Below are 56,053 nucleotides of genomic sequence, written 5' to 3'. Positions count from 1 at the left end.
TGCGACGAGACCACCACCGATGTGCTGATCGAATCGGCGCTGTGGAACGAGATCAACATCGCCCAGACCGGCCGCAAGCTCGGCATCAACTCCGATGCGCGCTATCGCTTCGAGCGCGGTGTCGATCCGGCCTTCATGGTGCCCGGCCTCGAGCTCGCGACCAGGCTCGTGATGGAGATGTGCGGCGGCACGCCGTCCGAAAACGTCGTGGTCGGCAAGACTTTTGGCGATGACCGCGTGATCGATTTCCCGCTCACCGAAGTCAAGCGTCTCTCCGGCATCGAGGTGCCGCAGGTCGAGATGAAGCGCATCCTGACCCATCTCGGTTTTATGATGGCTGGGCCGGGGCCGGTGGTGAAGGTCGCGGTGCCGTCGTGGCGCTCCGACGTGCACGGCAAGGCCGACATCGTCGAGGAAGTCGTGCGAATCTATGGCGTCGACAAGGTGCCGATGACGCCGTTCGAGCGCGGCGAGGACGCGCGCAAGCCCGTGCTGACACCGCTCCAGCTCCGCACCCGCCGCGCGAGGCGCGCGCTCGCGAGCCGCGGCATCGTCGAAGCGGTGACCTGGTCCTTCATCACCAAGTCTGCGGCAAAACTGTTCGGCGGCGGCCAGCGCGAGCTCGAAGTGGCCAATCCTATCGCAGCGGACCTCTCCGACATGCGGCCGACGCTTTTGGCGGGCCTGATCGCGGCGGCGCAGGCCAATGCCGATCGCGGCTTTGGTGATGTCGCGCTGTTCGAAGTCGGCCAGATCTTCAAGGGCGACCGTCCGGAGGATCAGTTCATGACGGCAAGCGGCGTACGTCGCGGCTTTGCCTCCTCGGAGGGCCTCGGCCGGCACTGGACAGGCTCGGCCCAGGCCGACGTGTTCGACGCCAAGGCCGATGCGCTGGCGGTGCTGGCTGCGGCCGGCGCGCCGATGCAGGCGCTGCAGATCGTCGCCGGCGGACCGGCATGGCTGCATCCGGGTCGCTCCGGCACGATCCAGATCGGGCCGCAGAACGTGCTCGGCCATTTCGGCGAGATGCATCCGCGCGCGCTCGAGGCGCTCGGAGCCGACGGTCCGCTTGTTGTGTTCGAGGTGATCCTCGACCGCATCCCCGAGGCCAAGAAGAAGCCGACCCGCGCAAAACCTGTGATCGAGCTGTCGGCCTTCCAGCCTGTTACGCGCGACTTCGCCTTCATCGTCGATCGCACGGTGAAGGCCGGCGACATCGTGCGTGCCGCGCAGGGCGTCGACAAGAAGCTGATCACCGGCGTCAACGTGTTCGACGTCTATGAAGGCAAGGGCATCGACGACGGCAAGAAGTCGATCGCGGTCGCGGTCACGCTCCAGCCGCGCGACAAGACCCTGACCGACCAGGAGATCGAGGCCGTCGCCGCGAAGATCGTCGCGGAGGTCACGAAGAAGACCGGCGGCACGTTGCGAGCATGATGCCGAAAAGTGTGAAGCGGTTTCCGGACAACATCATGCTCAAGAAATAAAGCATGACTCTCACCGACTTCCTCCCCAAGGATGTCAGCCTCACCATCGCGATGGCGCTCTGCGCCGTCGCTTTCGTCTCCGGCACCGCGCGCGGTTTTTCCGGCTTCGGCTCGGCGCTGATCTTCATGCCGCTCGCGAGCAGCATCGCCGCGCCGCGGCTCGTTGCCGCCTTGCTGCTCGTGATCGATTTTGTCGCGGCAGCGCCGTTGCTGCCAGTCGCGTGGCGGAAGGCCGACCGCAAGGCCACCGCGGTGATCGTGCTGGGCGCGCTGGTCGGCGTGCCGATCGGGACCTATTTCCTCAGCGTGCTCGAGCCCGTCACCACGCGCTGGATCATCTCCGGCTTCGTCGCCGCGCTCCTGCTGCTGCTGCTGTCGGGCTGGCGCTATCGCGGCAAGGACCACGCCTGGCTGTCGGTCGGCATCGGCGGGCTTTCCGGCTTCTGTAGCGGGCTGGCGCAGACCGGCGGCCCGCCGATCGTGGGCTACTGGCTCGGCCGCCCGATCGCATCGATCGTCGCGCGCGCCAACATCCTGCTGTTCTTCGGCGCGTCGGATTTCTTCTCGATGGTCAGCTATGCGACGACCGGCCTGATCTCGCGCGAGTCGCTGGTGCTCTCGCTCATCGTCGGCCCGGTCTATGCGATCGGCGTCGCCTTCGGCGCATCGCTGTTCGGCCGCGCCAGCGAGAAGGTGTTTCGCGGCATCTGCTACGTGCTGATTGCGATCGCGGTGGTCGCCGGATTGCCGGTGCTGGACGGGATCTTGCGCTAATTGCCCTACTGCCGCGGCGCGCGGCGGCGCTTCGTCGATTGTGTCGGCACATCGGCCGGCTCGTCCTTGAGCGCGCCGATCTTGCGCAAGGCCGCATCCGCGGCGCGCTCACCGCTTTCCCAGGCGCCGTCGACCGTACCCCACAGTGTCTCGTGGGTGGCTTCACCGGCGAGGAACACATTGCCGATCGGCTCGGTCAGGATTTTTCGCGAGAGCTGACCGCCGGGGGAGGACGCCGACATTGCGCCCATCACGAAGGGCGAGGCGTTCCAGCGTGTCACGCTGGTCTTCTGCACGGCGGCGGCAGCCTCGCTGCCGAACAGTTTTGTGATCCACTCCTTCGCGAAGGCGACCATCGCCTTTTCGCCCTGCTGGGAGAGGTCGCGGCCGAACGAGCCGCCGACGTCGATCGAGCACAGCGATGATCCGCCGATATTGGCGTACATCAGCGCCGTGCGGGTCGAGTTGCTCTGCTCGATCAGGATGTCGTCGCGCGACAGGCCGAGCGGATTGCCGGGCAGTTGCAACACGATGTGATCGTAGCTGCCGAGGCTGAGCTTTGACACGGCGTCCAGCGTGCGCTTGGGGATGTCGGGTGCGAACTTGATCGCGCCCGAAGTCAGCACATTGGTCGATACCGTGATGATGGCGGCGCGCGCGGCGATCTTGCCGCTTGGTGTCTCCACGCTGACGTCGCGATTGCTCCAGACGATCCGGCTCGCCGGCGTCGACAGCGCCACCGGCGCCTGCTCGCCGAGCTTGCTGATCAGGGTCCCCAGGCCCTGGCGGCAGGCGATCGCTGCATTGCGGTCCTGCGCGCGGGCCTTGTCGATCGCCGAAAGCTCCTTCAAATCCTTGCCGGCAAAGCTCGCGCCCAGCATGAACTCGGCGGCACCAGCCCAGTCGCCGAGATCCTTCGGCAGCACGGGGGCACAAGATGTATCGAGCTTGCCGCGCGCGGCCTCGTCGATGGCGCGGTTGGCGCGCACCAGCGCCGCCAGGAATTCCTCGGTCTCGCCGGCGCGCGCGTTGCGGCGGCCGATGCGCATTTTCTGGCCCGATGGTGCCGGCACCAGTTCGAACCCGGCATTGCGCGCCAGCCGGATCATCGGATTGGTCTCGGGATTGTGCATCCAGCGCGCGCCGCGGTCGAACGGCACGTCGAAGGTCGTCGTATCCGTGATGCAGCGGCCGCCGATCTGCGAGGCGGCCTCGACCACCACGACCTTGCGATTGGCCGCCACGATACGCCGCGCTGCAGCGATCCCGGCGGCCCCTGCGCCGATCACGACGATGTCAGCCTCGCGCGGCGGGGGTGCGGCGGCCGCGTGCAGGACCGGCATCGCAGCAAGGCCCGCCGACGCCGAGAGGAAACCGCGGCGCGTGATTGTCATGTCATGGTTTCCGGAGACTTGCGGCAAACGGGAACAGCCAGCGAACTTTGCCGCATCTGATGTTGCACGGCAACCATCATGGTGAATCAATCGTGCTTGATCTCACAGACTGATGAACCGAATGGCAACACGTTTCGACCATGATAGAGAAGGAAAAAGACGGCCGGAAAAGGCCGTGGGGGAGTTTGAAATGGGGACGGTCCTGGACTCAGTCGGCAAGGTGATTGCCGCGTACCTCTCGAAGGAGGTGCCGGGCTATGAGCCGTTCACGCCGAGCGACCCCGAGCATTTGCGTGGCGTCATCGAACCCGGCGACGTGCTGCTGGTCGAGGGCAACAACCGCATCTCCGGCATCATCAAATATCTGACGCAGTCGACCTGGTCGCATGCCGCGCTCTATGTCGGTCGGATCGAGGGCGCGCAGGAGGCCGGCGGCGAGCCGCATGTGCTGATCGAGGCCAATATCGGCGAAGGCGTCACTTCGGCGCCGCTGTCGAAATATTTCCCGTATCACACCAGGGTCTGCCGCCCGGTCGGGCTGTCCTATGAGGACCGCACCACGGTCTGCCGCTATGCGATCAACCGCATCGGCTTCGGCTACGACACCAAGAACATCCTCGACTTGATGCGCTTCCTGTTCCCGCTGCCGATCCCGCAGCGCTGGCGGCGGCGCATGATCGCGATCGGCTCGGGCGATCCGACCAAAATCATTTGCTCCGCCCTGATCGCGCAGGCGTTCGACGCGGTGCGCTATCCGATCCTGCCGAAGATCACCAAGGCCGGCAGCCGCGCCGCCCGCCGCGAGATCCTGCACATCCGCGATTCCTCGCTGTACATGCCGCGCGACTTCGACATCTCGCCCTATTTCGAGGTGGTCAAGCCGACCATCGTCAATGGATTCGACTACACGGCCCTGCACTGGGCCGACAAGCAAAAGCCGCTCGAGGAGGTAGCAGGCTCATTCGGTGTGTTTCCAGAAACGCTCCGTGCGCCGCCGCTCGTTCCTGAAGCGGTTGACGAAGAAGCGCCGGCTGAAGTTTCGGCTGAGCAAGTGATGGGTGAGGTCGCCGCGGAGATGGCGGTCACGTTCTCCGAGCATTTTGTGCTGCTGAACGAACTCGCGATGTACCGCGGGCGGGCCCGGGAGATGGCGGCGTAACTGTCGCTCCACCGTCACGGTGAGAGCCTACCGCTCCGCTCGTCCGATCACCGCCATCAACTCTGCGATCTTCTCGCGCTGGTCCGCCTTGTCGCCGCTCGATATCGCGTGCTCGACGCAATGGGCCACGTGGTCCTTCAAAACCTCCTCCTCGACCCGGCGCAGCGCCGCGCGCACCGCCGAAATCTGCGTCACGATGTCGATGCAGTAGCGGTCGTCCTCGACCATTTTCGAGAGGCCGCGAACCTGGCCCTCGATCCGGCCGAGACGTTTTCCGACGGATGCCTTGATGTCCTTGCGCATGGGGTCTATATACCCCCCTAGGGTATCTATTGCAAGGCCGGAGCACGGGAATGAACGACGGAGAGCACGAACATCATCACGATGGGAACACGCAATCCAGATGCGGCTGTTCGAGCAAGGCCGCGGCGCCGGTCGCCAAGCCTGCGGCTTCGTCCTGCTGCGGCGGACATGGCGATCATGGCGGCCACGCCCATCATCATGACCACGGCGATGCGGCGGCAAAGGTCCTCGATCCCGTCTGCGGCATGACGGTCGATCCCGCGACGTCAAAACATCGATTCGACCATCACAGCGAGACCTTCCATTTCTGCTCGGCCGGCTGCCGCACCAAGTTCGCCGCCGATCCCGCAAAGTATCTCGCCAAGAAGGCGAGCGAGCCGGAGGTGCCCGCCGGCACGATCTACACCTGCCCGATGCATCCGGAGATCCGCCAGATCGGACCCGGCAACTGCCCGATCTGCGGCATGGCGCTGGAGCCGGAGGTCGCGAGCCTGGAGACCGGGCCCAATCCGGAGCTCGCGGACATGACGCGGCGGTTCTGGATCGGCGGTGCACTGGCGCTGCCGGCGGTGGTGCTGGAGATGGGCGGACATCTTGCCGGCCCGCACAACTGGATCGATCCCGTGCTGTCGAACTGGATCCAGCTCGTCTTCGCCACGCCCGTGGTGGTTTGGGCCGGCTGGCCGTTCTTCGTCCGCGGCTGGCAGTCACTGCTGACGCGCAACCTCAACATGTTCACGCTGATCGCGATGGGCACCGGCGTTGCCTATGTCTACAGCCTGATCGGCACCATCGCACCGCAGATCTTTCCTGCGAACTTCCGCGGCCATGAAGGTGCGGTCGCCATCTATTTCGAGGCGGCCGCCGTCATCACCGTGCTGGTGCTGCTCGGTCAGGTGCTGGAGCTGCGCGCCCGCGATGCGACCTCGGGCGCGATCAAGGCGCTGCTCCAACTTGCGCCGAAAACCGCGCGCCGCGTCGATGCTGACGGCAGCGAGCACGAGGTCGAGATCGACACGCTCCACGCCGGTGACCGCTTGCGCGTTCGTCCCGGCGAGAAGGTGCCGGTTGACGGCATCATTCTGGAAGGACGCTCCTCGCTCGACGAATCTCTCGTGACAGGCGAATCCATGCCGGTGACCAAAGAGGTCGACGCCAAGGTGATCGCCGGCACGCTCAACCAGTCCGGCAGCTTCATCATGCGCGCCGACAAGGTCGGGCGCGAGACGCTGCTGTCGCAGATCGTGCAGATGGTCGCGGACGCGCAGCGCTCGCGGGCGCCGATCCAGCGGCTGGCCGACCAGGTCGCCGGCTGGTTCGTGCCGACCGTAATCGTCATCGCCATCGCCGCCTTTGCCGCCTGGGCCTGGTTCGGGCCCGAGCCGCGGCTGGCCTTCGGCCTCGTCGCCGCCGTCAGCGTGCTGATCATCGCCTGCCCCTGTGCGCTTGGCCTGGCGACCCCGATGTCGATCATGGTCGGCGTCGGCCGCGGCGCGCAGGCAGGCGTCCTGATCAAGAACGCCGAGGCGCTGGAGCGGATGGAGAAGATCGACACGCTCGTCGTCGACAAGACCGGCACGCTGACCGAAGGCAAGCCAAAGGTCGTCGCGATCGTGCCGGCGCCCGGCTTTGGCGAAGACGACATCCTTCGTCTGGCCGCCAGCGTCGAGCGCGCCAGCGAGCATCCGCTCGCTGACGCCATCGTGCGCGCGGCCAAGGAGAAGCAGCTCACGCTCAGCCAGGTCGAAGGGTTCGATTCGCCGACCGGCAAGGGCGCAACCGGCAAGGTCGAGGGCAAGACCATCGTGCTCGGCAATGCCAGATACTTTGCATCGATCGGGATCGACACGAAGGCGCTCGACGCGGAGGCCGAACGCCTGCGCGGCGATGGCGCCACCGTCATCAACATGGCCGTCGATGGCCGACTTGCCGGCCTGTTCGCGATCGCCGACCCGGTCAAGGCCTCGACGCCAGAGGCGCTGAAGGCGCTCGCGGCCGAGGGCATCAAAGTGATCATGCTGACCGGCGACAACCGCACGACGGCGGAGGCCGTGGCGCGCCGGCTCGGCATCGCCGACGTCGAGGCCGAGGTGCTGCCGGACCAGAAGAGCGCGGTGGTCGCAAAACTGCAAAAGGCCGGCCGCAGTGTCGCGATGGCCGGCGACGGCGTCAACGACGCCCCGGCGCTGGCGGCGGCCGAGGTCGGCATCGCCATGGGCACCGGCACGGATGTCGCGATGGAGAGCGCCGGGGTCACCCTGCTCAAGGGCGACCTCACCGGCATCGTCCGTGCGCGAAAACTGTCGCAGGCGACCATGAGCAACATTCGGCAGAATTTGTTCTTCGCCTTCATCTACAACGCCGCCGGCATTCCGATCGCCGCCGGCATCCTCTATCCCGCCTTCGGCGTGCTGATGTCGCCGATCATCGCGGCCGCCGCGATGGCGCTGTCCTCGGTGAGCGTGGTCGGGAATGCGCTGCGGCTGCGGGCGACGCGGCTGTGAGGATGACGAAATCCGTGTAAAACAAGTCCATTCGGCGTACGTGCGGAGAGGACCTGATGCAGCGGATTACGATCACGATCGAGGACGATCTTTTGGCGGACATCGACGCCGCAGCCGAGGCGCGCGGCTACCAGAACCGCTCCGAGATCATCCGCGACCTCGCCCGCGCCGGGCTGCAGCAATCCACCGAAGACACCGCGCAGACCGGCCAATGCGTCGCCGGCCTCGTCTATGTCTACGACCACGCCGCCCGCGATCTCTCAAAGCGCCTGGTGCAGGAATTCCACGGCCATCACGACCTCGCGCTGGCGACGCTGCATGTCCATCTCGACGAGAACAATTGCATGGAGATGACGGCGCTGAAGGGCTCGGCCGACGAGGTCAAGCATTTTGCTGATCACATCATCGCGGAGCGTGGTGTGCGTTATGGGCGCGTGGTGATGATTCCGACGGGGGAAGGCAAGCCGGCGAAGGCGCGGAAGCATGGGCACCGGCATGAGTAGCAACTAGCTTCTCGTGCTCCGGACGCGGCGCAGCGCTTCTTCAGCGGTGCGCTGCAGAGCCGGGGCCATCTCGCCGCTGGCGCAAGCTCCTGGGTCCCGGCTCTGCGTCGCGTCATTTCATGCCGCGCCGCGTCCGGGACACGAGAACTACATTTGAGGCTTTAACATCACGCCGCCTTCGCCGCACTCCCAGCCGGCAAGCCTGCCCGCGCCATGCCGCCATAGAGAGCTTCGTTCGGCATCTCGCTCTTGAGGATCGATCGCACCGCGATCAACTTCTCCATATCGATCCCCGTCGCAAAACCCTTGCTCTCGCACAGGAACACCAGATCCTCGAACACGACGTTGCCGGTCGCGCCGGGGGCGAAGGGGCAGCCGCCGAGGCCGCCGAGTGAACCGTCGAGGATGCGCGCACCCTCATCCAGCGCGGCGGACGCATTGGCGATGCCCATGCCCCGGGTGTCGTGGAGATGGATGCAGATCGGCTTCGACCCTGAAAGCTTGACCGCGGCGCGCGTCAGCTCCGCGACCTGCTTCGGCCCGGCATAGCCGACGGTATCGGCGATCGCGACGAAATCAACGCCGGCCGCGAGGCATTTGTCGACGAGGCGCAGCACCTCGTTCGGGTCGACCGCGCCGGCGATCGAGCAGCCCAGCGCCATCGAGATCGCGGCGTTCACGAGCGGCTTGTGGGCGCTGGCGTCGCGCATCTCACAGAGCCGCTTGACATTGGCGATCGCGGAGTCGCGCGAGCGATGGGCGTTGGCCTGGCTGTGCTCTTCGGTGGCCGAAACCACCGAGGCGATTTCGCCGACGCCGGATTCGAGGGCCTCGTTGACGCCGCGCTCGTTGAGTGCGAGCGCGATGCCATGGGCGCCGGGCAGGCGCGCGACCGTCGCGACGACATCGCGAACGTCGACGAATTGCGGAAAGGTTTTGGCCGGCAGGAACGAGCCGACCTCGAAATGCCTGACGCCTGCGGCGTATTCCTCGCGCACCCAGCGCTGCTTGGCCTCGGTTGACGGAAACTTCTTCACGAGCTGGAGCCCGTCGCGCAGGCCAACTTCGCGCAAGGCAACGCGGTCCGCGGGATAAATCTGTTCGATCCGACTCATGCGCGCCTCCCAGCGGCTTTTGACGTGATGTCATTGTTATTGTCGATCTCGGCGCGAACGGCAGATGTATCGGCGCCGAGCGGCGCGACCTTCAGGCCTTCACCAAAGTGGCTACCATTCCACTCGAGTGGCAGCGTCGGCACATGGAATGGTTTGCCATCAGCGGTGATATTGGTGACGAGGCCGCCGGGCCGCAGCACATGCGGGTCGGTGAGCAGATCCTCGGGCCGGTTGATCGGCGAAAAGCAGATGTTGAGCGCGTCGAGCTTTTGCGACAGCTCTGCGACGTTCCACTGGCGGATGATCTCGGCCACGCGCGGGATGATCCGCGGCCGCGCCAGGATGCGGTCGGTCGTGGTGCGCAAGGCGGGATCATCGAGGAGATCCGCGAGGCCGAACTCGCGGCAAAAGCTCTGCCAGTGGCCCTCGGTCACGACGCCAATGAAGATTCGTCCATCGCCGGCGGCATCAAAGATGTCGTAGATCGGCCACGCGTGCTCGCGCTCGGGCATCGAGCGCGGCTTGTTGCCGGTCATCTCGTACTCGACCATGTGCTGGGCGACCAGGAACAGGCAGTTCTCGAACAGGCCGATGCGGATGTCGGCGCCGTCGCGCTTGCCGCCGCGCTTCTGGTAGAGCGCGGCCAGAATCGCGATCACGCCGAACATGCCGCCCATGATATCGTTGGCGGACGAGCCGACGCGCTGCGGCTTCTCCTTGGTGCCGGTCATGGCGGCGAGCCCCGACATCATCTGCACGACCTCGTCGAGCGCGGGGCGATGCTCATAGGGGCCGGACAGAAAGCCCTTGTGGCCGGCGACGATCAGATGCGGATGAAGGCGGCGCAATTCTTCAGGCCCAAGCCCCTGCTTGTCGAGCTGGCCATCGCGAAAATTCTCGAGAAACACGTCGGCCGTCTCGAGCAGCCGGTGCATGGTGTCGCGATCTTCAGGCATCGCAAGATCGAGCACCACGCTGCGCTTACCGCGGTTGAACAGCGGAAAGAACGCCGTTCCCATGCCGCCCAGACTCCGTGTCTTGTCGCCGGAGGGCGGCTCGACCTTGATCACCTCGGCGCCAAGCTGCGCCAGGATCATGCCGCAGGTCGGCCCCATCACCATGTGGGTCATCTCGACGACCCGCACGCCTTCGAGCGGAAATCCGGTCCCTGTCATGCGGCACTCCCTGTTCGTTCGCCCAAAAGACTAGGCCTTCACAAGCCTTCTGAAAAATATAATCTGTCGAAGATTACCTTCGCAGTTCTAGAACGCTGGACCCACATGGATTCGCGCCAGCTCCGCTATTTCATCGCTGTCTACGAGCAGCGCAACCTGTCGCGCGCGGCCGACCAGGTCAATGTCGCGCAGTCCGCGCTGAGCCATCATATCTCGAACCTAGAAGCCGAGTTCGCAACGCCCCTGTTCGCGCGCAAGTCGCGCGGCATGGAACCGACGGCCGCCGGCGAAAGACTCTACGAGCATGCGCGAATCATCCTGCGCGCGATGGCGGAGGCCGAGACCGAAGTGCGCGAGGGCGCCCGCGTCATTGCCGGCGAGATCTCGATCGGCATGGCGAATTCGGGCGTCAAGGCGATTGGCGTGGAGCTGATGCGCATCGTGCTGACCAAATATCCCAAGCTCAAGCTGTCGCTCACCGAGAGCCTGTCCGGCGCGACGCTGATGCACTTGATGGTCTCCAACGTCGATCTCGCGCTGGTCTACAATCCGCCGTCGGAGAAGGAGCTGATCACGGAAGCCGTGCTCGAGGAAGAGATGTTCCTCGTCGGCATTCCAAAACTGGTCGGCAAGGGCAAGGCGCCGATCCGGTTCGAGGAGCTGAGCCGGCTGCCGTTGATCCTGCTGCGTTACGGCCTCGGCCTGTCCTCGCGCGCGCTGCTGGACGATCCGGTTCTGCTCAAGCGGCTGGAAGGCGGCGCCATCCTGCACGCCAACTCGATCACCGGCATGACCGGTGCGCTGGTGGAAGGGCTCGGCTGCACCATCGCGACAAAATTGTTCGCGCGGGAGGAACTCGCGGCCGGCCGCCTGGTCGCGCGCAAGGTGATCGAGCCGAAGCTGACCCGCACGCTCTATCTCTGCCGCCTGCGCAACCGCCCGATGACGTATGCGATGGAGGAGATGCGCCGCCTGATGCTGGCGCTGATCGCCGAGCAGGTGCGGAGCGGCGGCTGGCAGGCGGAGCTGGTGGGGTGAGCTGCGGTGCGCACCGCGACGGCAGTGCGCCCCCTCGCCCCGTTCTTACGGGGAGAGGGTTGGGGTGAGGGGCTGCCTCCGCATAAACGGCAACAGTCGGACTCGCGGACAGAGCCCCTCACCCCGCCCTCTCCCCGTAAGAACGGGGAGAGGGAGAACAACTCCGAGTTCGAAAATCTCGAACGCTCCCATCGATATGTTCTTCTGGATTTCCACTCCTGACCCGCCAACATGGCGCGGTCCGGCAGAGCTTGCGACAAGCAACAGAGATGAGCCGCCGGGAAACGCGCGCGATCTGCGCGCCACGGGGAGGACATCATGAGCGTTGTCGGCATCGACACAGGCTTTGAGCTCGACGCTGCGCCGTCCGTGCCTGACGAGATCTCGCGGCGGCTCGAGGCGATGCCGGGGACAGCTTACGTCTGGCGCCTCGTCATCCTGCTCTCGCTCGGCGGCTGCTTCGAGATCTACGATCTGTTCCTGACCGGCTATATCGCGCCGGGGCTGAGCCGCAGCGGATTGCTCTCCACTACGACAACGGCGTTCTTCGGCTTCTCCGGCATCGGCGCCTTCGTCGCCGCGACCTTTGCCGGCTTGTTCGTCGGCACCTTCTTCCTCGGCTTCCTCGCCGACCGTTTTGGACGCCGCGCGATCTTCACCTATGCCCTGCTCGGCTACACGGCGGCGTCGGTGATCATGGCCTGCCAGACCTCTTCGGAAGGCTTATTGTTCTGGCGCTTCCTCGCCGGTATCGGCATCGGCGTCGAGGTCATCACCATCGACGCCTATATCACCGAGTTGGTGCCGAGCCGGATGCGCGGGCGCGCTTTCGCGGTGAACCAGTCGATCATGTTCATCGCCGTTCCCGTCGTCGCCTTTCTCGCCTGGTGGCTGGTGCCGCTCGCGCCTTATGGCGTCGAAGGCTGGCGCTGGGTGGTTCTGATCGGCGCCGCCGCCAGCATGATCGTCTGGGTGCTCCGCCTGTTCCTGCCGGAGAGCCCGCTCTGGCTGGCGCGGCACGGCCGCAACGAGGAGGCGCTTCGCGTCCTCGGCACGCTGGAGGCCGCCAGCGGTGGTGCCGGCTCACGGCCCGCGACCTCGCCTGCGCTTCAAGTCCGACAGGTCGCGCGCGTCAACTTCGCCGATCTGTTCCGTCCGCCCTACCTTTCGCTGGTCGTGCTGTTCATGGTGTTCAATTTTTGCCAGGCGTTCGGTTTCTATGGGTTTGCCAATTGGGTGCCGACGCTGCTGGTGGAGAAGGGCATCACCGTCACCAAGAGCCTGCAATATTCCTTCATCGTCGCATTCGCCTATCCGATCGCGCCGCTGCTCGCCGCGAGCTTTGCCGATAGATTCGAGCGGCGCTGGATCATCGCCGGCGCCTGCATCGCCATCATCATCTTCGGCATGGCATTCGCGCAATTGACGGAGCCCGCGCTGCTGATCGTCTGCGGCGTGCTGCTGACGGCCTGCAACACCACGATGTCCTACGCCTATCACGCCTACCAGACCGAGGTGTTTCCGACCCAGATCCGGGCGCAGGCTTCCGGTCTGGTCTATTCGATGAGCCGGCTCTCCGCGACGTTCTCGGGCTTCATCGTCGCCTACATGCTGAAGGAGGCCGGCGTCACCGGCGTGTTCGGCCTGATCACCGCGGCAATGCTGATCGTGGTGATCGCAATGGCGCTGTTCGGCCCGAACGTGCGGGGCAAGCCGCTGGATGCGGTGTGACGGCGGTCCCTCCACGCGTCATTGCGAGCGCAGCGAAGCAATCCAGTCTGCCTCCGCGGGGAGACTCTGGATTGCTTCGTCGCAAGAGCTCCTCGCAATGACGGAGGAGAGAGCCTCGCCCGGCTTACGCCGCCAGCAAATTCTGCAACGCCGCACCATTGGGGACGCCGAGGCCGGTGCAGGCGTCCCAGCCGGAGCCGGCCTTGTACATGCCGTGCAGGCTGCCGGTGATGTCGTTATTGCCGACCGTGATGTCGCGGAACACGCCTTGCGCATGCGAGGCGTAGATCAGCGGGTTGATGAAGCCGACGGTCTTGCCGAACTTCTTGGTCGTGGCCTCGTTGATGCGGGCGATCAGCCCGGCCATCAGTGGCGCCACCGCGCTGGTGCCGCCGATCGTGATGCCGACGCCGTTGAGGAATATCTGGTAGCCGGTCGCAGGATCGGCATCGCCGGCGACGTCGGGCACACCGCGCCCGACCGAGTGCGAGGGTGATTTCGGCACATGCGCATGGGCCTGGTAGGCCGGTCGGGGGAATACGATGCTGACGCCGCCGCCACCAGCACCGTCTTGCGGGCCGCCGTTCCAGACGACTTCGGTGATCGCACCGTTCGAGGCCTTCAGGTTCGTCCCGCCACAGGCGAGCGCAAACGGGCTCGAGGCGGGGAAGTCGGCATGTGGCCGGCCGTCCCAGTCCTCGCTCATGTCGGCCGAGCCATTGTCGCCGGAGGCGACACAGACGGTGACGCCCATCGCGGCGGCGTCGCGGATCGCCTCGTTGAGGCCGTCGACGAATTGCTGCGAGCCCGCCGGATCTTCCGGCCCGCCCCAACTGATCGAGATCACCGAAGGCTTTCGCGCGGTGTCGTGGACCGCGGCTTTCACCGCGTCGATGAAGCCGTTGGTGGTGTTGGGTGCGAAATAGATCACGATCCTGGCGCCCGGCGCGATCGCACCGGCGACCTCGATGTCGAGCACCACTTCGCCGTCGGCGTCGGAATGGCCGGGCTTGTTGGCACCGCCGTCGACGCTCGCAGGCGCGATCCGCGGCATCGGGATGCCGGCCTTCTTGAAGAAGGTTTTCAGGTCGGACGTCTTGTAGCCGGCGCCCGTCGGATGGCCCTTCTGGTCGATGTCGTTGAGCTCGATGATGGCGATGCACTGGCCGGCACCGGTCTCGCCACCCGGGAAATTGTACAGCTGGGCGATCTGGTCGACCGAGAAGCTGCCGCCCTGTCCCGCGCGCGCCGTCGCACCCTTCTTCGCTGTCCTGCGGCGGAAGTGCGGCTGGGCAACCGGACGATTGTCGAGACCATGCACGCCGACCACGATGCCTTCGAGCTCGGCTGGGATCTGCACATTGCCCTTGCGCATGCGATAAGTCGCGCCGTCATGCCTGACCTTGTTGAGCTTGACGCCGAAGGCCGCACTCATCGCCTCACCGTGCCGGTCAGCTTCACGGTGCGGGACGCCAGATGCACGCTCTTGACGTTGAGATCGTGGTTGTGCGCGAAATCGTCGATCTTGGCGACATCGGCGGGGTCGGCGCCCATCTCGGCGCCGAACTCGGCACGCGAGAGATATTGCCGCTCGCGCGGTGGTTGCGCGCCGAGTGCCATCACCTGTTCATCGTCCGCGCGCTTGGCGCGCAGCCGAACGCTGATCTCGATTTCCTGCTTGGGATCGGCCGCGCCGACGAGCTTGGCCCCCTTCGGCAATTTACGGGCGCTGTTCACCAGCGCGACACGGTTGGTCGTGCTTGCCATGACTTCCTCCGTTTGTGATTGGAAGGCAGATTGTCGCACCTCAACTATAGGTGTAATCTCAGCCGCGAATTGGTTCAGGCAATGAGCCAAGTTTTTTCAGAAATGTCCTTGTTCGGCAGACGAATACTCCACCAGGCTCAAACCGGCACAGAATTGGTCAATAGCTCGAACCATTCGGGGCCCATGATTTCGATCTAAGATTGCAACCGTTGGCTCGCTTGGCCGACCAATGGAAGATGTTCGTCAAAATCAATTGCGGAGGATGCGATGCTGGCCGACCGTAAATGGGGTTGAGAGAAATCTCGGTTTCGATCCGATCACGACACCGCCGCCGCGCGATACCTTTACGGTGAAGCGGGTGGCGAAGGCCGCCGTGAAGAAGTCCGCAAAGGTCACGGCGGAAGACTTTCGGCGCGAGATCATCGATTTCGATTCCGAATCCGCCGAGGGCCGCGAGTTCATGGCCTTCTCGACCTCCACCGGGCTATCGCGTTTCACCGACATTCCCTGGCCCAAGGGGCTGGCGCCGCAGACCGGGCCGAAGCCAAAGGGCAACGGCAAGGGGCCGCTGCCGCATGCCGACGTGCTGGTCGTGACCTGGACCGTCGACGAGGGCCACGCGCTCAGCCGCGTGCTGACGCCGGGCAAGGACTCGCGGAACGATTACCTGCCGTACACTCACAACTACGCAACGATCTCCAAGAAGATGCGCAATGGCTGCCCGGCCAAGGAGCTGAAGCGGCTCGGCACCTACTGGACCACGACGATCGGCAAGAAGAAATGCGTGATCTTCAAATCCGACTCGCACATGTCGCAGGACGGCCCGGAGTTGCCGAACGTCGACGTCTGGCGCCAGATCATCACCGAGGTGCAGCCGACGCTGGTCATCACCACCGGCACGGCCGGCGGCATCGGCAAGGAATTCGAGGTCGGCGACGTCGTCGTCTCGCCGATCGTGCGCTTCGACTGCCTGTCGAAGTTCAAGAAGCAGCCTTTTGCGCAGGAGCATTTTTCCAGCAGGTCCGCCGTGACGAAGAAGTTCACGCAGGCCAAGACGCTGTTCAAGGCCAATGCCGCACAATTGCCGAAGGACAACACCAGGGCACCGAAGATCTTTGTGGTGAAGCCGAACGGGCTGTCGTCCTCCGTGGTCACCACCGACTTCTTCGGCTTCGACACCTCGGACAATCATTTCCACCTCCAGGGGCTCGGCGACGTCTCCGAAATGGGCGACGCCATCCTTGGCCTGGTCGCGCAGGAGATGGGCACCAAGGCGCCGCGCTGGCTCGCCATCCGCAATGTCTCCGACCCGCAGATCAAGGCCGAAGGCACCTTGAAGCAGCAGGAGCAGGTCGCCGCCCAGATCTACAAGGGTTTTGGTCGATGGAGCACGGTCTGTAGCGCCATCACCTGCTGGGCCAGCATCGCGGCGGAACGTTAAGCCGCAGGCGGCGACTGGTCAGCGTCCCTTGCCGAAGCGGCTTGCCGTGTCTACCTCTCGCGGGTGATTTCGTGAGAGGGTTCCCCATGCTGGATGCCGCCGTCAAGGCGCTGTCGCAAATGATGTCGCCGCCGATGCGCTCGATCCTGTGGCGATCGGTTGGGCTTGCGTTGGTGCTGATCGTCGTGCTGGCGTTCGGGTTACAGCGGCTGTTGAGCTGGTTTGCGACCTATGGCGAGGTCTGGCTCGAGGGCCTGCTCGGCCCCGGCTGGCATTCCTCGCTCGAAGTGCTTGCCTGGATCATCTCGATTGCTGCCGGTCTTGGCGTCGTGTTCGGCAGCGTCTTCCTGATGCCCGCAATCACCTCACTGGTGGCGAGCTTCTTCGTCGACGACGTCGCCGATGTCGTCGAACGCGAATATTATCCCGCCGAGCGGCCCGGCGTTGCACTGCCGTTCAACCAGGCGATCACCGAGGGCATCAAGACCGCGCTCCTGACGATCCTGGTCTATCTCGTCGCGCTGCCGCTGGTGTTTTTGGCCGGCGCCGGCTTTCTGGTCTTCTTCCTCGCCGCCGCCTGGCTGCTGGGGCGCGAATATTTCGAGCTCGCCGCGATGCGCTTCCGCTCGCCGGAGGAAGCCAAGGCGATGCGGCGCGACAACGCCGCGACCATCTTTACCGCCGGCCTGTTCATTGCGGCCTTCGTCTCGATCCCGATCGTGAACCTGGCGACGCCGATCTTCGGCATGGCCTTCATGGTCCACATGCACAAGCGGCTACCGGGCCCGCGGCCTGCGCTGATCGAGCCGGCACGACGGACTCGGGGACGGTGCGCTCCCTCCCCCGCTTGCGGGGGAGGGTCGGGGAGAGGGTGTCTCCACGGAGGGACAATCCCCCAGAGGAGAGAGCCCTCACCCGGCGCTCCGCGCCGACCTCTCCCGCAAGCGGGAGAGGTGACCTACACCGCGGCGCGATCGAACGACCCAACCGCCATCGCATTCACGTCACCTGCACCCCGCATTTGCGCAGCAGCATCTTGGCGAAGCCGAACGGCGCCGGCGTGAACGGGCCCGGCGGGGCGCGGGTGATCAGCGCGACGAAGCCGAGCGCGGCCATCGCCAGCCAGAAACACAGCCAGAAGCCGTCGATGTAAGCGAGCACATTGGCCTCGCGCTGGACCAGCCCGGCAAGCGTCCCGACCGCGCGCGCTTGGGCGAGACCGGTGGCGTGGGCGGCGAAGTGATCGGCCAACTGCTTGAGCCTACCCACCACATCGGCATCGCCGACCAAAAGATTCTGGCCGATATAGAAGGAATGCACCTGTTCGCGGACGCGCAGCCAAGTTCCCATCAGCGCCACGCCGATCTCGGCGCCGCCCAGCCGCATGATCTGGATGTAGGCGGCAAAGGACGTCGCCCGGCTCGGATCGGAGTTCGACAGCGCCATGATGATGATGGGCAGCAGCGTCGTCGATTGCCCGACCGATTGCAGCAACACGATGCCGATAAAATCCTCGCGCGCCCAATCATGGGTGAGCTGGGTGCCCCAGAGATTGGCGGCGGCGAAGCAGGCAAATCCGAGCACCGTCACCACGCGTGCATCGAAATGGCGAAGCAGCCAGATCGAGACCGGCACCAGCACGAACATCGGCAGGGCGCCATAGGTGAGCAGCAGCAAGCCGCTCTGCTCCGGCCGGAGCAGACCGACATTACCGAGGAAGTTCGGCACCAGCGATGAATTGGAAAGAGACGTCAGCGTGTAGAGCAGGATCACCACCAGCGACAGGCCGATATTGCGCGAGAATAGCACGTTCACATGCGCCCAGGGCTGGCGCACCAGCGACTCGTTGACGAGGAAGGCCGCGAATAGCGCCGCACCCGCAGCGAGCAGCGCCATCACCGTGCCGTTGCCGAGCCAGTCCAGCCGGTTGCCCTGGTCGAGGCCGGCATAGATCATCGAGACTCCCGCCCCTAACAGCAGCATGCCGCCCCAATCGGCCTCGCGCAGCAGCGCGCGGTTCACCGGCTCGCCCGGTGTGCCCAGATAGACCATCAGGCCCATCAAGGGCGCGATCACGACGCCCTGCCAGTACAGCCATTGCCAGCCGAGATGGTCGACATAGAAGCCGACCAGCGCGGTTGATGAGTCCAATGCAAAGCCGACGCGGATCGAATAGATCGAGATCGCCGGCAGCCACCAGCGGATCGGCAGGTTGCGGAACACGATCATCAGCGTCGCCGGCACGAAGGTGCCGAGCAAAAGGCCATGCACGACGCTGAGCGCAAGCAGCGTTGGATAGTCGCGTACGAAGGGGATGATCAGCGACACCGCGGCGTAGACGAGGCTCGGGATGCCGAGCACGCGGCGCAGACCGAACACGGTCGCAAGCCACGCCACTGCCGGCGCGATGAAGATCTGCGAGCCGATGCCGGCGGTGGAGAGCCACGCGCCTTCGTCGAAGGTGAGCCCGAACGCGCCGCGCAGGTCAGGCAGGCCGACGGTGGTCAGGCGGCTGTCGAAATTGGCGAGGAACGAGCCGAGCAGCACGGCCGCCACGGCAAACAGCGGCTGTGGCGCGACGCCGCCGCGCGAGACCGGCCCGTGGCCGGCATCGTCATTTGCCGCCATTCGCGTCCTTCGTGTCGATGCTGGTCACGACCGACATGCCCGGCACCAGCCGTGCCAGCAACGGCTGGTTGCCGTCGAGCTGGATGCGGACGGGAATGCGCTGCACGACCTTGGTAAAATTGCCGGTGGCATTGTCCGGCGGCAACAGCGCGACCTGCGCGCCTGTTGCAGGCGCGATGCGCTCGACGCGGCCGCGCAGCTTTTCGCGCGGGAAACTGTCGACGGTGATCTCGACGGGCTGACCCGGCGCCACGTGAGTCAGCTGGGTCTCCTTGTAGTTCGCGATCACATAGACCTTTGGCAGCGGCACGACGTTGATGAGGTTGGTGCCGATATTGACGTAGTCACCGGGTTGCACCTGGCGCTCACCGACGACGCCGTCGAACGGCGCCGACACCTTCGTGTAGCCAAGCTTCAGCGTCGCGCTCGCCAGCGTCGCCTTGGTGGCATCGAGATCGGCGGCGCGTTGCTTCTTGGTGCCCTGCAGGACTTCGAGCTGATGCTGCTGGGCCGCGATCACGGCGCGGCTCGCGCGCACATCGGCCTGCGCCTTGGCCAGACCCGCGACCGCCTGCTCGAACCGCTGCCGCGTGCCGGATTCGGTTTGCGTCAGCGACTGCTGACGCTCCTGCTCCTGCTTCGCCTCGACTTCCAAGGCTTCCGCCGACAGCCGCGCCGCCTCGGCCTGCGCGATCGTCGCATATTGCAGCTCGATCTGGTTGCCGAGATTGTTGAGCACGGCTTGCGCGGCGGCGACGGCGGCCTCGGATTGCGCGACTTGCGCCTGGTAGTCGGCGGGATCGATCTGGATCAGGAGGTCGCCGGCCTTGACGCGCTGGAAGTCGGTGACCCCCACGGTCAGCACTTCGCCGGAGACACGGCTCGCCAGCCGTGTCAGCTCGGAGCGCACATAGGCGTCGTTGGTGGTCTGGACCACGGCATTGCCGACCCATTCGTCGAAACGCAGCGTCGCCAGCGCGACGAAACCGAGCGCGACGATGACGGCGAACAGAGGGAGTGCGAGCCGGCTCCACAGCGAGCTCGCCGGCCGCTGCGTCGGTTTTGATGACGGGGCGGGTGTCGCGGCAGGTGACGGCGATGAGACTTGTTCCTGCTGACTCACGATAGGCCCCCAAAACGCTTCGCTCTCACCGCCGTCTCACACCGTCTTCTCCGGCCATCGGCAGAGATCGTTGATCAGGCACACCTCGCAGCGCGGCTTGCGTGCGAGGCAAGTATAGCGGCCGTGCAGGATCAGCCAATGATGTGCGTGCAGCATAAATTCGGCCGGGATCACCTTTTCGAGACCGAGCTCGACTTCGAGCGGCGTCTTGCCCGGCGCGATCCCGGTGCGATTGCCGACGCGAAAGACATGCGTATCGACCGCCATGGTGTGCTCGCCAAAGGCCATGTTGAGCACGACGTTGGCGGTCTTGCGTCCGGCGCCCGGCAGCGACTCGATCTCCGCGCGCGTGCGCGGCACCTCGCCGCCGAACTCGCTGAGCACCTTGGCCGAGAGCGCGATGACGTTCTTCGCCTTGGTGCGGTAGAGGCCGATAGTCTTGATGTACTCGCGCAGGCGTTCCTCGCCGAGGTCGAGCATCTTCTGCGGCGTGTCGGCGACCTCGAACAAGGCGCGCGTTGCCTTGTTGACGCCGGCGTCGGTCGCCTGCGCCGACAGCACCACGGCGACCAGCAGCGTGAACGGATTGACGTGCTCGAGCTCGCCTTTCGGCTCCGGATTGGCCTTGCGGAAACGGTCGAAGACCTCGCGGACCTCGGCCGGCGTCCAGGGTTTGATGGCTTTGAGTGATTTTTTGGCCGGCGCCGATTTCTTGGCGGGCTTGGGCTTCGCAACCGCCGCCTTTGCCTTTTTCTTCGGCACGGCGGCTTTGCGCGGGACCGGCTTGCGGGTGATTTTCGCCATGATCGGGATATACTGAGGGACGATGAGCACAGGCAACGAAATTGAGCGCAAGAATTCTGAAGATCCGCGCGACGTGCAGATCTTCTCCGCGCTGCTGACGCCGCATCGCTCGCTGAACCGCACCAGCTTCCTCGCCGTGATGCTGTTCCTGAGCGTGGTCAGCTTCGTCACGGGCCTCGCCTTCCTGATGATGGGCGCGTGGCCGGTGTTCGGCTTCTTCGGCCTCGACGTGCTCGTGATCTGGTGGGCCTTCAAGGTCAATTTCCGCACCGCGCGGGCCAGCGAGGAAATCGTCATCACCCCGTCGGAACTGCGCGTGCGCCGGGTCAGCCATCGCGGCCAGGTCGCCGAATGGACCTTCAACCCTCTCTGGGTCCGGCTCGACACGGAGGTCGACGAGGATTTCGGCATCGAGCACCTCTATCTGATCTCGCGCGGCCGCCGTATCCAAATCGCCGGTTTTTTGGGACCGGAGGAAAAAGCCAGCTTTTACAATGGCCTGGTCGAGGCGCTGGACGCCGCCCGGCGCGGCCCGAGCTATAATCCGGTGACCTGATTCCGGGTCGGAAATCGGGTGGTTTTGCAGCCTCCCCTCTCCTACATTTCCGCTCATGATGACACTCGCCATAAACGACCAGCGCCTGGCCAAGCCGGGCCCCCAGAACGCCGCGCTGCGCGACTACGATTCGGTGCGCCGGGCGATCGCCTTCATCTCGGAGAACTGGCGCGCGCAGCCGGCCATCGAAGCGATGGCGGATGCGGCGGGCGTCACGCCGGATGAGCTGCACCATCTGTTCCGCCGCTGGGCCTCGATCACGCCGAAGGCCTTCATGCAGGCGCTGACGCTCGATCACGCCAAGGGCTTGCTCAGAGACTCCGCGAGCATCCTCGACGCGGCACTCGACTCGGGGCTATCAGGGCCGAGCCGGCTGCACGATCTCTTCGTCACCCACGAAGCGATGTCGCCGGGCGAATGGAAGAACGGCGGCGCCGGTCTCACCTTGCGCTATGGCTTCCATCCCTCGCCGTTCGGCACGGCGATCGTGATCGCGACCGATCGCGGCCTGTCGGGCCTCGCCTTCGCCGATCCGGGCGAGGAGAAGGCGGCGCTCGCCGACATGACGCGGCGCTGGCGCAACGCGACCTATGTCGAGGATCACGAAGGCACCGCACCGCTCGCGGCGCGCATCTTCGACACAAAGCTGTGGCGTCCGGATCAGCCGCTCCGCGTCGTCATGATCGGCACCGATTTCGAGGTGCGGGTGTGGGAGACGCTGCTGAAGATCCCGATGGGCCGCGCGGTGTCCTATTCCGACATCGCCTGCAACATCGACAGCCCGAGGGCCTCGCGCGCCGTCGGTGCCGCCGTCGGCAAGAACCCGGTCTCGTTCGTCGTGCCCTGCCACCGCGCGCTCGGCAAGAGCGGCACGCTCACCGGCTATCACTGGGGCATCACGCGGAAACAGGCAATGCTGGGCTGGGAAGCCGGCCAGTTGGGGATGCAGTAGCTCTTCTCCCTCGCCCCGTTCTTACGGGGAGAGGGTCGGGGTGAGGGGCTGCTTTCGCAAAAATGGTGACGGTCAGACTCGCGGAAAGTCCCCCTCACCCGGAATCCGCGCTACGCGCAAATTCCGGCCTCTCCCCGCAGGCGGGGAGAGGCGAAGAAAGTCAGCCCGCCAGATCCAGCTTCGAGGCCACGGTCGAATCCGCGTTGAGCCGGTAGATGATCGGCACGCCGGTCGCGAGCTCGCGCTTCAAAATGCCTTCGGGCGACAGCTTTTCCAGCACCATGATCAGCGCGCGCAGCGAATTGCCGTGAGCGGCGACCAGCGTGCGCTTGCCGTTGAGCACGCCGGGCAAAATCTCCTGCACATAGTAAGGCAGCGCGCGCGCGAGCGTGTCCTTCAGGCTTTCGCCGCCGGGCGGCGGCACGTCGTAGGAACGGCGCCAGATCAGCACCTGGTCCTCGCCCCATTTCTTGCGGGCGTCGTCCTTGTTGAGGCCGGAGAGATCGCCATAGTCGCGCTCGTTCAGCGCGAGATCTTTCGAGGTCGGCAGACCCTGCTGGCCGAGCTCGCCGAGGATGAGATCGAGCGTGTGCTGCGCGCGCGTCAGGACCGAGGTGTAGGCGACGTCGAACACGAGGCCCTGCGCCTTCAGCTTGCGGCCGGCTTCACTGGCTTCCTTCACGCCGAGCTCGGTGAGATCGGGGTCCTTCCAGCCCGTGAACAGGTTCTTCAGATTCCATTCGCTCTGGCCGTGGCGCACGAGCACGAGAAGACGTTCGCTCATTGATTCCATTCCGTTTGGTTCTTCAGAGATCTGCAAGGCCGAGCACGTCGGCCATGGAGTAGTGCCCCGGCTTCTTGCCATGCGCCCACAACGCGGCCTTCAGCGCGCCGTGAGCAAACAGCATGCGGTCCTCGGCCTGATGCGACAGCGTGAGGCGCTCGAACGGGCCGAGGAAGCTCACGCTGTGGTCGCCGGCCGCGGTGCCGCCGCGCAAGGAGGCGAAACCGATATCGCCGGGCCGGCGCGCCCCGGTGATGCCGTCGCGGCCGCGCGCCGCACGTTCGTCGAGCGGGACGCCGCGGCCGGAAGCTGCCGCCTGACCCAGCATCAGCGCCGTGCCCGAGGGCGCATCGACCTTCATGCGATGATGGGTTTCGACAATCTCGATATCAAAACTCTCGTCGAGGGCCTTGGCGACGCGCTTGACCACGGCAGCAAGCAGATTGACGCCCAGGCTCATATTGCCTGATTGCACCACAACCGCACGGTTGGTGACGCTCTTGATCACCGCGTTGTCGGAGGCTGACAACCCGGTGGTGCCGACGACATGGACGATGCCGCGCTCGGCCGCGATCGCGACATTGGCGATGGTCGCCGCCGGCACGGTGAAATCGAGGATGCCGTCGGCCTCCTTCGACATCGCCCAGAGATCGGCCGAGAGCTTGATGCCGTTGGCCGGCAGGCCTGCGAGCACGCCGGCATCCTTGCCGAGCAGCTCGGAGCCCGGCGCCTCCAGCGCGCCTGCCAAGACCGCGCCTTTGCTCTCGGCAATCGCCCGCGTCAGCGCGCGGCCCATCCGGCCGCCGGCTCCAGCAACAATCAAGCGCATGTCGGACATGGTGTGATCCTCTCACGGCCGTTGTAGCGGGGGGATGCAGTTCCGGCAACCGAGGGGGATGGGAGGCGCGCGCTCGCTTACCCTCCCCTGGAGGGCCCTCCAGGGGAGGGTAAGAACGTCAGCCGTCCGACGGCTGCGGACCGTCATAGCCTTCGATGACGATGAGGTCGGCGATGGAGTGCGGCTGGCGCACCTTGATGTTGGCCTGGTATTCCGGCGAGTTGTAGCAGGCGATCGCGGTCTCGTAGTCCGGGAATTCGATCACGACGTTGCGGGTGCGGCTGGCGCCTTCGACGGTGGTGAACTTGCCGCCGCGGACGACAAAACGGCCGCCCCATTTCCTGAAGATCGGACCGTTGGCGACAACATAGGGCTTGTAGCCCTCGTCGCTGTTCACATCGACGCGTCCGATCCAGTAGCCCTTTGCCATTGTTCTTCTCCCTGTTGTTGATTAGCCAAGCGCCTGAGCGATCTCCGCCTGGATGGCTTCTGCAACCGCCTTGGGGTCGGCAGCTTCCACCACTGGCCGCCCGACGACGAGATAATCGGCGCCCGCGGAAATCGCGCGACCGGGCGTCATGATGCGTTTCTGGTCGCCAGTTGCCGAGCCCGCGGGGCGGATGCCGGGGGTGACGAGGCTCATCTGGTGGCCGACGATCTTGCGAAGGCTGCCGACTTCCTCGGGCGAGGACACGAGGCCGTCGACGCCGAGCACCTGCGCCTGCTGCGCGCGCGCTTCGACCAGTTCGGAGACGCCGAGCCGATAGCCCGCCGCGTGCAGATCGTCCTCATTGTAGGAGGTCAGCACGGTAACGGCCAGAATCTTCAGCTTCGCACTGCCGCGGCCTTCGACGGCGCCCTTCATCGTCTGCGGATAGGCGTGCACGGTGAGGAAGGTCGCGCCCAATCTGGTGATGCTCTCGACGCCTTGCGCCACCGTGTTGCCGATGTCGTGCAGCTTGAGATCGAGAAAAACCTTCTTGCCTTGGTCGGCGAGCTTGGCGACGAGCGGCAATCCGCCGGCATAAGCGAGCCGATAGCCGACTTTGTAGAAAGTGACGCTGTCGCCGAGCCCAGCGATCATCGCCTCCGCGGCATCGACGCTGGGCAGATCGAGCGCAACGATCAGGCGGTCCTTCGGGGCGATTTCGGCTGGCGTCATGTCACCTCACATCATGCGTTGGGAAATGTCGATCAACTGCCGCACCAACTCCTTCAACGAAGCGATATCGCCCTCGTTCTTCAACCTGTCCATATCGTCATAGGCCTGGTCGGCAAAGGCGAGCGTGAGCTGGCTGGCAATCACATTGGCGTGGCAGGAGGTCAGGATCAGCCGCAATGCCTGGAGCGCGCGGGCGGCACCGAGGCGGCTCTGCGAGGCGCCGGCGAGCGCGAAGGTGCGGTTGCGGAACACCTCGCCGCGCGCCTCGTGCAGCTCATGCACGCGGCTGACCCAGTCGATCGCGTTCTTCAGCAGCGGCGGCACCGAGGCATTGTATTCCGGCGAGACGATCAGCACGCCATGATGCGCGCCGATCATGCGCTTGAGATTGATCGCGTGCTTGGGCACGCCGGACTTGGCCTGGAGGTCGCCGTCGTAGATCGGCAGCGGAAAATCGGCGAGCGAGATGCGGGTGACGTCCACGCCGGCCTGGGCGAATTCATGGGCGGCGACCGCCGCCAGCTTCGCATTGTGCGAGCCGGTGCGGAGCGAGCCGGGAATGACCAGGATTTTGGGTGCGGACATCCAATTCAATGCGTTCGGCGAAACGAGCCCGCCGCGCAAAGAACAATGCCGGCGGAATTAGTCCTTGCGATACACCCAGACGCGGGCCGGCGGAAGGTTCATCCAGATCCGCTCCGAGGCCTCTGTGGACACGCCAGGCAGCGATTTCGGGATCGGCGGCACCACCGCATAGGTGAACTGCACGAAGGGCGCGCCGGGCGCGAGCGCCGTGAAGGCGTCGCGGATCAGCCGCAGCCGCGTCAGCATCGGCTTTGTGACGAGCGGCAGGCCCGAGACGACCGCGCTGGCCGGTGCGCTCAGCACATTCCAGAGCGTGTCGCGCAGGCGATAGGCATCGCCCTGCACGACCTTGGCCTGCGGATAGCGGTCGCGCAGCAGGGCGCAGAAGCCGGGATTGTATTCGACGAGGACGAGGCGTTTCTGGTCGACGCCGCGCTCGATCAGGGCCGAGGTGATGGCGCCGGTGCCGGGTCCGAGCTCGACCACGGGAGCGTCCGAGTCGACGTCGACGTAATGTGCCATTTTCCGGGCGAGCAGCTTGCCCGACGGCATCACCGCGCCCATGTGCAGGGGCTTTTCGATCCATGATCTGAGGAAACGCACCTCGTCATCAAGACGAGGCTTCTTCAACGCACGCGCGGACGATGGCAATGGCATGTCAGGACCGGACGGGACCGCAGGAACGCGGCGTGTCAGAAAATGGTCATAAACAGGTATAGGCCGAAGGCGGTACGGTCAAGACGAGTCAGCTCGCCCGATTGCTGAACAGATCCTTGACCTTGGCGAAGAAGCCGACGGATTCGGGCTGAGTATTGCCCGAGGACAGCTTTTCGAACTCGGCCAGCAATTCCTGCTGCTTCTTGGTCAGGTTCTGCGGAGTCTCGACCGCGACCTGGACGTACATGTCGCCGGTCTGGCGCGAGCGCAGCACCGGCATGCCTTTTGATGCAATGCGGAATCGGCGACTCGACTGGGTGCCGGCCGGCACTTTCACCTTGGCTTTCCCGCCGTCGATGGTCGGCACCTCGAATTCACCGCCAAGGGCGGCCGTCACCATCGAGATCGGGACCCGGCAATGCAGATCGGCGCCGTCGCGCTGGAACAGCTGGTGCTGGGCCAGCGACAGGAAGATGTAGAGGTCGCCGGGCGGGCCACCGCGGACCCCGGCCTCGCCCTCGTTGGCGAGCCTGATCCTGGTGCCGTCCTCGACGCCCGGGGGAATGTTGACCGACAGATTCCGCTCGCGGGTGACGCGGCCCTGACCCGAACAGGACGGGCAGGCATCCTCGATCATCTGGCCGCGGCCCTGGCAGCCGGGGCAAGTGCGCTCCAGCGTGAAGAAGCCCTGCGACTGCCGGACGCGGCCGGCGCCGCCGCAGGTCGAGCAGGTCTTCGGCTTGGTGCCGGCCTTGGCGCCGATGCCCGAACAGGCCTCGCAGGTGACCGAGACCGGGATCTCGATCTGCGCGGTCTTGCCGCCAAAGGCTTCCTCGAGCGTGATTTCCATGTTGTAGCGCAGGTCGGCGCCGCGCTCGCGGCCGCCGCGACCGCGCTGCTGTCCGGCCATGCCGAACAGGTCCTCGAAAATGTCGGAGAAGGAAGAGGCGAAGCCGGCGCCGAAACCGGCGCCGCCGCCAGGACCGCCCTGCTCGAACGCCGCATGGCCGAAACGGTCATAGGCCGCGCGCTTGTCCTTGTCCTTCAGGACTTCATAGGCCTCGTTGATTTCCTTGAACTTGACTTCGCTGGTGTCATCCCCGGGATTGCGATCGGGATGGAACTTCATCGCAAGCTTGCGGAACGACGATTTCAGGATGGAATCGTCGGCGGAGCGTTCGACCTCAAGGGTTTCGTAATAGCAGCGCTTGGTGGACATGTCTGACTCGGTCTATCCAATCGCGATTCAAGTCGGGGCGAAACAACGTCGCCACGCGACGATATAAGCAGCCATCCGCTGATCGGCAGAGGGCAGCACGGCGGCATTCAGCATAACGTCTGGGAATTGATCGATCGTAACGGGCGCCTTACCCGTCGAGCCCGACACGAAGGCTTCCCCCGTGATGGGGGAAGCCGACTGTGCGTGTGGGGTCCAAACTGTCCGCATCATGACCCTCTTCGGGTTCAGGCGGACTTCTTGTTGGTCTTGTCGTCGTCGACTTCGGTGAACTCCGCGTCGAGGACGTCGTCCTTGGCCGCATCCTTCTTGGCGTCGGCCTCGGCCTGCTGCGTGTACATGGCCTCGCCGAGCTTCATCGAAGCCTGGGCCAGCGTCTGGGTCTTGGCCTTGATGCTTTCCGCATCGTCGCCCTTCAGCGCTTCCTTGAGGTCGCTGACGGCATCCTCGATGGCGCGGCGTTCGGGCTCGCCGACCTTCGAACCGTGCTCGGCCAGCGCCTTCTCGGTGGAATGCACCAGTGCGTCGGCATGGTTCTTGGCATCGACCGCCTCGCGGCGCTGCTTGTCGGCCGCGGCATTGGCCTCGGCGTCCTTGACCATCTTGTCGATGTCGGCTTCCGACAGACCACCGGAGGCCTGGATACGGATCTGCTGCTCTTTGGCAGTAGCCTTGTCCTTGGCCGAGACGTTGACGATGCCGTTGGCGTCGATGTCGAAGGTCACCTCGATCTGCGGCATGCCGCGCGGGGCCGGCGGAATGCCCATCAGGTCGAACTGGCCGAGCATCTTGTTGTCGGCCGCCATTTCACGCTCGCCCTGGAAGACGCGGATGGTGACCGCGTTCTGGTTGTCCTCGGCGGTCGAGAACACCTGGCTCTTCTTGGTCGGGATCGTGGTGTTGCGGTCGATGATGCGGGTGAACACGCCGCCCAGCGTCTCGATGCCCAGCGACAGCGGGGTCACGTCGAGCAGCAGCACGTCCTTGACGTCGCCCTGGAGCACGCCGGCCTGGATCGCGGCACCGATCGCCACGACTTCGTCCGGGTTGACGCCCTTGTGCGGCTCCTTGCCGAACAGCTGCTTCACGACTTCCTGGACCTTCGGCATGCGCGACATGCCGCCGACCAGAACCACTTCGCCGATCTCACCGGCGGTAAGGCCGGCATCCTTGATCGCCTTGCGGCAGGGCTCGACGGTCTTCTGCACGAGGTCGTCGACCAGCGCTTCGAACTTGGCGCGGGTGAGCTTCATCGTCAGATGCTTCGGGCCGGTCTGGTCCGCGGTGATGAAGGGCAGGTTGATTTCGGTCTGCGTCGTCGACGACAGCTCGATCTTGGCCTTTTCAGCGGCTTCCTTCAGGCGCTGCAACGCGAGCTTGTCGTTGCGCAGGTTGATGCCCTGCTCCTTCTGGAACTCGTCGGCCAGATAGCCCACGAGACGCATGTCGAAATCTTCGCCGCCGAGGAAGGTGTCGCCGTTGGTCGACTTCACCTCGAACACGCCGTCGCCGATTTCGAGAATGGAAATATCGAACGTGCCGCCGCCGAGGTCGTAGACAGCGATCGTGCCGGCCTTGGTCTTGTCCAGACCATAGGCCAGCGCAGCCGCGGTCGGCTCGTTGATGATGCGCAGCACTTCAAGGCCCGCGATCTTGCCGGCGTCCTTGGTCGCCTGGCGCTGGGCGTCGTTGAAGTAGGCGGGAACGGTGATGACGGCCTGATCGACCTTCTGGCCGAGATGGGCTTCCGCGGTCTCCTTCATCTTCTGCAGAATGAAAGCCGAGACCTGCGAGGGCGAGTAGGTCTGGCCGTCGGCCTCGACCCAGGCGTCGCCGTTGGAAGCCTTCACGATCTTGTACGGAACGAGCTTCTTGTCCTTCTCGACCATCGGGTCGTCGTAGCGGCGGCCGATCAGGCGCTTCACTGCGAAGAACGTGCGCTCGGGATTGGTGACGGCCTGGCGCTTGGCAGGCTGGCCGACGAGGCGCTCACCGTCGTCCGTCACGGCGACGATCGAAGGCGTCGTGCGCATGCCTTCGGAATTCTCGATGACTTTGGCGTTCTTGCCATCCATCACGGCGACGCACGAATTCGTGGTGCCGAGGTCGATCCCAATGACCTTTCCCATGGTCCTGATATCCTTGTTTTTGCGGCAGGTTGGCCAGGCCCAGAAGGCACCCGAACCGAACCCCCTAAGATCAAACATTCGCGATATTGCGATGGTTGACGCTCATATAGGAGGGGGGGTGGGCCCCGCAAGGACCGAACGCAAGTTTCGGCCGTGAAAACATTGGGTTTTGGAAGATCATATCCGGGCTCAACCGCCCTTGCAGGTGATGAATTATTAACAGGTTCAGGCGTCACCCCGCCCCGCCACGATGATCCGCCCCGCCCTGTTGCCGGCGGGCCAAACCCGCTACAAGGCGGACCGGCCAAGGCGCCGCCCCACAGCTGCTTCGCGCGACAAAGCGCCCTGTGGCCGACCATTGAACGGCCTCAATGTGAACCAATCAGAGTGCCCATGAAGCTGACCCGCCCCCTCGCCGCGCTCGCCCTCCTCGTTGCCTCCGCGCTTCCGGCCACGGCTGCCGACGCCGTTTACCCGCCCGGCTTGCGCCTCGGCATGGTGCCGCTGGTGGGCCTCACCACGGCAAAAACCTTTCCCGGCTTCGAGAGCGAGGACGGCAACGTCAAGGTGCTGATCACCGAGCTGCCGCCGGCGGCCTATGGCGAGGTCGTGAGCGCCTTCAATGCCAATCCGGCCGGCACCAATGGCGTCAAGCAGGACAAGGTCGAGACCCCTGCGGGCCTCGCCTATTTCACCACCGAGAGCGGCAAGGCCGGCGAGACGGCGGTGCGGCGCTATTCGATGATCGTGCCGGGCGCCGGCTTCTCCGGCTATGTCGCGGTGCAGATCCCGGAGAATGCGACCAAGATCTACACCGACGAGGCGGTCCGGCAGATGTTCGCGAGCACTGTCACCCGCAAGCAGGTCTCGGCCGACGAGCAGATCGCCCTGATGCCGTTCAAGATCTCCGATCTCGCCGACTTCAAGGACATCCGCACGCTGGCGCCGGGCTCCAGCATCATCCTGGCCGACGGCGACGAGAGCACAGGCTATGAGTCGAAGCCGTTCATGATCCTCGGCCTGATCGGCGCCACCCCGCAACAGCCTGACGACCGCGCTCGCTTCGCCCAGGAAGCTGCGCTCCAGATCCCGGGCGTGCGCGAATCCCGCGTCACCATGTCGGAGCCGATCCGCATCAACGGCCAGCAGGGTTTTGAGACCCGGATCGACGGCGTCAGCGGCAAGGACAAGATCCCGGTGACCGTGGTGCAGTGGATCCGCTTCTCGAGCGGCGGCGCCTCGCTCCGCATCATCGCCAGCGCCCCGCGCGATCAGTGGCTTGCCGCCTTCACCCGCTTCCGAGCCGTGCGCGACGGCATTCAGCCGAAGGGGTAGATTACAAGGGCTCCTTGCCGTCCGGGAGAGCCGGATACCCCTTGGCTGGCCCGATCGACGGACGGCCCGCGCTTCTGCCGATCGCGTCCATGGGGTGACGGGGCGTATTGCGCCTTGTAGTTGGAGCGGCCTCAGAATATAATTCTAGTTGTATTTCTTGCTTTTGGGCGGGCCAAGATGCGCGCCGATCATTTTGACGTATTCATTAGCTATTCTCGGGCGGATTCACAGCACGCTGCGGATGTCGAACGCCTTTTGCGCGGTGCGGCGCTACGCACCTTCTTCGATAGGCGTGAGCTGACACCGGGGCTTCCCTGGGTCAGGGCCCTCGAAGACGCGATGGGAAAATCCAAGTCCGCCCTGATCCTGATCGGTCCGCGGGGCTTCGGAAATACTCAGCAATACGAGCGCGAGTTTGCACTCTATCGTCAGACACAGGATCCGAGCTTCCGCATCGTGCCGGTCCTCTTGCTCGGCACCAGCGATCCACCGGCCGGCTTCCTTCATCTCCTGACCTGGATCGACCTTTCGGCGTCAACGCGCATCGCCGACGCACCTGACGAGTTGGCGCGACTTCTCGCCACCATCGGCGGCGCCGAGACAGAACATCCTTCACCGCGTCAAGATCTCTGTCCCTACCGCGGTCTTGACGCTTTCCGCGAGGAAGACTCCCTTTTCTATTTCGGAAGGGGCTCGGTCGATGACACATCGACCCCGCTTGGCGAACTCGTCGCCAAGGCGCGCAGCAACTCCTTTGTCATGGTGGTCGGGCGCTCCGGCAGTGGAAAATCATCGCTGATCTATGCGGGCCTCGTGCCCGCCCTCCGGCAAGACCGCGACACCTTCTGGCACGTCCTTTCACTGCGCCCTGGCCCCGACCCCCTTCGCGCTCTGGCGGAGGCCTTCAACGTCCGGGGCGACAACGAGGGGATGGCGAGCTATGCCACCAAGATCAGCGAGGAGGTCGTTCGACTCCGATCCGGAACGCCCGATCTCCTCGGACATGTCATCCGCGAATATCTATCACGCACCGATGCGGCGCCGGACAGGCTGCTGCTCTATGTCGATCAGTGGGAAGAGCTCTATGCGCAAGCGAGCTCCGGAACCGACGACTATGCGATCCAACAACGCAAAGACGTAGACCGTTTCATCGACCTCCTGCTCGGCGCCACCCAGACCGCGCCTGTCACAGTTGTGGCCACCGTCCGCGCCGATTTCTACGACTCACTGGTGCGTCATCCCCAGTTGCGATCGGTGCTGCCGGCGCAACAGGTCAATCTCACCTCGATCCCCCGCTCGGAATTGCATCTGTCGATTACCGAACCCGCCAAGATGGCGGGCTTGGCCTTCGATCCGCCAAGCCTCGTCGACAGGATTCTCGACGACGCCGGCGAGGACGAGGGCATGCTGCCCTTGCTGCAATATGCGCTCAAGGAGACCTTCGCCTATCGCAGCGGCAACACCATGACGGCCGTGTCCTATGAACGATCCGGGGGAGTCCAGCGCGCCATCAGGACCACGGCGGAACGGAATTTCGAACGCCTCTCGAGCGAGGACAAGATCTCCGCGCGCCAACTCTTCCTGAGGCTCGTCACACCCGGCGAGGGACAGGAGGACACGCGTGCGCGAGCGTCGATGCCGACGGCGCTGGGCCTGCAAAAGATCGTGCAGAACTTTGCCGGGGCCAAGACGCGACTGCTAGTGACCGGCCGTGATCGCGCCGGCAGGCCGACCGTGGAAGTTGCACACGAGGCGCTGATCCGAACCTGGCCGCGTCTGCGCGAATGGGTCGATGCCAATCGCGACATGCTGCGGGCCCGCGCTGCGATCCTCCAGGCCCAAGCCGAATGGGAACACCACAGGCGGCGCGACGATCTGCTGCTGCCGCGCGGTTTCCAGCTCGAACGCGCCCGTGCCCTGCTGGAGAATCCCGGCGACATCACGATCGATGACCTTCAGGATTACATCTCGCGATCCATCGAATTCGAGCAGGCGAGGATCGACCGTGAACAGCTGGAGGAGCTCGAAGAAGCCCGCGAGATGGCTGACGTCGAGCGGGCTGCCCGTGAAGCCGCCGAGCAGGCGCGCACCAAGTTCAAGCGATACTTCGTGATCGCTTCACTCCTCGGAGCCCTGGCCCTCTACAATTTCGGCTATGCGTTCATGAAGCGACATGACGCGGAAATGGCGACGGCCGAGGCAAATGAACAACGGCAGCAGGTCGAGGCAAAGAACGTACAGGTCGAGGCGCAAAGACAACTTGCCGAAGCGCAGAAGAACGAGGCCGAGGAGCAGAGGAACAAGGCCGAGAACACTCTCAAGCTCGTCGGGCAACTCGTTTCCGGTATCGCCGACAATCTTCAGAAGGCACAAGGTATCCGGATCTCGACCTTCCAGCACATGCTTAAAGACTCGGAGCGGTCGTTCGAGGATGCCACGGAGCAGCTTTCGAAGGAGCCGAAATTCAAGGCCAGCTATGCCAACATGATGAGCCAGTTCGGACTGCTCTATCTGAAAGCCGGCGATCTCGGCAAGGCCCAGGGCTCCTTTGAAAAATCCCTGAAGATTCTCGAATCCGATCCCGACAGTTACAATCGGGATGCGACTCTGCGTGGAATCGCGGACCAGCTTCACGAATTTGCCAGAGTGGCCCAGATGTGGGGGAATCTCGACAAGGCTGCGGAATACAGCGACCGGGCCTTTGTGCTCAGGAGCAAGATTCTCCAGCGCAACGACTCGGACCCGGTCTCGTTCAAGGATGCGGGTCTTTCGCTTTATCAACGCGCGGACCTTATCAAGCTCACGACTGGCAACGCGAAGGCCGCCGTGGACATGCAGCAGACGGCGCGAACCATGATGCAGACGGCCGCGAGTCTCGGCGGCAAAAAGCCCGAGCTCGACAAGCATGTTTCGCTGATCTACGGCAGCCTCGCCGATGCCTACCAAGCACTGGGGATGCGTGAAGAATGGCGGGACAGCCTCGTGAAGAGCCTCAATTTGCTAAAGGCGCTCCATGCCGCCTTTCCAAATGACGCAGAGTACACGCGCTACCTGACCTGGGCTCACCAGGCCATGGGAGGCTATCTCGAGCGGCAAAACAGGAGTGAGGCTCTGGAGCAATACAAGGCTTGCCTGGCGATACGCGAGGAATTGGCCCAGAGCGATCCCGAGAACTGGACTTATCAATACGATCTTGCCTGGGCCTATCATCTGCTCGGCGGGTTCTATTCCAACGGATCGCAGGCCGACCTGGATAGCGCAACGTCCTTTCAAAAATCCGCTTTCGTGATCAGAAAACAGCTAACTGTCGCCGACCCGAGCAACATGCGGTGGCGCAAGGACCTCGCACTGTCGTATATCGAATTGGGGGATATCGCCATGCGCCGCGAAAATATCGACGAGGCCAGGACTAATTTCGAGTCGTCCCGCGAGATCATGCAGGCGCTGGTCGACAGCGATCCGAAGAACGGCGGCTGGAATAACGTACTCTCGGGTATCCGCCAGAAGATCAGCTCTGCCAAAGCCAGCCTCGCTTCAGCCCAGGATTCGAACGACGGCAAATGAGAGTGCAACTGAGCCGGCGCCAAACCCTGCTACAGGCCATCGCGCTGGCCGCAGCCGGAGCGACTTCGCCGGCCTGCAGCATCAGCGCGGCCGCGCCATTACGTGGACTGGGACGCGCTCGCGGCCTCAACGCCGACCTCCAGGCCAGCATCGATGCCGCGGAAGTGCCGGGCATCGTCGCCATGGCCGCAACCAAGGATTCGATCATATACGAAGGCGCCTTCGGCCGTCGTGACATCGGCGCGACCGTCGACATGTCGACGGACACCGTCTTCAAGATCGCCTCGATGGTCAAGCTCGTCACCTCAATTGCAGCGCTGCAGCTCGTGGAGGCGGGCAAGCTCAAGCTGGACGAACCGGCCGCGAAAATCGATCCCACGCTCATCTCGCCAAGGGTTCTGACCGGGTTTGATGCGCATGGCGTCCCGATCCTGAGGGGCGCGAAGAAACCCATCACGCTGCGCAACCTGCTTTCGCACACATCCGGGTTCAGCTATCAGCTCTGGGACAGCAGCATAGCTCGCTATCTCAAGCTCGCTCGCACCGGACCCGAGTTGCCCCGCATGCCGCTGGCGTTCGATCCAGGCTCAGGATGGGCTTACGGCAGCAGCCTCGATCGTGTGGGGCGGCTGATTGAGATCGCCTCGGGCAAGAAGCTCGATCACTACTTCCAGGACCATATTCTCGGCCCGCTCGGCATGGCCGACACCGCGTTCTCATTGACGGAGGCCCAGTCGGCGCGCCGGGCCAACCTGCATCTTCGCGCCGCCAACGGATCGCTCATAGCGCAGCCGCTCGAGAGCAAGCCGAAGAAAAAAATCTCGGGTGGCGGCAATATCAATTCCACCGCGCCGGACTATCTCAAGCTGCTCCAGGCCATGCTCAATGACGGCCGCAGCAATGGCGCGACCCTTCTCCGTGCCGAGACGGTGCAGATGATGGCGCAAAACCAGATCGGAGATCTCCAGGCTGGAATCATGAAGACAACGAATCCGTCCCTCTCCAGCGATGTCGACTTCTTTCCAGGAAACCGGCTGCGCTGGGGACTGGGCCACATGATCAACCTCGATCCCGTGGAACAGGGCCGCAGAGCCGGCAGCCTGACCTGGGCCGGGCTCTATAACACCTACTATTGGATCGATCCGGCCTCCGGGATCGCAGGTGTGATCATGATGCAGATATTGCCGTTCGCCGACCAGCGCGCGCTCAATGTCTATCGACAGTTCGAGCGGGGCATCTACCGTTCGATCCTGCCCGGGTAAAGCTCCGCGAATTGACCAGCCATCGCAGCGGAGCACGCCGCATTTTCTGACTTCTGTTCAATCGCGCCAAGCACTACGCTCTCTCGATCGGGTTCATTCCAGGGGGAGACAGACGATGCTGGACCGACGACAGATAGTGGCGGCGCTTGGAACGACGGCGCTGGCAACCCTTGCTCCGACCGCGCTCCTTGCAGCCCCGTCGATCAAGCCGGACGATGCATCCGCCCTGCTCGTGATCGACGTGCAAAACTGCTTCCTGCCCGGCGGCAGCCTCGCGGTGAAGGAAGGCGAGCAGGTGGTGCCGGTCATCAACAAGATGGCGAAGGCGTTTTCGAACGTGGTGATGACGCAGGACTGGCACACGCCCGGTCATGTTTCGTTTGCATCAGTCCACTCCGGCAAGAAGCCGTTCGAGACCATCGACCTTCCCTACGGCAAGCAGGTGCTATGGCCGGACCATTGCGTGCAGGGCACCGATGGCGCCGCGCTGTCGAAGGACCTTGCGATCCCGCACGCCGAGCTCATCATCCGCAAGGGCTTTCATAAGGACGTCGACAGTTACTCGGCCTTCCTCGAAGCCGACGGCAAAACCTCGACAGGCCTTGCCGGCTACCTCAAGGGCCGCAAGATCAAGCGCGTGTTCGTCGCAGGCCTTGCGACAGATTTTTGCGTCGCCTGGACCGCGCTCGACGCGCGCAAGGCGGGTTTTGAGGTCTATGTGGTGGAGGACGCCTGCCGCGGCATCGACAATCAGGGCTCACTCGCCAAAGCCTGGGCCGATATGGCCAAGGCTGGCGTGAAGCGGATCCAGTCTGCGGATATCGCGGTGAGTGCGTAGGCGCGGCTTCCGCCGCTTAGTTCGACTCGTTGCTGTTCGCGGGGGCCGCAGCCTTTGCGCCGCCCTTGGCAACCCCGACCAGCGCCGGGCGCAGCACGCGCTCGCCGATGGTGTAGCCGGCCTGCATGACCTGCACGACGGTGCCGGCGGGCACCGAGGCATCCGGCACCTCGTACATCGCCTGATGGAAGTTCGGATCGAACTTCTGGCCTTGCGGGTCGAGTTTCTTCACGCCGTGCTTTTCCAACGCGCTGTGCAGCGAGCGCTCGGTCAGCTCGACGCCTTCGATCAGCGAGGCAAGGCCGGGGTCGGCCGCGGCCCGTGCGTCCGCCGGAACGGCATCGAGCGCACGCTGGAGATTGTCGGCGATGTCGAGCACGTCGCGGGCAAAGCCGGTGACACCGTAGAGCTTGGCGTCAGCGACCTCCTTGGCGGTGCGCTTGCGTAAGTTCTCCATCTCGGCCAGCGTCCGCAGCATGCGATCGCGCGCCTCGGCGGCTTCCTTCTGCAGCAGCTCGACCGAGCCGGGCTCGGGATCGTCGGGCATGATGTAGGGCTTTGACACCACGGGCTCGCCGGTCGGCGGGGTCGTGTCTTCGGGCTGCCGGTCTCGATCGGTCATCGGCTCTCTTCTCGAACTCGTCTGGTCTTAAGGTGATCTGGGATTGTTGGCCCGGATATCGTGCCTAAGCGCGCGAAAATCAAGCGCCCGTGATCGGCTCAAACGCCGGTCAGCCCCCCAAAAGGCGGCTGACGATGCGGGCGGCGTAGTCCACGGTCGGGATGACGCGGGCATAATTCAGCCGGGTCGGCCCGATCACGCCCAAAACACCGACGATATGGCCGGCGGCATCCCGATAGGGCGAGATGATGGTGGAGGAGCCGGACAAGGAAAACAGCTTGTTCTCCGAGCCAATGAAGATGCGCACGCCCTCCGCGGTCTCCGCGCGCCCCAACAGGTCGATGACGCCGCGCTTGGTCTCGAGATCCTCGAACAACAGGCGAACGCGCTCCAGATCCTCAAGCGCATGCAGATCTTCGAGCAGATTGGCATGGCCGCGGACGATGAGCTGGCGGTCCTCGCTCTCGCCGCCGGACCAGCTCGCAATCCCGGCCGAAATCACCTTCTGCGTCAGCTGATCGAGCTCGGCACGGGCCTCCCCGAGCGCAGTTTCGAGCTCGAGCCGCGCCTCGGCCAGCGTCCGGCCGCGGATCCGCGCATTGAGGAAATTTCCGGCCTCGGTGATCGCCGAGGAGGGAACTCCAGGGGGCAGCGACAGCACGCGGTTTTCGACCTGCCCGTCCTCGCCAACCAAGATCACCAGCGCCTTTTCAGGTTCCAGGCGGACGAATTCGATGTGTTTCAGCCGCGCATTGGACTTTGGCGTCAGCACCACGGCGGCGGCACGCGTGAGGCCAGAGAGCCGCGTCAGCGCCTGGTCCAGCGCGGCCTCGACCGATTGCGCGTGGCCGACGGTGGCAAGCTGGCTCTGGATCGACTGCCGTTCGGCTTCGGTGAGGTCGCCGACCTGCATCAGGGCGTCGACGAAAAAGCGCAGGCCGAGTTCCGTCGGCAAGCGGCCGGCCGAGGTGTGCGGCGCGTAGATCAGGCCGAGCTGTTCCAGATCGGCCATGACGTTGCGGACCGAGGCCGGCGACAGCGGCATGGCGATCAGCCGCGAAATATTGCGCGAGCCCACGGGTTCACCCGTCGTGAGATAGCTTTCGACAATTTGACGAAAGATGTCGCGAGAACGCTCGTTGAGCTGGGCGAGGCCTGCGCGCGGCGCGATCAGATGGATCGGATCATGATGGGCCAGGGACGTTAACTCCTGTCAGACGCTCGTAATTTGTCCATCCCGGAGGGTTCTGACAAGCGTGGCGTTTGCGGGGTGGAGAACCGGGCGGAAAACCGGGGGTGAAAAACCCTTGTTCTCCCCACTCACCCCCCCTACAAGCACCGCGAATAGCCCTTTTCCGAGAGTTTTGGAGGATTTCCCATGCGGCCAAGTCGCCGTGCGCCCGACGAATTGCGCCCCGTGACGCTTGAGCGTGGCGTGGTCAAATATGCGGAAGGCTCCTGCCTGGTGAAATTCGGCGACACCCATGTGCTTGTTACCGCCACGCTGGAAGACCGCCTGCCGCCGTGGCTGAAGGGCCAGGGCCGCGGCTGGGTCACCGCTGAATACGGCATGCTGCCGCGCGCGACCTCCGAACGCACCCGCCGCGAGGCTTCCGCCGGAAAACAAAGCGGCCGCACCGTCGAGATCCAGCGCCTGATCGGCCGCAGCTTGCGCACCATCGTCGATCTCGAAGCGCTGGGTGAGCGCCAGATCACGGTCGATTGCGACGTGCTTCAGGCCGACGGCGGCACCCGCACCGCCTCGATCACCGGCGCCTGGGTCGCGCTCGCCGATTGCCTCAATTGGATGAAGGCGCGGAACATGATCAAGGCCAAGGTGCTGCGCGACAACGTCGCCGCGATCTCCTGCGGCATCTACAACGGCACGCCCGTGCTCGACCTCGATTATGCCGAAGATTCGGAAGCCCAGACCGACGCCAATTTCGTCATGACGGGCGATGGCCGCATCATCGAGGTGCAGGGCACCGCCGAACGCGAGCCCTTCACGCAGGATGAGTTCCTCGCGCTGATGGCGCTGGCCCAGAAGGGTATCGCGCGTCTGGTGGACTTGCAGAAACTCGCTGTCGCGTAGTCAATAGACCCATGCACCGCCGAATCACCGGAAAGCTCGTCATCGCCACCCACAATCCCGGCAAGCTCGCCGAGATGAAGGAGCTTTTGGCGCCTTACGGCATCGAGGCGGTGTCGGCCGGTGAGCTCGGCCTCGCCGAACCCGATGAGACCGGCAACGACTTCCGCAGCAACGCTGCGATCAAGGCGATCGCCGCAGCGCAGGCGACCAGGCTTCCGTCCTTCGCCGATGATTCCGGCATCGTCGTCGACGCGCTCGATGGTGCGCCCGGAATTTACAGCGCGCGCTGGGCCGGACCGAGCAAGGATTTCACCGCAGCAATGACGCGGATCGAGCGTCTGTTGCAGGAACGTGGCGCTACGACGCCGGACAAGCGGACCGCGCATTTCGTCTCCGCGCTCTGCGTCGCCTGGCCCGACGATCATCTCGAAGAGGTCGAGGCGCGCGTCGACGGCACGCTGGTCTGGCCGCCGCGCGGGACTGCCGGCTTCGGCTACGATCCGATGTTTTTGCCTGACGGTCACGACCGTACCTTCGGCGAGATGACCAGCATCGAGAAGCACGGCCTGCCACCGCTCGGCCTCGGCCTGTCGCATCGCGCCCGCGCCTTCGTGAAACTGGCGGAGATCTGCCTTGAGCCACGCTAAGGAAGCCTTTGGCGTCTACGTGCACTGGCCGTTCTGCCTGTCGAAGTGCCCGTATTGCGACTTCAACAGCCACGTCCGCCACGCGGCGATCGACGAGGCACGGTTTGCTTCAGCCTTCGCGCGCGAAATCGAAACGACCGCGCAGCGCTCGCCCGGCCGCGAAGTCACCTCGATCTTCCTCGGTGGCGGCACGCCGTCGCTGATGCAGCCCGCAACCGTCGGCGCTGTGCTCGAAGCGATCGGCAAGCACTGGACGGTTGCAGGCGACGTCGAAATCACGCTGGAAGCCAACCCCACCAGCGTCGAAGCCACGCGCTTTGCCGGCTATCGCGCCGCCGGCGTCAACCGTGTGTCGCTTGGCGTGCAGGCGCTCGACGATGCTTCGCTGAAGGCGCTCGGCCGGATGCACAGCGCGCGCGAGGCGCTCGATGCGGTCGCGATCGCGCGCCGTTCATTCGATCGCTATTCGTTCGATCTGATTTACGCCCGCCCCGACCAGACGCCGGCGATGTGGGCCGATGAGCTGCGTCTTGCGATCGACGAAGCCGCCGAGCATCTGTCGCTCTATCAATTGACCATCGAGGAAGGCACGCCGTTCTTCGGCCTGCACCAGGCCGGCAAATTGAAGACGCCGGACGAAGCCGTCGCGCGCGCGCTCTACGACATCACGCAGGAAACCTGCGACAAGCTCGGCCTGCCCGCCTACGAGATTTCCAACCACGCGCGGCCCGGTGCCGAGTGCCGGCACAATCTGGTCTATTGGCGCGGCGATGAATATGCCGGCATTGGTCCGGGCGCGCATGGCCGGCTCGACATCGACGGCGTGCGCCATGCTACCGCCACCGAGAAGCGCCCCGAGGCCTGGCTGATGCGGGTCGAGACCAACGGCCACGGAAACGTCACCGACGATCTCCTCAACAGCGAAGAACGCGCCGACGAATTTTTGCTGATGGGGTTGCGTTTGGCGGAGGGCATCGATCCCGAGCGTTACAGAGCTCTCTCCGGCCGCCCGCTCGATCCCAAGCGCATCGCGCTGTTGCGTGAAGAGGGCGCGATCACGGTCGATGCGACGGGCCGCCTGCGCGTGACAAGCAGCGGATTCCCGGTGCTGGATGCGGTGGTCGCGGATCTCGCGGCATAGTTCTTCGCCTCGCCCCGCTTGCGGGGAGAGGCCGGAATGCGCGCGAAGCGCGGATTCCGGGTGAGGGGGACTCTCCGCGAGTCTAACTCTCGCCGTCCCCGCGGAGAGTCCCCCTCTCCCCGCAAGCGGGGCGAGGGAGTCCACCTCGCTACGCCCCAAAACTCTTCGGCGAGCCCGCGACCGCAACACCGCCGCCGGTCGTCACCTTCATCACCGCAAGCCCGCGCTCGTTGGTGCCATCCGCGCGGAAGCGGAACAGGCCGTCGATGCCGGCGAAGCCGGAGGGATTGGTGAGCACGTCGGGCGAGAAGCGTGTCGGGCCCTGCGTGCGCGCCAGCGCGGCGACGAGGGCGACGGCGTCATAGGCGAGCGTTGCGGTGCGGATCGGATCGGCGCCATACTTGGTGCGATAGCGGCCGGAGAACGCGCGGAAGCCGGCCGGATCGGGCGCGGCGTAGAGACCGCCTTGCAGATTCTGGCTGGCATAGACGCGCGGGCTGTCCCACAGGCCGGTGCCGAGCAGCTGGATGTTGCGCAGGTTCGCGCCCGCCGCCGTCATCGCATCGGCCACCGCAACCACGGCATCGCCGTCATCGGCAATGAACAACGCATCCGCGCCGCCGAGCTGCTGCGCCACGGTGCGCGCAGGCGTGGCGCGATCGGCGCCGTATTTCTCGAACGCGACGATGCGTCCGCCACGCCGCGGCACCGCCGCCTTCACCGCGGCTTCGACGACATTGCCATAGGCGTTATCAGGCACGAGCACGGCGACGGAGCGCTTTCCGATACTGGCGGAATATTCGACGATGCGATTGACGTCGGACTCCGGCAGGAAAGAGAGCAGATAGACGCCGCGGCCGGCGATGCTGGAATCGGTCGAGAACGCAATCACCGAGATGCTGCGCGTACGCGCGACCTGCGCCACCGCAGGCACCGATTGCGCGAACAGCGGCCCCAGAATGATCTCGGCGCCTTCGTCGACCGCCTGCTGTGCGCCCGCTTGCGCGCCTTGCGGGCTGCCGTTGTCGTCCTTGATCAGGAGCTGGATGTTGGGATTCTGGAACTCGGCCAGCGCCATCTCTGCGGCGTTGCGCATCGACTGCGCAGCGAGGCCGGCGTTGCCCGAGGCCGAGAGCGGCAAGATCACGGCGACCTTGACCCCGCCGGTGCCGGCGGTCGTGGCCTGCTGCGGGGGACCTGCCGGCTGGGCCGGGGACGGGGAGGAGCTGCTGAACGGATTGGAGAACTGGCTGAGGCTCTGCTGCACGCCGGCGCAGGCCGACAACAGGGGCGTGCCGAGCAGCAGGCCGAGCGCGCTCCGCCGGGTCGCCCCCGATATCAGGGGCCCCTGAACGGGGGACTCCTCCGAAGAGGCAGATCTGGGATCACGCGGGCCCGGCATAGCAGCTTCTCTTCTGACCGGCGGTCGCCAGCCGGTCACACAACACTCTTTGCCCACGACACAAGCCGCGGATTCAGGCATATTGCCGGCAAATAGTTAACTAAAACAAAAGGATAATAACCGCTTAACGCGGTCTCCCCTCAAATCCTGGCTAGCTGTCCACCGTCCGTCACAAAGCATCAAGGCGGCGTTTCCGCCGCGAATATGGCGCTGACGCTTCATTCCCTCTGGAATGTGATGCCGCATGGATCACTTTCCAGTCCTCCTCACCCCTTACCCAGGCATGATCTTTTTCCAGGGGCTGGTTCCCAGCCCCTGGGATCATGCCTAAGTTCGATTCATTATGCGCGCAAAGCCGGCCCCGATAAATACACCTGAAGCTACGGATCCCGCCTCGCGCGGTTTCTCCATCGACGCCCATCGGCTCACCGCGCCGAAGGCGGCGCCGGGGCTGCATTTGGTCGCGACCCCCATCGGCAATCTCGGCGACATCACGCTGCGGGCGCTCCAAACGCTAGCCGGGGTCGATGTCATCGCCTGCGAGGACACCCGCATCACGCGGCGCCTGACCGAACGCTACGACATCTCTGCGCAGCTCAAGCAATATCACGAGCACAATGCCGAGGCCGCCCGGCCAAAGATCCTGGAGGCGCTTGCGGCAGGCGGCTCGGTCGCGCTGGTGTCGGACGCTGGCACGCCCCTGATCTCCGATCCCGGCTTCAAGCTGGTGCGCGAGGTCTGCGCCGCCGGCCACGCGGTCTACGCGTTGCCCGGCCCGTCCTCGGTGCTGGCGGCCTTGTCGGTCGCGGCGCTCCCGACCGACCGCTTCTTCTTCGAAGGCTTTTTGCCGTCAAAATCCGCCGCGCGAAAATCGCGCCTCACCGAGCTCGCGCGCATCGACGCGACGCTGGTGATGTTCGACTCCGGCAACCGGGTGCAGGATACGCTCGCCGAGCTCGCCGAGATCATGGGCACGCGCGAGGCCGCAATCTGCCGTGAGCTGACTAAGCTGCACGAGGAGATTTCACGCGCGACACTGAACGAGCTGGCGCGCGACGCCGATGCACTGGAAACGCGCGGCGAGTTCGTGCTGGTGATCGCTCCGCCGGCGGCCGACGCCGAGGTGCTGACATCGGATGCACTGGACGATCTGCTGCGTGAGCAGCTTGCCGCGCACAGCGTCAAGGATGCCGTCGCGCATGCGGTTGCGTTGTCGGGCCGGCCGCGCCGCGAGGTCTATGCCCGCGCGCTCGAACTCGCCAAGGACTTAAGGGGCGGCGATGGCGAAGACTGAGGGCGCGGAACCGAAGATAGCCTCGCCCGAGCGCGTCGCCGCGTTCCGCACCGGCATCTCGGCCGAAAGCCGCGCCGCGGCGTATCTGATGGCCAAGGGCTATCGCATCCTCGCCAAACGCTACCGCACCCCGCATGGCGAGATCGACCTCGTCGCGCGCCGGCGCAATTTGATCGCCTTCGTCGAGGTCAAGGCCCGCGCCAGCCTCGATGATGCCGCCTATGCCGTGACGCCGCGCCAGCAGCAGCGCATCATCAATGCTGCGCAAGGCTGGCTCGTAGCGCATCCCGAGCATGCCGAATTCGAGTTGCGATTCGACGCCATGCTGATTGCGCCGCGCTCACTTCCGCGCCATGTGTTGGCGGCATTCGACGCCTCGACCTGAAAGGCAGACCATGAAACTAAACGTCGCCGTCCAGATGGACCCCATCGCCCGCATCAACATCAAAGGCGATTCCACCTTTGCGCTGCTCCTGGAGGCGCAGAAGCGCGGCCATGGACTGTCTTATTACACGCCCGACAAGCTCTCGATGGTCGGCGAGGAAATCGTCGCGCCTGTCCAGCTGCTGACCGTGCGCGACGAGCCCGGCAATCACTTCACCCTCGGCGAGCCCAGGCGCGAGGCGCTGAACGGCTTTGACGTGGTGCTGCTGCGCCAGGATCCGCCGTTCGACCTCGCCTACATCACCTCGACGCATCTGCTCGAGCGCATTCACCCGAAGACGCTGGTGGTCAACGATCCGGCCTCGGTGCGCAATGCGCCGGAAAAGCTGTTCGTGATGAATTTTCCGCAGCTGATGCCGCCGACGCTGATCTCGCGCGACCTCGACGAGATCAACGCGTTTCGCGACAAGCACGGCGCCGTCGTGATGAAACCGCTGCACGGCCATGGCGGCGCCGCGGTGTTCCGCGTGATGCCGCAGGACATGAATTTCGGCTCGCTGTTCGACATGTTCTCGGTGACGTTCAAGGAAGCCTGGGTGATCCAGCAGTTCATTCCCGAGGTGAAGCTCGGCGACAAGCGCATCATCCTGGTCAATGGCGAGTTCGCCGGCGCGGTCAACCGCGTGCCGGCCGCGGACGATCTCCGCTCCAACATGGTGCGCGGCGGCGCGGCCAAGGAGACCGAGCTCACCCCGCGCGAGCGCGAGATCTGCGCCACCGTCGGCCCGGCGCTGCGCGAGCGCGGCCTGCTGTTCGTCGGCATCGACGTCATCAACGGCAACCTCACCGAGATCAACGTGACCTCGCCGACGGGCATCCGCGCGATTGCAAAGCTCGGCGGCCCTGATGTTGCTGCGAAGGTCTGGGACGCGATCGAGCAGAAGCGGGCGAAGTAGGGCTCGTTTTTCGTAGCCCGGATTCTCAATCCATCACCGTCACCCTGAAGTGGCCGCTTCTTCAGCGGCCCTCGAAGGGCGACGGCCGAACTGTTGCTGCGTGTTGCTGCATCCCGGCCGCTCATCCTTCGAGGCTCCGGCGCGACGCTTTGCATCGCGCCACTCGCACCTCAGGATGACGGGTCATGAGTATCGGCGTGGCGCACCGCAGTAGCGCAGTGATTACGAGCCTCGCCCCCCACTAACCACCCATTCACTATGACGCCGTGCGCGTCATTCGAATGCACGAGCCACCTTGCGTGATTCTACGGAGCCACTGGCCGACCGGATAACGCGACGTTCACCATCTGCCCAGAACACGCATCATCACTGGCCATCACACTCGGCCTCGCAACACCCCTTATACTTTTACTGGCCTACTCATCGACATGGGGAACCCGCCACGTGCGGTTCGAGTACCCCGCGTAAGAGTAGAAGCGTATGAACACCGCACGCATTATCGTTCTCGTCATCGCGCTCGGCGCCGGCGGCGTCGCTGCGTATCTGGCGAGCGGCTACCAGAACGCACCCTTGCCCGCCGTCCTCCCCGTCGCCGAGAAGCTGCCGACGGTCGAGGTTCTGGTCGCGAAGAACGACATCCAGCTCGGTCAGGCCGTGAAGCCCGACGATCTGCAATGGCAGTCCTGGCCGGCTGCGACCGCCAGCAGCGCCTTCATCCGCCGCGACAACAGGCCTGAAGCGCAGACCCAGATCGCCGGTTCGATCGCGCGCGTGCCGTTGATGCAGGGCGAACCGATCCGCGAGCAGAAGCTGGTCAGGGCCGAGGGCTCCGGCTTCATGGCCGCGATCCTGCCCGCAGGCATGCGCGCCGTTTCCACCGAGATTTCAGCCGAGACCGCCGCCGGCGGCTTCATCCTGCCGAACGACCGTGTCGACATCGTCCTGACCCGCCGCCTGAAGAACCCCGATGGCGCGAACAACAATGGTCCGACCGGCGGCAACGACCTCATCATTTCCGAGGTCATCCTGACCAACATCCGCGTGCTCGCGATCGATCAGGCGCCGAAGGAAAAAGACGGCCAGAACGCCGTGGTCGGCAAGACCGTCACGCTCGAGCTCAAGCCGGACCAGATCGCGACCCTCGCGGCCTCGCGCCAGGGCGGCACGCTCCAGCTTGCGCTGCGAAGCCTCGTCGACGCCAACGCACTCGACGGTTCGGTCGATGACCAGGCGATCAAGCGTCCCGCCGGCGGGGTCAACGTGATCCGCTACGGGGTGCAGGCACGGCAACTGACGTCACAGAAGTGATGGGGACAGCATGAACTACGGGGATGATCGGACGGGCATGCGCATTCGGGGGAAGCGCGCGCGCTCGTTCTGGACGGGGACAATGCTGATGCTGGGGCTGCTTGCAGCGCCTCGCATGGTCAGCGCTGCAGATGCGCCGGTCGGCGACCAGGCGCCGATGCAGGCGCCGGATCTCGGCATCTCGTCGGTCGGATCGATCGCGTCGGCGAAGACGCGTTTTCTCTCGCTTGGCGTGGGCAAATCCGTCGTCATCGACCTGCCGCGCGAGGTCAAGGACGTGCTGGTGGCCGATCCCAAGATCGCCAACGCGGTGATCCGCTCGGCCCAGCGCGCCTATATCATCGGCGGCCAGGTCGGCCAAACCAACGTCGTGTTCTTCTCTGCCGACGGCCAGCAGGTCGCCGCCTACGACATCGCGGTGAAGCGCGACCTCAACGGCATGCGGGCCGCGCTGCGCTCGTCACTGCCGGGTGTGCAGATCGAAGGCGTCGGCGACAGCGTGATGCTGACCGGCTCGGTGTCGAGCCCGGTCGAGGCCCAGCAGGCCGGCGACGTCGCCGCAAAGCTCGTCGGCGGCTCCGACAAGGTCGTCAACAACATCGTCGTGCGCGGCCGCGACCAGGTGATGCTCAAGGTCGTCGTCGGCGAAGTCCGCCGCGACATCGTCAAGCAGCTCGGCGTCGATCTCAGCGCCAGCCTGAACGCCGGCACCGCAGTGGTGAATTTCAACAATTCCAACCCGTTCTCGGTCAGCGGCGGACCGCTGGTCAGCGGCAACGGGCTTGGCGTCACCGGCCTCGCCAAGGGCGTGGCCACCGTCAACGCCACGATGCGCGCGATGGAAACCGCCGGCGTGATGCGCACGCTGGCCGAACCGAGCCTGACGGCAATCTCGGGCGAATCCGCGACCTTCATCGCGGGCGGCGAATTCCCGATTCCCGCAGGCTATTCCTGCGATCCGGTCACGCATGTCTGTACCACCCAGATCACCTACAAGAAATTCGGCATCTCGCTGAACTTCACGCCGGTCGTGCTCAGCGAAGGCCGGATCAGCCTGCGGGTGATGACGGAAGTCTCCGAGCTGTCGAACCAGAACGCCATCACGGTGACGCAGGCGCTGTCCTCGTCCTCGACGAGCTCCATCACCATCCCGTCGGTCCAGACCCGCCGCGCCGAGACCACGCTGGAGATTCCCTCGGGCGGCTCGATGGCGATGGCCGGCCTGATCCAGCAGCAGACCAAGCAGGCGGTCAACGGCCTGCCCGGTGTCGACCAGGTGCCGATCCTCGGCGCGCTGTTCCGCAGCCAGGACTTCGTCAACAACGAGACCGAGCTGATGGTGATCGTGACGCCCTATGTGGTGCGCGCGGTCGCCCAGAAGGAATTGTCGCGGCCCGACGACGGCTTCGCGCCGGCCTCGGACGCGCAGACGGCGCTGCTCGGCCGCATGAACCGTCTCTATGGCATCGCCCGCCGCGCCGATCCGATCAGCGGCTCGCCCGGCGATTTCGGCTTCATCATCGACTGAGGCCGACGGTTTGGGGACCGGGGCAGGACATAGGGCAAGGCATGGGGCAAGAGGGGATCACGCGATGACGAAGACGACAGGCGATCGACGTCGCAACTTAAGCGTGGCGCTGGCGCTGACGGGCCTCTCCGTCATGCTGGGCGCGTGCAACACCACCGGCGAGATCGTCACCCAGACGGTGCCGACCGACTATCGCCAGCGTCATCCGATTGCGGTGCAGGACGCCAAGAAGTCGATCGTGATCTTCGTCGGCAAGGCGCGCGGCGGCCTCTCGTCCGCGCAGCACGCTGACGTCGAGGGCATCGCCCGGGACTGGGCGCGCGAAGGCACCGGCTCCGTCGTCGTCGACGTGCCCGTCGACACCGCGAATTCGCGCGCCGCGTCCGCAACCTATCAGGACATCCGTTCCGTGCTTGCCGCCGGCGGCGTGCCGTCGCGTGCGATCGTGCGGCACCCCTACCGTCCCGAGGATCCCGCCCTGCTGCCGACCATCCGCCTCAGCTACTCGCGGATCGCCGCGGTCGCGGGCCCCTGCGGGCTTTGGCCGGAAGACGTCGGTCCGTCGATCCTCGACCCCGGCTACAACGAGAACCGGCCGTACTTCAATCTCGGCTGCGCCACCCAGCGCAATCTCGCGGCGATGATCGACAATCCCGCCGACCTTGAGCAGCCGCGTGCGGAAACACCGGTCTATACCGCGCGGCGCGACATCGCCTTCGACCGCTATCGCAAGGGCACGCCGATCTCCACGCCCAATCCCGACGCCGACAAGGCCAAACTCAGCGAAACAGGCAAATGACAGGCGACAACGACGAGGAAGCGGACGACCCGCGGCACCCCGAGGAACACATTGCGCCGGTTCCTCGCATCTCCGTGCAGGCGTTTTGCGAGACCGAGCAGACGCTCGCCGCGGTGACCGCGGCCGGGCAGGATCGCCGTCTCGCCAAGGCACATCTCACCGCCAGGAGCGGCGGCCTTGCCGCGGCCATCGAAGTCTATGACACGATGCCGACGCCAAACGTGATCGTGATCGAATCCGACGGCACGCGCGACATCCTCGAGGGCCTCGACGATCTCGCCGGCGTCTGCGATCCCGGCACCCGCGTGGTGGTGATCGGCAATCCCAACGACACCGCGCCCTATCGCGAGCTGGTCCGCCGCGGCGTCAACGACTACGTGGTCGGACCGGTCGAAACCCTCGACGTGGTCCGCTCGATCTGCAGTCTGTTCTCGGCTTCTGAGACCATCATCACCGGCCGCGTCATCGCGGTGGTCGGCGCCAAGGGCGGCGTCGGCGCATCCACTGTCGCGCACAATTTGGCCTGGACCATTGCGCGCGACCTCGCGCTCGATTCCGTCGTGATCGATCTCGACCTCGCCTTCGGCACCGCGGGCCTCGACTACAACCAGGATCCCGCTCAGGGCATCGCCAATGCAGTGCTGTCGCAGGACCGCCCGGATACGGCGCTGATGGAGCGCCTGCTCTCCAAATGCACCGAGCGCCTCAGCCTGCTTGCTGCACCTGCCACCCTTGACCGCGTCTACGATTTCGGCGCCGAAGCCTTTGATGCGATCTTCGACACGCTGCGCATGACCACACCCTGCATCGTGCTCGACGTGCCCCACCAATGGTCGGGCTGGACGCGCCGCGCGCTGGTCAATGCCGACGACATCGTGATCGTGGCCGAGCCCGATCTCGCGAACCTGCGCAACACCAAGAACATGCTGACCGTGCTCAAGACAGCGCGGCCGAACGACCGACCGCCACTGTACTGCATCAACCAAGTCGGCATGCACAAGCGGGCTGAAATCGACGTCAAGTCGTTCGCCAAGACCATGGAGAGCCAGGCGCTCGCGGTGATCCCGTTCGACTCAAAACTGTTCTCGACCGCGGCCAATAACGGCCAGATGATCGCGGAGGTCTCCAGGAGCCACCGCACCACCGAGCTGTTCCAGAACATGGCGAACCGCCTCGCCGGGCGCGGCGAGGTGAAGAAGCCGAAGCGCTCGTTGCTTGGACCGCTCCTGAAGAAGCTGAAGGGCCGGGCGGGTCGTCCATCCGCCCCGCATCGCAAGGCGTCGTAACCACAACAAAACGAGGAAGGCGGACTATTTGTCCGCCCGCTGCTGCTGCTTCTTCGTCAGCAGCTGGCGCAGCGCTGTGACCTTGGCCGCGGCCTGATCCGGCGGCAGATCGCCCTTCACGATGGTCTCGGCCTCGGCCTGCTTGCCTTGCAGCCCCACCACCAGCGCAAGATTGCCGCGCACGCGGGAATCGTTGGGATTGCGCTCATAGGCGCGGCGCATCGTTTCCTCGGCCCGCGGCAGATTGTTCTGGAGCACGTAGGACAGGCCGAGATTGGACAGGACCTGCGGCTCATCCGGCACGATCTTCAGCGCCGAGGCGTAATATTGCTGCGCATCCTCGTTGCGGCCGAGCTGGTCGAGCGCCGCGCCCTGCGCCGACAAGATGCGCCAATCGGGATCCTCAGGCGTATGCGCGCGGCTCAGCACATCGAAAGCCTGCTGGAAATTGCCGTTGTCGGCGAGCGCGCGGCCGTAGCCGGCGAGCAACGTCTTGTTGCTGGGATGGGCGAGCACGGCCTGCTCCATCACCGCGACTGCCTGGCCGCGCTGGCCGGTCTCGCGCAACGCCTTGCCGTATTCGAGCGCGATGTTGGGATCGCTCGGCTTGGCGCGGTAGCGCTCGCGTAAACCGTCCATGTCGGGCCTGCTGTCAGCCTTAACAGCGGTTTCCGATTTGCCGCCGAGCGCGCCCGTCACATCGTCGAGGCTCACGGTCTGGCAGCCGCCGAGGACGAGCACCAGGAGCGCGGGAAACAGGAATCTCGCCGCGGGAGAGGCGAGGGACGAACGCTTGGACATACTCTGATCACCCGGCAACTGATCAGGGATGCTTACCGATTAACGCTAAAGTCCCGTTAAGGACGCGGACGCTCAGGATCTATTGTTTGAGCATAATCTTACCGGAAAACCGCTTCACACTTTTCCGGATTATGCTCGTTCAATCGGTGAATTCAGCACCGAATTCGCAGCCGATGCGCCAGCGCAGGCGGCATTGGCGGGAATAGTCGGGCGCGAAGATGATGGTGAACTGCGGCGGCACTTCCAGAAACTCCGCCACGACCTTCACGCCGCCATCCGAGATATCCGTGATCGTGCAATCCCGCGGCAGCGAGCCCGCGCCAAAATGAATCTTGGCAAGCCGGGTGCACATCCGACGTTCGCTCTTCCGGCGATTTGCAAGCATTTGAATTGTTCACCCGTTAGACCACGGCCCATCCCGCACCCTAGGAGTAGCGAACATTCGTTGGGATGTGCTGAGGAGAGCCGCTCGCATTCGAGGCGTAGTGTTTGCTCCCTGTTTACGACTGGTTAGGGCTTGCACGGCCCCTCGGATCGTTCCTGTATTGTTCTTGCGGCTTGGCCCGCGTTCTGCTACCCCTAATTGTACGACAGGGCAGGCTGGTTCGGGCATGGTTCAACGGGTTTCTACCGTCGCCTTTGAGGGGATCGAGGCCCGCGCGGTCGACGTGCAGGTGCAGGTCGCGCCTGGCCTGCCGGCCTTTGCCATCGTAGGTCTCCCGGACAAGGCGGTGTCGGAGGCGCGCGAGCGCGTCCGCTCGGCGCTGATTGCCTCGGGCCTCGCGCTGCCGGCGCGGCGGATCATCGTCAATCTGGCACCCGCCGATCTGCCCAAGGAGGGCAGCCATTACGACCTGCCGATCGCGCTCGGACTGATGGCGGCGATCGGCGCTATACCGCCGGATGCGCTGACCGGTTTTACGGTGCTTGGCGAGCTCGGCCTCGACGGCTCGATCGCGCCGGTCGCGGGCGTTCTGCCTGCCGCGATCGGTGCCAATGTGCGCGAGGAAGGATTGATCTGTCCGGCGTCCTGCGGCTCGGAGGCGGCATGGGCGAGCCCTGACATCCAGATCATCGCCGCACACTCGCTGATCCAGATCGCCAACCACTTCAAGGGCACGCAAGTGCTGTCGCGGCCGACGCCGAAAGTGCATGAAGCCACGGCCTCGCTGCTCGACCTGCGCGACATCAAAGGCCAGGAAAGCGCCAAGCGCGCGCTCGAGATTGCCGCGGCCGGCGGACATCATCTCTTGATGATCGGTGCTCCCGGCGCCGGCAAGTCGATGCTGGCGGCGCGCCTGCCCTCGATCCTGCCGCCGCTGTCGCCGGGCGAATTGCTCGGCATTAGGTAGCAAACTCACCTTAGCACGGCTGGCGGCAAGGCTGGCGGTAATCCTAGATTCTCCGATGAAAAACGGTCCTTTAACCACGGGGTTAATGGTGCCGTTTTCGGAGGTGGCATGAATGAATTTGTCCTAGCCGGACTCGTAAAGCGTCGGGCGCAGTTGGCGGGCGATATCGAGGCCGCCCATGAGTCACTTCGGAAGATGGTCTTGGACTTGGAGAGCCTAGACGCCACGATCCTACAATTTGATCCGAGCTACCGGGTGGAGTCCATCAAGGCCAAGGCCTTCCGGCCGCCCAAGGATTGGAGCAATCGCGGCGAGATGTCCCGGATCGTGCTGAGCATTTTGCGGCAGGCTGCCGAGCCGCTTACCAGCCGCGATGTCGCCTTGCAGTTGCTGGTGGAGCGAGCCTTGGACAAGAGCGATCAGCGGCTCTTGCGGATCATGTCTAAGCGGGTCGGGCTTGCGCTTCGTACCCAGCGGGAAAACGGCCTTGTCCGCTGCGAACAGGGGCCGGGGCAGTACATGCTGTGGCAAATCGCCCGGTAGCGGCCCCTAGCGGTATAAGCCACGTTAACCATATTTTGCGATATCGGCTTGATCGCACTAGTCATAGTAGCTTGCGGGCGGAATCACGCTGTGCGATGATTCATTGGAACAAATCGGGTCCGGCCGGGGTTGATCGGGCCCTTGGGAGAGTACTATGCCTGTCACCATGAAAAGTTCGGAACTTTTTGACCGGCTGGTGGAAATCGCGAACGGCGACGCTCGCCTTGTTGAAGATGCGATTCGGGCAAGCGCCACTGGCCCCGATGGCGAAGCTGACTTGAAGGATGTTGTCCAGTACATCCTGAGTCACATTGCGGAGCCGCAGGCGGCCTAAGGCGTTGGGTGGTCCATGTCTGCGATTTGGACCACCGCAGTACTTGTCGCGCTCCTGTTTCCTGGCATCTTCTTTTTCATCGGCGTCGCGACCTACGAGCGCTTCTCGCGGGAAATCATCCGCAGTGGTGCAGTCAGCGAAATAGCGCTCGCTACCCTTGTATCGCTCCTAATCCATATCGCGCTTTTGACTTGCCTTGGCGCATTTGGGTTTCGATTGAGCGCGTTTCTAGCGCCTTTAGCTGAATACGACAGCGTCTCTCACGTCGAGATGGTGAAGCGCGTCACCAGCAAACTATTGCCGATTGCGCTTTACTTGGTCGCAGCTACCGGCTGCGGGATTGGGCTCGGGGTAATCGTTGCTATCGGAGTCGTCACAGGCCCGCTCCGCTTCCTGGTGAAGCATAAGTGGGCATACGATCTGATCGACCGGGATAGACGCCGTGGCATCACCACAGTCTATGTCATGACCACGACCACCGAGGACAACAAGGTCCTCATGTACCGAGGCAGATTGCATCATTTCATGCTGCAAGAGGATGGGAAGCTGTCTTACGTCATCCTCAAAGATTGCGCCCGTTACTACATGAATTTCGGGGATGCCGAGCTTAGTACAGGGAAACAACTCGACATTTTTCGCGGTGCGACTGCCCAGCGCCGCGTTTGGGACTACTTGATGATCGACAGTAGTAATATTGCGAATATCCTCTTTGATCCGAGCGTGCAGACGATTAAGACCACCGATGAAGGCAATAAAGCGCTGCAAGAGGCCATCAGGGCTCGTAGAGAAGCTATAAAGAAACTGAAGCGAATTACCGCCACGATCTCTGCCAATAACCCTTCCACTGCCGCGAAACCGGATGCTGAAGGGCCGCGTCAGTAGCCATCAAATATTGCTCACCGTTGCTGATCCGGCTGTTATTTTCGCGCCAAGCCATTTCACTGGCATAGGCCGCCAAGTACGGGCCTGCGATATGGTGGTGAATGCCGATCTCAGCCCGACGCAGGCGCGAGAAAAACGACTCCGCCTGATTGGTGCAAGCCTCGCCATCCGAATAAGCCTCGCTGTGATTGATCCGCTTCGTCAGGAAGCGCGCATGTAGAGCGTCCCAATGGGCAGCTTCGTCAGCGTGAACGGTGCTGCCGGGCTGCACGGTGCGAGCAATGGTCACAACCGAAGCATCTTCCGACTTGAACACAAAGGGCAGCGTCCGGCCGCCGCGCTCGCGCATGATGACCACCACGCGGCGCTTGCCGGTCTGGTTCTGCACCAAGCGACGGTCGCGGCGATTGGCCTTGTTATTGGCCGGGCGGACGTGGCCACCAAAGTATGCGCCGTCAACTTCCACGGTGCCGCTCACGGTCGCGCCGTTGGCTTCTGAGGCCATCGCTTCGCGGATTTTGTGAGCCATCACGAACGCGGTCTTGTACTGGCAATCCAGGTCGCGGCTCAGTTGAAGCGCGGCATGGCCCTTTGCGCCGTTGACGAAGATCGCGATGGCCAAGAGGTAGTCGCGGATCGGCAGCTTGCGGCTGGCGAAGATCGTGCCCGACGTGACGCTGAATTGGTGATTGCAGCCCTTGCACTTGAACAGCTTGCGGGTCGCGTAGGTATAGGTAGCGACGCAGCCGCAGCGGGGGCAAACCGGCTCGCCCTCAGTCGAGGCCCAACGGATCAGCTTGAAGGTCTGATAGGCTTCCTCGTCCGACAAACGGGCGACTTTCGCTAAACTTAGCGACCTCGCCTTTGCCGTGAGAAGGAAGTGTTGCGACATGAGACCAACGGTTTCCGTTGACCTCAGTGATAAGCGTTGAAAGTAATGGCGTCAACGAAAATCGATGATCTTGACGAAATTCGTTTCGGTCATCATATTGCGTGAATGACCCCGGAACAGTGTCGAGCCGCGCGAGCATGGCTAAATTGGCCTCAAGACGCGCTTGCAAAAAGCGCGAACGTGGGCGTTTCGACGGTGCGGGACTTTGAGGCAGGCAGACGGGAGCCGACTCGAAATAATCTAGCGGCAATGAAAGCTGCACTGGAAACTGGTGGTATCGCATTCGTTGACGACGATAAGCAGCTAGGGATTGTCGCGCCGCGCTAGCTGTGATTCTATGCGGCACATAGGAACACGCGACCAAGGCTTGGACCTCTTGGCCGCGTGGGTAGTCTGGAAGTCGTCCGTACTCCGGTGGAAGGGAGCAGGACGGTCGGCCCTTATGGAAGGGGCCAATCGGTGGAGGTAGCGGGACTTGCACCCGCCGGGGACGTGGCTGGACAACCTTGCCCCTGCACTGTGCACCCCCAAACTCATTGAAAGAGCGCCCTCTCAGGCGCTCTTTTGATTCATAGCAACGCCTTCTCCATCTCGCTCGCGTGGAATTTGCCGTCGTCGCCAAGAACGACGCGCTTGCTGCGTTTGATGTTCTCAAGTGTGGCGTGAGTCGCACGGCCGCCGCCGCCTGCTTCACCGAAATAACCAACCGCTTGAGCGGCCTCCCGGAGTTCTTCCTTCGTGAGCGGGCCGTTTTGAGCAAGCTTGCTCACAAAAAAATCGGCTAGCGGCGGGAGTGCAACAGGGACCGGGATCTTGACCTCGGTCTGGGCCGGGCCGCCTTTATCCCGAGTGTCGAGCATATTGTGGGAGGCCATCGCCTCCTCCAAGTCGAGCATGCGCTTGTAGCTATCGATAGCGCTTTTAAACCCCTCCATTATCTGCCGA

At 64.4% G+C, this 56,053-nt stretch carries 52 protein-coding genes and 2 pseudogenes (2 of these 54 only partly in view); 30 read left to right on the top strand and 24 right to left on the bottom strand.

Annotated features, from left to right (window positions below; genetic code table 11):
• Positions 1 to 1,437 carry the 3' portion of a phenylalanine--tRNA ligase subunit beta gene (gene pheT / locus B5V03_RS11775; protein WP_129270295.1) on the top strand. The gene continues 972 nt to the left of window position 1, outside the view, so 1,437 of the gene's 2,409 nt are visible here — the last part of the coding sequence; its start codon lies off the left edge, out of view; the stop codon is at positions 1,435 to 1,437.
• A 53-nt stretch (positions 1,438 to 1,490) separates the two neighbouring features.
• Positions 1,491 to 2,261: a sulfite exporter TauE/SafE family protein gene (locus B5V03_RS11770; RefSeq protein WP_129270292.1), complete on the top strand. Its 771-nt coding sequence runs from the start codon at positions 1,491 to 1,493 to the stop codon at positions 2,259 to 2,261.
• A 5-nt stretch (positions 2,262 to 2,266) separates the two neighbouring features.
• On the opposite strand, the gene B5V03_RS11765 is transcribed toward B5V03_RS11770, so the two are convergent.
• Positions 2,267 to 3,655, bottom strand: coding sequence for a flavin monoamine oxidase family protein (locus B5V03_RS11765; RefSeq protein WP_129270290.1), 1,389 nt, complete (start codon positions 3,653 to 3,655; stop codon positions 2,267 to 2,269).
• Between the two features lie 190 nt (positions 3,656 to 3,845).
• Between B5V03_RS11765 and B5V03_RS11760 the strand changes: the two genes are divergently transcribed.
• The gene (locus B5V03_RS11760; RefSeq protein ID WP_129270288.1) at positions 3,846 to 4,814 is read left to right on the top strand and encodes a YiiX/YebB-like N1pC/P60 family cysteine hydrolase; all 969 of its coding nucleotides are present in this window, start codon (positions 3,846 to 3,848) and stop codon (positions 4,812 to 4,814) included.
• A 27-nt stretch (positions 4,815 to 4,841) separates the two neighbouring features.
• Here the strand turns inward: B5V03_RS11760 and B5V03_RS11755 are convergent, their stop codons facing one another.
• A complete protein-coding gene (locus B5V03_RS11755; protein ID WP_092027570.1) occupies positions 4,842 to 5,117 on the bottom strand; it encodes a metal-sensitive transcriptional regulator in 276 nt (91 codons plus the stop codon).
• Between the two features lie 50 nt (positions 5,118 to 5,167).
• Here B5V03_RS11755 and B5V03_RS11750 point away from each other — a divergent pair, with 50 nt between their 5' ends.
• Together B5V03_RS11750 and nikR are read left to right on the top strand one after the other, a co-directional pair.
• Positions 5,168 to 7,621, top strand: coding sequence for a heavy metal translocating P-type ATPase (locus tag B5V03_RS11750; protein WP_129270286.1), 2,454 nt, complete (start codon positions 5,168 to 5,170; stop codon positions 7,619 to 7,621).
• Between the two features lie 56 nt (positions 7,622 to 7,677).
• Positions 7,678 to 8,124 (top strand): nickel-responsive transcriptional regulator NikR, encoded by a 447-nt coding sequence (nikR, locus tag B5V03_RS11745; protein ID WP_129270284.1) that lies wholly within the window; start codon positions 7,678 to 7,680, stop codon positions 8,122 to 8,124.
• A 167-nt stretch (positions 8,125 to 8,291) separates the two neighbouring features.
• Here nikR and B5V03_RS11740 read toward each other — a convergent pair whose 3' ends face one another.
• Positions 8,292 to 9,239 (bottom strand): hydroxymethylglutaryl-CoA lyase, encoded by a 948-nt coding sequence (locus tag B5V03_RS11740; protein ID WP_129270282.1) that lies wholly within the window; start codon positions 9,237 to 9,239, stop codon positions 8,292 to 8,294.
• The gene (locus B5V03_RS11735; protein WP_129270280.1) at positions 9,236 to 10,414 is read right to left on the bottom strand and encodes a CoA transferase; all 1,179 of its coding nucleotides are present in this window, start codon (positions 10,412 to 10,414) and stop codon (positions 9,236 to 9,238) included. Before B5V03_RS11735 ends, B5V03_RS11740 begins: the two co-directional genes overlap by 4 nt.
• A 105-nt stretch (positions 10,415 to 10,519) precedes the next feature.
• On the opposite strand from B5V03_RS11735, the gene B5V03_RS11730 reads away from it, so the two are divergent.
• Together B5V03_RS11730 and B5V03_RS11725 are read left to right on the top strand one after the other, a co-directional pair.
• On the top strand, positions 10,520 to 11,452 hold the full coding sequence (locus B5V03_RS11730; RefSeq protein WP_129270278.1) for a LysR family transcriptional regulator: 933 nt from the start codon (positions 10,520 to 10,522) through the stop codon (positions 11,450 to 11,452).
• Between the two features lie 318 nt (positions 11,453 to 11,770).
• Entirely contained in the window at positions 11,771 to 13,183 is a 1,413-nt protein-coding gene (locus B5V03_RS11725) for an MFS transporter (protein WP_129270276.1), read from the top strand.
• Between the two features lie 124 nt (positions 13,184 to 13,307).
• Here the strand turns inward: B5V03_RS11725 and B5V03_RS11720 are convergent, their stop codons facing one another.
• Positions 13,308 to 14,618: a S53 family peptidase gene (locus B5V03_RS11720; RefSeq protein WP_245502198.1), complete on the bottom strand. Its 1,311-nt coding sequence runs from the start codon at positions 14,616 to 14,618 to the stop codon at positions 13,308 to 13,310.
• On the bottom strand, positions 14,615 to 14,950 hold the full coding sequence (locus B5V03_RS42030) for a protease pro-enzyme activation domain-containing protein (protein ID WP_129270274.1): 336 nt from the start codon (positions 14,948 to 14,950) through the stop codon (positions 14,615 to 14,617). Before B5V03_RS42030 ends, B5V03_RS11720 begins: the two co-directional genes overlap by 4 nt.
• Positions 14,951 to 15,323: 373 nt before the next feature.
• Here B5V03_RS42030 and B5V03_RS11710 point away from each other — a divergent pair, with 373 nt between their 5' ends.
• Positions 15,324 to 16,391, top strand: coding sequence for a hypothetical protein (locus B5V03_RS11710; RefSeq protein WP_245502197.1), 1,068 nt, complete (start codon positions 15,324 to 15,326; stop codon positions 16,389 to 16,391).
• Between the two features lie 86 nt (positions 16,392 to 16,477).
• A pseudogene (locus B5V03_RS11705) lies at positions 16,478 to 17,215 on the top strand (sulfate transporter family protein); the annotation flags it as partial.
• 175 nt (positions 17,216 to 17,390) lie between these two features.
• Here B5V03_RS11705 and B5V03_RS11700 read toward each other — a convergent pair.
• The 3 genes from B5V03_RS11700 to nth are packed head-to-tail and all read right to left on the bottom strand — an operon-like array spanning position 17,391 to position 20,946.
• Entirely contained in the window at positions 17,391 to 19,019 is a 1,629-nt protein-coding gene (locus B5V03_RS11700; RefSeq protein ID WP_129270272.1) for an MFS transporter, read from the bottom strand.
• Entirely contained in the window at positions 19,006 to 20,142 is a 1,137-nt protein-coding gene (locus tag B5V03_RS11695; protein ID WP_129270270.1) for an HlyD family secretion protein, read from the bottom strand. Before B5V03_RS11695 ends, B5V03_RS11700 begins: the two co-directional genes overlap by 14 nt.
• A 36-nt stretch (positions 20,143 to 20,178) precedes the next feature.
• Entirely contained in the window at positions 20,179 to 20,946 is a 768-nt protein-coding gene (nth, locus tag B5V03_RS11690) for an endonuclease III (protein ID WP_164987940.1), read from the bottom strand.
• Between the two features lie 22 nt (positions 20,947 to 20,968).
• On the opposite strand from nth, the gene B5V03_RS11685 reads away from it, so the two are divergent.
• The gene (locus B5V03_RS11685; RefSeq protein WP_129270266.1) at positions 20,969 to 21,502 is read left to right on the top strand and encodes a DUF2244 domain-containing protein; all 534 of its coding nucleotides are present in this window, start codon (positions 20,969 to 20,971) and stop codon (positions 21,500 to 21,502) included.
• 55 nt (positions 21,503 to 21,557) lie between these two features.
• A complete protein-coding gene (locus tag B5V03_RS11680; protein WP_129270264.1) occupies positions 21,558 to 22,454 on the top strand; it encodes a methylated-DNA--[protein]-cysteine S-methyltransferase in 897 nt (298 codons plus the stop codon).
• Between the two features lie 160 nt (positions 22,455 to 22,614).
• Here B5V03_RS11680 and B5V03_RS11675 read toward each other — a convergent pair whose 3' ends face one another.
• The 8 genes from B5V03_RS11675 to dnaK all read right to left on the bottom strand — a co-directional run bounded on the left by B5V03_RS11675 (position 22,615) and on the right by dnaK (position 29,846).
• Complete coding sequence (locus B5V03_RS11675; protein ID WP_129270262.1) at positions 22,615 to 23,238, bottom strand: 2,3-bisphosphoglycerate-dependent phosphoglycerate mutase; 624 nt, start codon at positions 23,236 to 23,238, stop codon at positions 22,615 to 22,617.
• 22 nt (positions 23,239 to 23,260) lie between these two features.
• Entirely contained in the window at positions 23,261 to 24,076 is an 816-nt protein-coding gene (gene dapB / locus B5V03_RS11670; RefSeq protein ID WP_129270260.1) for a 4-hydroxy-tetrahydrodipicolinate reductase, read from the bottom strand.
• A gap of 118 nt (positions 24,077 to 24,194) precedes the next feature.
• The gene (locus B5V03_RS11665; protein ID WP_129270258.1) at positions 24,195 to 24,506 is read right to left on the bottom strand and encodes a DUF1330 domain-containing protein; all 312 of its coding nucleotides are present in this window, start codon (positions 24,504 to 24,506) and stop codon (positions 24,195 to 24,197) included.
• 21 nt (positions 24,507 to 24,527) lie between these two features.
• Positions 24,528 to 25,238: an orotidine-5'-phosphate decarboxylase gene (gene pyrF, locus B5V03_RS11660; protein WP_129270256.1), complete on the bottom strand. Its 711-nt coding sequence runs from the start codon at positions 25,236 to 25,238 to the stop codon at positions 24,528 to 24,530.
• A 6-nt stretch (positions 25,239 to 25,244) separates the two neighbouring features.
• Positions 25,245 to 25,823 carry an NADPH-dependent FMN reductase gene (locus tag B5V03_RS11655; protein ID WP_129270254.1) on the bottom strand — a complete coding sequence of 193 codons (579 nt, stop codon included), beginning with the start codon at positions 25,821 to 25,823 and terminating at the stop codon, positions 25,245 to 25,247.
• Between the two features lie 57 nt (positions 25,824 to 25,880).
• Positions 25,881 to 26,480 (bottom strand): class I SAM-dependent methyltransferase, encoded by a 600-nt coding sequence (locus tag B5V03_RS11650; protein ID WP_129270252.1) that lies wholly within the window; start codon positions 26,478 to 26,480, stop codon positions 25,881 to 25,883.
• 88 nt (positions 26,481 to 26,568) lie between these two features.
• Positions 26,569 to 27,699, bottom strand: a complete 1,131-nt coding sequence (gene dnaJ / locus B5V03_RS11645) for a molecular chaperone DnaJ (protein ID WP_129270250.1) — start codon at positions 27,697 to 27,699, stop codon at positions 26,569 to 26,571.
• A gap of 245 nt (positions 27,700 to 27,944) precedes the next feature.
• Entirely contained in the window at positions 27,945 to 29,846 is a 1,902-nt protein-coding gene (gene dnaK / locus B5V03_RS11635; RefSeq protein ID WP_129270248.1) for a molecular chaperone DnaK, read from the bottom strand.
• A gap of 393 nt (positions 29,847 to 30,239) precedes the next feature.
• On the opposite strand from dnaK, the gene B5V03_RS11630 reads away from it, so the two are divergent.
• From B5V03_RS11630 to pncA, 4 genes are all read left to right on the top strand, one after another.
• Positions 30,240 to 31,181, top strand: a complete 942-nt coding sequence (locus B5V03_RS11630) for a hypothetical protein (protein WP_164987939.1) — start codon at positions 30,240 to 30,242, stop codon at positions 31,179 to 31,181.
• A 177-nt stretch (positions 31,182 to 31,358) separates the two neighbouring features.
• Positions 31,359 to 34,745: a toll/interleukin-1 receptor domain-containing protein gene (locus tag B5V03_RS11625; RefSeq protein ID WP_129270244.1), complete on the top strand. Its 3,387-nt coding sequence runs from the start codon at positions 31,359 to 31,361 to the stop codon at positions 34,743 to 34,745.
• Between the two features lie 80 nt (positions 34,746 to 34,825).
• Positions 34,826 to 36,007: a serine hydrolase domain-containing protein gene (locus tag B5V03_RS11620; protein WP_433995336.1), complete on the top strand. Its 1,182-nt coding sequence runs from the start codon at positions 34,826 to 34,828 to the stop codon at positions 36,005 to 36,007.
• A gap of 115 nt (positions 36,008 to 36,122) precedes the next feature.
• Positions 36,123 to 36,845 (top strand): bifunctional nicotinamidase/pyrazinamidase, encoded by a 723-nt coding sequence (gene pncA / locus B5V03_RS11615; protein WP_129270240.1) that lies wholly within the window; start codon positions 36,123 to 36,125, stop codon positions 36,843 to 36,845.
• A 16-nt stretch (positions 36,846 to 36,861) separates the two neighbouring features.
• Here pncA and grpE read toward each other — a convergent pair whose 3' ends face one another.
• Positions 36,862 to 37,467, bottom strand: a complete 606-nt coding sequence (grpE, locus tag B5V03_RS11610) for a nucleotide exchange factor GrpE (RefSeq protein ID WP_129270238.1) — start codon at positions 37,465 to 37,467, stop codon at positions 36,862 to 36,864.
• Positions 37,468 to 37,576: 109 nt separating this feature from the next.
• Positions 37,577 to 38,665 carry a heat-inducible transcriptional repressor HrcA gene (gene hrcA / locus B5V03_RS11605; protein ID WP_129270236.1) on the bottom strand — a complete coding sequence of 363 codons (1,089 nt, stop codon included), beginning with the start codon at positions 38,663 to 38,665 and terminating at the stop codon, positions 37,577 to 37,579.
• Positions 38,666 to 38,845: 180 nt separating this feature from the next.
• Between hrcA and rph the strand changes: the two genes are divergently transcribed.
• Genes rph through hemW form a run of 3 tightly spaced genes read left to right on the top strand, consistent with a single transcriptional unit; the run spans position 38,846 to position 41,347 of the window.
• The gene (rph, locus tag B5V03_RS11600) at positions 38,846 to 39,559 is read left to right on the top strand and encodes a ribonuclease PH (protein WP_129270234.1); all 714 of its coding nucleotides are present in this window, start codon (positions 38,846 to 38,848) and stop codon (positions 39,557 to 39,559) included.
• Positions 39,560 to 39,570: 11 nt separating this feature from the next.
• Positions 39,571 to 40,206, top strand: coding sequence for an RdgB/HAM1 family non-canonical purine NTP pyrophosphatase (gene rdgB / locus B5V03_RS11595; protein ID WP_129270232.1), 636 nt, complete (start codon positions 39,571 to 39,573; stop codon positions 40,204 to 40,206).
• Positions 40,193 to 41,347: a radical SAM family heme chaperone HemW gene (gene hemW / locus B5V03_RS11590; protein WP_129270230.1), complete on the top strand. Its 1,155-nt coding sequence runs from the start codon at positions 40,193 to 40,195 to the stop codon at positions 41,345 to 41,347. Before rdgB ends, hemW begins: the two co-directional genes overlap by 14 nt.
• A gap of 148 nt (positions 41,348 to 41,495) precedes the next feature.
• On the opposite strand, the gene B5V03_RS11585 is transcribed toward hemW, so the two are convergent.
• Positions 41,496 to 42,749, bottom strand: coding sequence for a penicillin-binding protein activator (locus tag B5V03_RS11585; RefSeq protein ID WP_245502196.1), 1,254 nt, complete (start codon positions 42,747 to 42,749; stop codon positions 41,496 to 41,498).
• A 343-nt stretch (positions 42,750 to 43,092) separates the two neighbouring features.
• On the opposite strand from B5V03_RS11585, the gene rsmI reads away from it, so the two are divergent.
• The 7 genes from rsmI (at position 43,093) to B5V03_RS11550 (ending at position 50,304) form a co-directional block, all read left to right on the top strand.
• Positions 43,093 to 44,043 (top strand): 16S rRNA (cytidine(1402)-2'-O)-methyltransferase, encoded by a 951-nt coding sequence (gene rsmI / locus B5V03_RS11580; protein ID WP_129270228.1) that lies wholly within the window; start codon positions 43,093 to 43,095, stop codon positions 44,041 to 44,043.
• Positions 44,030 to 44,428: a YraN family protein gene (locus tag B5V03_RS11575; RefSeq protein WP_129270226.1), complete on the top strand. Its 399-nt coding sequence runs from the start codon at positions 44,030 to 44,032 to the stop codon at positions 44,426 to 44,428. The genes rsmI and B5V03_RS11575 overlap by 14 nt, the downstream gene beginning before the upstream one ends.
• 10 nt (positions 44,429 to 44,438) lie before the next feature.
• Positions 44,439 to 45,383: a glutathione synthase gene (gene gshB, locus B5V03_RS11570; RefSeq protein WP_129270224.1), complete on the top strand. Its 945-nt coding sequence runs from the start codon at positions 44,439 to 44,441 to the stop codon at positions 45,381 to 45,383.
• Positions 45,384 to 45,863: 480 nt separating this feature from the next.
• On the top strand, positions 45,864 to 46,691 hold the full coding sequence (gene cpaB, locus B5V03_RS11565; RefSeq protein ID WP_129270222.1) for a Flp pilus assembly protein CpaB: 828 nt from the start codon (positions 45,864 to 45,866) through the stop codon (positions 46,689 to 46,691).
• A 10-nt stretch (positions 46,692 to 46,701) separates the two neighbouring features.
• Positions 46,702 to 48,219: a type II and III secretion system protein family protein gene (locus B5V03_RS11560; RefSeq protein ID WP_129270220.1), complete on the top strand. Its 1,518-nt coding sequence runs from the start codon at positions 46,702 to 46,704 to the stop codon at positions 48,217 to 48,219.
• A gap of 64 nt (positions 48,220 to 48,283) precedes the next feature.
• Positions 48,284 to 49,018, top strand: coding sequence for a CpaD family pilus assembly protein (locus B5V03_RS11555; RefSeq protein ID WP_129270218.1), 735 nt, complete (start codon positions 48,284 to 48,286; stop codon positions 49,016 to 49,018).
• A complete protein-coding gene (locus tag B5V03_RS11550; RefSeq protein WP_129270216.1) occupies positions 49,015 to 50,304 on the top strand; it encodes an AAA family ATPase in 1,290 nt (429 codons plus the stop codon). Before B5V03_RS11555 ends, B5V03_RS11550 begins: the two co-directional genes overlap by 4 nt.
• Positions 50,305 to 50,328: 24 nt before the next feature.
• On the opposite strand, the gene B5V03_RS11545 is transcribed toward B5V03_RS11550, so the two are convergent.
• Positions 50,329 to 51,105, bottom strand: coding sequence for a tetratricopeptide repeat protein (locus B5V03_RS11545; RefSeq protein WP_129270214.1), 777 nt, complete (start codon positions 51,103 to 51,105; stop codon positions 50,329 to 50,331).
• Positions 51,106 to 51,244: 139 nt separating this feature from the next.
• Positions 51,245 to 51,490 (bottom strand): PilZ domain-containing protein, encoded by a 246-nt coding sequence (locus B5V03_RS11540; RefSeq protein WP_129270212.1) that lies wholly within the window; start codon positions 51,488 to 51,490, stop codon positions 51,245 to 51,247.
• A gap of 226 nt (positions 51,491 to 51,716) precedes the next feature.
• Between B5V03_RS11540 and B5V03_RS11535 the strand changes: the two are divergent.
• From B5V03_RS11535 to B5V03_RS11525, 4 genes and pseudogenes are all read left to right on the top strand, one after another.
• Positions 51,717 to 52,451, top strand: a pseudogene (locus tag B5V03_RS11535) (magnesium chelatase domain-containing protein); the annotation flags it as partial.
• 114 nt (positions 52,452 to 52,565) lie between these two features.
• Complete coding sequence (locus B5V03_RS42265) at positions 52,566 to 53,000, top strand: hypothetical protein (RefSeq protein WP_433995330.1); 435 nt, start codon at positions 52,566 to 52,568, stop codon at positions 52,998 to 53,000.
• A 154-nt stretch (positions 53,001 to 53,154) separates the two neighbouring features.
• Complete coding sequence (locus tag B5V03_RS11530) at positions 53,155 to 53,334, top strand: hypothetical protein (protein ID WP_129270210.1); 180 nt, start codon at positions 53,155 to 53,157, stop codon at positions 53,332 to 53,334.
• Positions 53,335 to 53,349: 15 nt separating this feature from the next.
• Complete coding sequence (locus tag B5V03_RS11525) at positions 53,350 to 54,216, top strand: hypothetical protein (RefSeq protein ID WP_129270208.1); 867 nt, start codon at positions 53,350 to 53,352, stop codon at positions 54,214 to 54,216.
• Here the strand turns inward: B5V03_RS11525 and B5V03_RS11520 are convergent.
• Positions 54,146 to 55,108 (bottom strand): IS1595 family transposase, encoded by a 963-nt coding sequence (locus B5V03_RS11520; protein ID WP_164987938.1) that lies wholly within the window; start codon positions 55,106 to 55,108, stop codon positions 54,146 to 54,148. The two genes, B5V03_RS11525 and B5V03_RS11520, sit on opposite strands and share 71 nt — an antisense overlap.
• A gap of 105 nt (positions 55,109 to 55,213) precedes the next feature.
• On the opposite strand from B5V03_RS11520, the gene B5V03_RS11515 reads away from it, so the two are divergent.
• A complete protein-coding gene (locus B5V03_RS11515; RefSeq protein WP_129270204.1) occupies positions 55,214 to 55,435 on the top strand; it encodes a helix-turn-helix domain-containing protein in 222 nt (73 codons plus the stop codon).
• 242 nt (positions 55,436 to 55,677) lie between these two features.
• Here the strand turns inward: B5V03_RS11515 and B5V03_RS11510 are convergent, their stop codons facing one another.
• A protein-coding gene (locus B5V03_RS11510) for a hypothetical protein (protein WP_129270201.1) crosses the window boundary here: on the bottom strand, positions 55,678 to 56,053 show its 3' portion. The gene runs 155 nt beyond the window's last position; only the last 376 of its 531 coding nucleotides appear in the window; its start codon lies beyond the right edge, outside the window; its stop codon occupies positions 55,678 to 55,680.

The sequence above is a fragment of the Bradyrhizobium betae genome, from assembly GCF_004123905.1.
In the GTDB taxonomy this organism is placed as follows: Bacteria; Pseudomonadota; Alphaproteobacteria; order Rhizobiales; family Xanthobacteraceae; genus Bradyrhizobium; species Bradyrhizobium betae_A.
This window is presented reverse-complemented; position numbering and strand designations above follow the sequence as displayed.

What these genes read in the sequence shown, in the direction of transcription:
- B5V03_RS11550 (WP_129270216.1), top strand. Translation starts at nt 49,015, where the DNA reads ATGACAGGCGACAACGACGAGGAAGCGGACGACCCGCGGCACCCCGAG.
- B5V03_RS11545 (WP_129270214.1), bottom strand. Translation starts at nt 51,105, where the DNA reads ATGTCCAAGCGTTCGTCCCTCGCCTCTCCCGCGGCGAGATTCCTGTTT.
- B5V03_RS11560 (WP_129270220.1), top strand. Translation starts at nt 46,702, where the DNA reads ATGAACTACGGGGATGATCGGACGGGCATGCGCATTCGGGGGAAGCGC.
- B5V03_RS11740 (WP_129270282.1), bottom strand. Translation starts at nt 9,239, where the DNA reads ATGAGTCGGATCGAACAGATTTATCCCGCGGACCGCGTTGCCTTGCGC.
- B5V03_RS11770 (WP_129270292.1), top strand. Translation starts at nt 1,491, where the DNA reads ATGACTCTCACCGACTTCCTCCCCAAGGATGTCAGCCTCACCATCGCG.
- grpE (WP_129270238.1), bottom strand. Translation starts at nt 37,467, where the DNA reads ATGACCGATCGAGACCGGCAGCCCGAAGACACGACCCCGCCGACCGGC.
- B5V03_RS11625 (WP_129270244.1), top strand. Translation starts at nt 31,359, where the DNA reads ATGCGCGCCGATCATTTTGACGTATTCATTAGCTATTCTCGGGCGGAT.
- rph (WP_129270234.1), top strand. Translation starts at nt 38,846, where the DNA reads ATGCGGCCAAGTCGCCGTGCGCCCGACGAATTGCGCCCCGTGACGCTT.
- rdgB (WP_129270232.1), top strand. Translation starts at nt 39,571, where the DNA reads ATGCACCGCCGAATCACCGGAAAGCTCGTCATCGCCACCCACAATCCC.
- gshB (WP_129270224.1), top strand. Translation starts at nt 44,439, where the DNA reads ATGAAACTAAACGTCGCCGTCCAGATGGACCCCATCGCCCGCATCAAC.
- rsmI (WP_129270228.1), top strand. Translation starts at nt 43,093, where the DNA reads ATGCGCGCAAAGCCGGCCCCGATAAATACACCTGAAGCTACGGATCCC.
- B5V03_RS11725 (WP_129270276.1), top strand. Translation starts at nt 11,771, where the DNA reads ATGAGCGTTGTCGGCATCGACACAGGCTTTGAGCTCGACGCTGCGCCG.
- B5V03_RS11650 (WP_129270252.1), bottom strand. Translation starts at nt 26,480, where the DNA reads ATGCCATTGCCATCGTCCGCGCGTGCGTTGAAGAAGCCTCGTCTTGAT.
- B5V03_RS42265 (WP_433995330.1), top strand. Translation starts at nt 52,566, where the DNA reads ATGAATGAATTTGTCCTAGCCGGACTCGTAAAGCGTCGGGCGCAGTTG.
- B5V03_RS11730 (WP_129270278.1), top strand. Translation starts at nt 10,520, where the DNA reads ATGGATTCGCGCCAGCTCCGCTATTTCATCGCTGTCTACGAGCAGCGC.
- B5V03_RS11680 (WP_129270264.1), top strand. Translation starts at nt 21,558, where the DNA reads ATGATGACACTCGCCATAAACGACCAGCGCCTGGCCAAGCCGGGCCCC.
- pyrF (WP_129270256.1), bottom strand. Translation starts at nt 25,238, where the DNA reads ATGACGCCAGCCGAAATCGCCCCGAAGGACCGCCTGATCGTTGCGCTC.
- B5V03_RS11675 (WP_129270262.1), bottom strand. Translation starts at nt 23,238, where the DNA reads ATGAGCGAACGTCTTCTCGTGCTCGTGCGCCACGGCCAGAGCGAATGG.
- B5V03_RS11755 (WP_092027570.1), bottom strand. Translation starts at nt 5,117, where the DNA reads ATGCGCAAGGACATCAAGGCATCCGTCGGAAAACGTCTCGGCCGGATC.
- B5V03_RS11525 (WP_129270208.1), top strand. Translation starts at nt 53,350, where the DNA reads ATGTCTGCGATTTGGACCACCGCAGTACTTGTCGCGCTCCTGTTTCCT.
- B5V03_RS11515 (WP_129270204.1), top strand. Translation starts at nt 55,214, where the DNA reads ATGACCCCGGAACAGTGTCGAGCCGCGCGAGCATGGCTAAATTGGCCT.
- B5V03_RS11665 (WP_129270258.1), bottom strand. Translation starts at nt 24,506, where the DNA reads ATGGCAAAGGGCTACTGGATCGGACGCGTCGATGTGAACAGCGACGAG.
- B5V03_RS11585 (WP_245502196.1), bottom strand. Translation starts at nt 42,749, where the DNA reads ATGCCGGGCCCGCGTGATCCCAGATCTGCCTCTTCGGAGGAGTCCCCC.
- B5V03_RS11575 (WP_129270226.1), top strand. Translation starts at nt 44,030, where the DNA reads ATGGCGAAGACTGAGGGCGCGGAACCGAAGATAGCCTCGCCCGAGCGC.
- B5V03_RS11685 (WP_129270266.1), top strand. Translation starts at nt 20,969, where the DNA reads ATGAGCACAGGCAACGAAATTGAGCGCAAGAATTCTGAAGATCCGCGC.
- B5V03_RS11700 (WP_129270272.1), bottom strand. Translation starts at nt 19,019, where the DNA reads ATGGCGGCAAATGACGATGCCGGCCACGGGCCGGTCTCGCGCGGCGGC.
- nikR (WP_129270284.1), top strand. Translation starts at nt 7,678, where the DNA reads ATGCAGCGGATTACGATCACGATCGAGGACGATCTTTTGGCGGACATC.
- B5V03_RS42030 (WP_129270274.1), bottom strand. Translation starts at nt 14,950, where the DNA reads ATGGCAAGCACGACCAACCGTGTCGCGCTGGTGAACAGCGCCCGTAAA.
- B5V03_RS11760 (WP_129270288.1), top strand. Translation starts at nt 3,846, where the DNA reads ATGGGGACGGTCCTGGACTCAGTCGGCAAGGTGATTGCCGCGTACCTC.
- B5V03_RS11655 (WP_129270254.1), bottom strand. Translation starts at nt 25,823, where the DNA reads ATGTCCGCACCCAAAATCCTGGTCATTCCCGGCTCGCTCCGCACCGGC.
- B5V03_RS11520 (WP_164987938.1), bottom strand. Translation starts at nt 55,108, where the DNA reads ATGTCGCAACACTTCCTTCTCACGGCAAAGGCGAGGTCGCTAAGTTTA.
- B5V03_RS11555 (WP_129270218.1), top strand. Translation starts at nt 48,284, where the DNA reads ATGACGAAGACGACAGGCGATCGACGTCGCAACTTAAGCGTGGCGCTG.
- B5V03_RS11540 (WP_129270212.1), bottom strand. Translation starts at nt 51,490, where the DNA reads ATGCTTGCAAATCGCCGGAAGAGCGAACGTCGGATGTGCACCCGGCTT.
- B5V03_RS11720 (WP_245502198.1), bottom strand. Translation starts at nt 14,618, where the DNA reads ATGAGTGCGGCCTTCGGCGTCAAGCTCAACAAGGTCAGGCATGACGGC.
- cpaB (WP_129270222.1), top strand. Translation starts at nt 45,864, where the DNA reads ATGAACACCGCACGCATTATCGTTCTCGTCATCGCGCTCGGCGCCGGC.
- dnaJ (WP_129270250.1), bottom strand. Translation starts at nt 27,699, where the DNA reads ATGTCCACCAAGCGCTGCTATTACGAAACCCTTGAGGTCGAACGCTCC.
- B5V03_RS11750 (WP_129270286.1), top strand. Translation starts at nt 5,168, where the DNA reads ATGAACGACGGAGAGCACGAACATCATCACGATGGGAACACGCAATCC.
- dapB (WP_129270260.1), bottom strand. Translation starts at nt 24,076, where the DNA reads ATGTCCGACATGCGCTTGATTGTTGCTGGAGCCGGCGGCCGGATGGGC.
- B5V03_RS11530 (WP_129270210.1), top strand. Translation starts at nt 53,155, where the DNA reads ATGCCTGTCACCATGAAAAGTTCGGAACTTTTTGACCGGCTGGTGGAA.
- nth (WP_164987940.1), bottom strand. Translation starts at nt 20,946, where the DNA reads ATGGCGAAAATCACCCGCAAGCCGGTCCCGCGCAAAGCCGCCGTGCCG.
- B5V03_RS11735 (WP_129270280.1), bottom strand. Translation starts at nt 10,414, where the DNA reads ATGACAGGGACCGGATTTCCGCTCGAAGGCGTGCGGGTCGTCGAGATG.
- dnaK (WP_129270248.1), bottom strand. Translation starts at nt 29,846, where the DNA reads ATGGGAAAGGTCATTGGGATCGACCTCGGCACCACGAATTCGTGCGTC.
- pncA (WP_129270240.1), top strand. Translation starts at nt 36,123, where the DNA reads ATGCTGGACCGACGACAGATAGTGGCGGCGCTTGGAACGACGGCGCTG.
- B5V03_RS11765 (WP_129270290.1), bottom strand. Translation starts at nt 3,655, where the DNA reads ATGACAATCACGCGCCGCGGTTTCCTCTCGGCGTCGGCGGGCCTTGCT.
- B5V03_RS11630 (WP_164987939.1), top strand. Translation starts at nt 30,240, where the DNA reads ATGAAGCTGACCCGCCCCCTCGCCGCGCTCGCCCTCCTCGTTGCCTCC.